The following is a 57,671-nucleotide window of genomic DNA, read 5'->3' as shown; positions in this document are numbered from 1 at the left end:
CATCGACCAGCCCTCGCCACCGATCGTCGCGGCATCGCCCGAGCTGCTCACCACCGTCGACGGCAGCATCTCGACCGGCAGGTTCTTCGACGTCGGGCACGATGAGCGTAGGGACCGGGTCGCCGTCATCGGTTCCCGCGCGGCCGAATCGCTCGGGATCAACCGCGTCAGCGGGCAACCGGCCATCTTCATCGAGGGGCGCAACTACGCGGTCATGGGCGTGCTCGGCAGCGTCGGCGTCAGGGAGGAGCTGCTCGATGCCGTGATCATCCCACTCGACACCGCGAGGAGCGAGCTCGGCCTCGCTGTGCCCGGAAGCCTCGACATCCGGATCGACGTCGGGGCGGGCGGCAGCGTCGCGCATCAGGCTCCCATCGCCCTGAACCCGAGCGACCCCGGGAACTACAAGATCAGCGCTCCCGGAGACCCGGGTGCGCTGAAAGAGGACGTCGAATCCGACATCAACGTCCTCTTCCTCGCCATCGGGATCGTCGCCCTCATCGGCGGCGGGATCGGGATCGCCAATGTAACCCTGCTGTCCGTCTCCGAGCGCAGGGGCGAGATCGGACTCCGCCGTGCGCTCGGCGCCACGACCAGGGATATTGCAGGCCAGTTCATCCTCGAATCCGTCACCACGGGGGTGCTCGGCGGCCTGATCGGCGTCGTCGTCGGACTCGGCGCGCTCATGGGCGTCTGCCTGGCACAGCAGTGGACCCCCGTGCTCGCCCCGTGGGCGGCCCCCGTCGGCGTCCTCGTCGGGGCGGTTGTCGGGCTCGCGGCGGGCGCCTACCCCGCCCTCAAAGCCGCCAGAATCGAACCCGTCGACGCGCTCCGCGACTGACATCGAGCGAGCTTCGTGCCGCAGAGACCACAAAACTCCCCGCTCAAAGCACGTTCCCACCTTTGCCGCATAGGCTCGCAGGGTCTCTGTTCGAAGTGAGGAGCCGAAGCCTTGACCATCGCCCCCGCAGGTCGCCGCTCCGTGCGCGCAATCGGAATCGTGGCCACCGTCTCGGCCGCGCTCCCCCTCGGCCTCGTCGGCTGTTCCCCCGCGGCAACCCTCGCGAATCAGGTCTCCGAACTTCACGCCGCAGCGGACTCCGATCTCCTCGCACTTCCCAGCGTGCAGACCTACACCGTCACCCGCGCGAAGCTCCTGAGCCCGGAGAGCGCAGCGGCCTTCAGCGAGTCGCTCGGCTCCGATGTCGCCTCCAGCGGCACCCTCACGCTGAGCGACGGCGCGATCACGGCAGCGGAGTTCAGCGTCCGCGCGGCAACGTTCCCCGAGGCCAGCTTCACCCTCACGGAACCGGTCATTCTCTCCCACTCCACCGAGACTGACGGCACGGTGACCGCGGTCGGCACCCTCGCCTTCGACGGTCGGGAGCGTCCCAAGACGGGAATCGAGCTCACGCCCGTTTCGATCACCCCGGAGGACGCGAGGTTCGACGTTCGCGTCAGGGTTCCGAACAGCCCGATGGCAGCGGGATCGGTGCTCCCGTTCGATGAGATCTCCGCGACGCTCGATCTCCAGGCCGAATAGCAGAAACCCGGGCCCGCTCGGAAGCCGTGGCCCGGGTCTCCAGTGACGTCGCTCGCCTAGGAGTAGCGCTGGCGACGCGTTGCGTCGTGCACCTCTCCGACGAGCTCCTCGATCACGTCCTCGAGGAACACGACCCCGAGCGGTACGCCCGCTGCGCTGTGCACGCGCGCCAGGTGCATGCCGCGCGTCTGCATGCTCGCGAGGACGTCCTCCAGCTCCATGTCGGCGGGAAGCGCCGTCATGTGGCGGATCCGCTTCGGCGGGATCGGCTCGGCCATGCGATCGTCACCCGTGCGCAGCAGGTCCTTGATGTGGACGTATCCGGCGAGGTCGCCAGCGGCGTCCGCGATCGGGTAGCGCGAGTAGCCGTGCTTGGCCACGGCCGCCTCGACGTCCTCGGGCGTCGACCCGGCGGGGAGCACCTCGAGCCGGTCGAAGGGAACCACGAGATCGGACGCTCGTTTCGTGGTGAACTCAAACGCCGCCGACAGCGCGCCGCTGCGGTCCTCGAGCACGCCCTCTCGCGTGGAGTGGCTCACGATGCTCGCGACCTCGTCCAGCGTGAAGGTGCTGTTGGTCTCCGACTTCGGCTCCACGCCAAACATCCGGAGCACACCGTTCGCCGTCGCGTTCAGCGCCGCGATCACGTGTTTGAACACGCGAGACACGGCGACAAGCGGCGGAGCCAGGAGCAGCACGGCCTGATCGGGCATCGAGAACGCGGCGTTCTTCGGCACCATCTCGCCGAACACCACGTGCAGGTAGGAGACGAGCACCAGGGTCAGGACGAACGCGGTGATGATCACCGCCTCCGCCGACATGCCCGTCATCTCGAGCGGCCCCTCCAGCAGCTTGTGAATGGCCGGCTCGGAGACGTTCAGGATCAGGAGCGAGCACACGGTGATGCCGAGCTGGCTCGTCGCGAGCATGAGCGTGGCGTGCTCCATCGCGTACATCGCGGTCTTCGCGCGCTTCGATCCCGCTTCGGCGCGCGGCTCGATCTGCGATCGGCGCGCCGAGATCACCGCGAACTCCGCAGCGACGAAGAAGGCGTTGGCGACGAGCAGTACGACAAGCCAGAAAATTCCCGCCCATCCGCTCATTCGGAGGCCTCCTCATCGCGTTCGAGCTCCGTGGCTCCCGCTGGCAGCGGCGGACTTGTGTACTTCAGTCGAGCAATACGGCGCCCTTCCATGCGCTCGACGCGGAGGGTGCCGCCGTCGGCGAGCTCCACCGTGTCGCCGGGTGAGGGGATTCGGCCGAGTTCGCGGAGCACGAAGCCCGCGACCGTGTCGTAGTCCTCGTCCTCGGGGATCTCGATCCCCGTCTGCTCGCGCACCTCGTCGGGGCGGAGATCAGCGGGAAAGGTCATCTCCTCGGCGCTGCCGATCACGCCGGCAGCGGCACGATCGTGCTCATCGGCGACCTCGCCGACGATCTCCTCGACCAGATCCTCGAGCGTGACGATTCCGGCCGTTCCGCCGTACTCGTCGACGACGATCGCGAGCTGGAACCCCGAGGCCCGCAGCTCCTCGAGCAGCTGATCGAGCCGCATGGTGTCGGGGACGCGCACGACCTCCTCCGCGAGCGCGGCGACCGGAACCTCGTCGCGCTTTGCGCGAGGCACGGCTACGGCTCGCTTGACGTGCACGACGCCGACGACGTCGTCGCGATCCTCGTCGATGACGGGGAAGCGCGAGTAGCCCGAGTTGCCCGAGAGCTGCAGCACCGCGTTCGCGGGCTCGAGCCGCTGCAGGCTCTGAATCTTGAGGCGCGGCGTCATCACGTCGGCCGCGGTCAGCTCGGAGAAGCGCAGCGTGCGGTCGAGCAGGGTCGCCGTGTCCTCCTCGAGCAGGCCGGCGCTCGCCGAGTGGCGCACGAGCGAGGAGAGCTCCTCTGCCGAGCGGGCGCCCGACAGCTCTTCTTTCGGCTCAATTCCCATCGCGCGCAGGATCCCGTTCGCGCTGCCGTTGAGCAGCAGGATCGCCGGTTTGAACGTCGTGGTGAACGCGGCCTGCGCCGGCATCACGAGCCGGGCCGTCGCGAGCGGCTTCGCGAGCGCGAAGTTCTTCGGCACGAGCTCGCCGACGATCATGGAGAAGATCGTGGCGACCGCGATCGCGACGGGCGCGCTGATCGTGCGTCGCATCTCCTCCGGCACCCCGATGGCGCCCAGCGGGGCGTCGAGGAAGTGCGAGATCGCGGGTTCGAGCGTGAAGCCGGCGAGCAGCGTGGTCAGCGTGATCCCCAGCTGCGCGCTCGACAGGTGCGTCGAGGTGTGGGAAAGCGCCCTGATCACGCGGTCGAGGCCGCGCTGACCCCCTTCACGACGCCGCTCAAGATCCTGCCGGTCGAGGGCGACCAGGGAGAACTCGGCAGCGACAAAGATGCCGGTGCCAGCGGTGAGAAGAACGCCGATGAGCAGGGACCACCATTCGTTCACGTCCTGCTCCCAGCTTCAGGGAGTTGCCGCGCCTCGGCGCGGCTGGTACTCGGGGGCTCCGATTGTCTTCGAGAATCAGCGTCCATAGCTCTTCAACATTACCAGCGCCGTATCCGAACAACGCTGTGAGTTCACCCGCGAACGCAGTCCTATGGCACTAGGCTGGACCATGGTACGGCTACGGAGCCCCACCCCTGGCCCGTTTCCGCCGTCCTCGAATATCGAACGAGAGGAAGTCGCTTTGTCAGAGCGCACGGAGGCTACCGGTTCCGGAAGCCCCGCAGGAGATTTCGGAGCTAACGCCTGGCTCGTCGACGAGCTGTGGAAGCAGTACCAGACCGACCCGAGTTCGGTCGATAAATCTTGGTGGCCGGTCCTCGAGAAATACGGCGCCCAGCAGACCGAGAGCGGAAGCGGCGCCGCGGCGCCGCAGCAGCCGGCGGCACACGCCGCGTCGGCGCCCGCGGCTGCACCGGCGGCTCCCGCGGCACAGGCGGCCCCCGCCGCACAGTCGGCCCCAGCAGCACAGTCGGCCCCAGCAGCAGCAGCGCCCTCCGCCACGTCGGCGGAGTCGCGAGCCACCGGCCCGCAGACGACGCCGATCACCACACCCGCGCAGCCGGCGCGCACCACGAACGTCGCCCCGCGCGTCGCGCCGATCCCGGCCGACGCGCCGCGCGCACGCGCCGCGGCGAGCGACGCCGAGGAGGACACCTCGGACGTCGTCACGCCGCTGCGCGGCATGGCCCGCTCGCTCTCGAAGAACATGGATCTGAGCCTCTCGGTTCCGACCGCGACGAGCGTGCGCACCATCCCGGCGAAGCTCATGATCGACAACCGGATCGTGATCAACAACCACCTGCGCCGCAGCCGCGGCGGCAAGGTCTCCTTCACCCACCTCATCGGCTGGGCGATCATCCAGACCCTGCGCGAGTTCCCGAGCCAGAACGTGTCGTACGCCGATGTCGATGGCAAGCCTTCGATCGTCGCCCCTGCGCACGTGAACCTCGGTATCGCGATCGACCTGCCGAAGCCGGACGGATCACGGTCCCTCCTCGTCCCGTCGATCAAGCGCGCGGAAACGCTCGACTTCAATGAGTTCCTCGCCGCGTACGAGGACCTCGTGAAGCGCGCCCGCTCCAACGAGCTCGGTGCCGCCGATCTGCAGGGCACCACGATCTCGCTCACGAACCCGGGCGGCATCGGCACGGTTCACTCGGTGCCCCGCCTCATGCCCGGCCAGGGATGCATCATCGGTGCTGGCGCCCTCGAGTACCCCGCCGAGTTCCAGGGCGCGTCAGAGGACGTGCTCACGAGCCTCGGCATCTCGAAGACGATCACGCTCACGAGCACCTACGATCACCGCGTCATCCAGGGCGCAGGCTCCGGCGAGTTCCTGAAGCTCGTGCACGAGCGCCTGATCGGCGGCCACGGCTTCTACGAGGAGATCTTCGCCGCGCTGCGTATCCCCTACAAGCCCGTACAGTGGGCCTCCGACATCCACGTCGACATCTCCGGCGCCGTCGACAAGACGGCCCGCGTGCAGGAGCTCATCAACTCGTTCCGCGTCCGCGGCCACCTCATGGCCGACGTCGATCCGCTCGAGTACGTGCAGCGTTCGCACCCCGACCTCGAGATCGAGACCCACGGGCTCACGTTCTGGGATCTCGACCGCGAGTTCGTGACGGGCGGCATCGGCGGCAAGCGCACGATGAAGCTGCGCGACATCCTCGGCGTGCTCCGTGACTCCTACTGCCGCAAGATCGGCATCGAGTACATGCACATCCAGGATCCCGCGCAGCGGCTCTGGATCCGCGAGCAGGTCGAGGTGCCCTACGCCAAGCCGAGCTCGGACGAGCAGATGCGCATCCTCGAGAAGCTCAACGAGGCCGAGGCCTTCGAGACCTTCCTGCAGACGAAGTACGTCGGCCAGAAGCGCTTCAGCCTCGAGGGAGGCGAGTCGGTGATCCCGCTCGTCGACGCGATGCTCATCGACGCGGCGGAAGACGGCGTCGACAGCGTCGACATCGGCATGGCCCACCGCGGCCGCCTCAACGTGCTGTCGAACATCGCCGGCAAGACCTACGGCCAGATCTTCCGCGAGTTCGAGGGCGCCCAGTCGCAGAAGGCCGGCTCGGGCGACGTGAAGTACCACCTCGGCACCTCGGGCGTCTTCACCGCCCCGAACGGAACCCAGGTTCCGGTGCACCTCGCCGCGAATCCGTCGCACCTGGAGACCGTCGACGGCGTGCTCGAGGGCATCGTCCGCGCGAAGCAGGACCTCAAGCCGATCGGTTCGTTCACCACGCTGCCGCTCATCATCCACGGCGACGCGGCAATGGCCGGTCAGGGCGTCGTGTACGAGACCCTGCAGATGTCGCAGCTCCGCGGCTACCGCACGGGCGGAACGATCCACGTCATCATCAACAACCAGGTCGGCTTCACCACGCTGCCGCTCGACTCCCGCTCCGCGGTCTACTCCTCGGACGTCGGCAAGGTCGTGCAGGCGCCGATCTTCCACGTGAACGGCGACGACCCCGAGTCCGTGGTCCGCGTTGCCCGCCTCGCGTACGAGTTCCGCCAGCGTTTCCACAAGGACGTGATCGTGGATCTCGTCTGCTACCGTCGTCGCGGCCACAACGAGGGCGACGATCCCTCGATGACCCAGCCCCTGATGACGGACCTGATCGAGGCCAAGCGCTCGACCCGACGCCTCTACACGAGCGCGCTCGTCGGCCGCGGCGACCTCACCGAGGAGCAGTACGAGACCGCGAAGCAGGACTTCCAGGATCGCCTCGAGCGGGCCTTCCAGGAGACGCACGCGGCGCAGACCGGTTCGATCCCGATCATCGATCAGAGCGGGATCGGCGTCATCCACCAGGCCGGCGGCCCCGGCCCCGCACCGATCGACACCTCGGTCGATCGCAGCGTGATCGAGCGCATCGGCGACGCCCACGGCAACATCCCCGAGGGCTTCACCGTGCACCAGAAGCTCCAGGCGCTGCTGAAGAAGCGCGTGGACATGAGCCGCGAGGGCGGCATCGACTGGGGCTTCGGCGAGCTGCTCGCGCTCGGATCCCTGCTCATGGAGGGCACCGCGGTCCGCTTCGTCGGCCAGGACGCCCGCCGCGGCACCTTCGCCCAGCGCCACGCCGTATTCCACGACCGCGCGAACGGCCAGGAGTGGATCCCGCTCCTCAACCTCTCCGAGGAGCAGGCCCGCTTCTGGATCTACGACTCGCTGCTTTCCGAGTACGCGGCGCTCGCCTACGAGTACGGCTACTCGCTGCAGCGAGAGGACGCGCTCGTCCTCTGGGAGGCCCAGTTCGGCGACTTCGCGAACACGGCGCAGGCGGTCATCGACGAGTTCGTCTCCTCCGCCGAGCAGAAGTGGGGGCAGCAGTCGTCCGTCGTGATGCTCCTCCCCCACGGCTACGAGGGCCAGGGCCCCGACCACTCGTCGGCGCGCATCGAGCGATACCTCCAGCTGTGCGCGGAGAACAACATGATCGTCGCGCGCCCGTCGACCCCGGCGAACTACTTCCACCTGCTGCGCCGCCAGGCGTACGCGCGCCCCCGGAAGCCGCTCGTCGTGTTCACCCCGAAGCAGATGCTGCGCCTGCGGGGCGCGACCTCGCCCGTCGAGGACTTCACGTCCGGCACGTTCCAGACGGTCATCGACGACGAGCTTGCCTCGGCGAACAAGCAGGCCGTCGAGCGGGTGCTCCTCGTCTCGGGCAAGATCTACTACGATCTCCGCGGCCAGCTCGAGAAGAACCCGGATCCCCGCGTCGCGCTCGTCCGTGTCGAGCAGTTCTACCCCGTCCCGGCTGGCCCGCTGGCCAGGATCCTCACCCAGTACCAGGGCGCCGAGCTTGTCTGGGTGCAGGACGAGCCCGAGAACCAGGGTGCGTGGCCGTTCATCTCGCTCGTGCTCGCACGACACCTGAAGAACGACAAGATCCGCGTCGTGTCCCGCGTCGCCTCTGCGGCGCCGTCCACGGGCTCCGCGAAGGTGCACGCGCTCGAGCAGGAGGAACTCCTGAAGCGCGCGCTCAGCTTCGACGCCCAGCACGCGCAGCAGTAGCGGGGTGGGCTCGACACCCCACGCAGCCTAGGCTCATTGCGAGGAGGATTCCCATTTGGGAGTCCTCCTCGCGGCGTTATTCCCCGGACTGAGCAGACGAGGCGATCAATTCCGGCCGCGCCTCAGCCTCTTGGGCAGCTACGAGCCGCGCGAATCGCGTTGCGAGTCCGCCCCACGTCGTTTCGAGCGCTCCGTCCGACGCGCGCACCTCCGCGGTCACCTGCTCCGAACTTTTCGAGACCGCCGCGAGCGAGCCCGGATCGCCTTCGCCCCACCCACTTACGGTGCCGCTGAGTGCTTCGGGGTGGAATTGCACACCCCAGGCTGCCTCGCCAACCCGGTAGGCCTGGATTCCGCAGCCGGGGCTACTGGCAAGCGGGGTCGCGCCCGCCGGGAGCTGGATCGACTCGAGCCAGTGCCACTGGACCGCGGGAACGCGCAGCCCGGACAGCTCCGCGAAGAGCGGGTCTTTGCGTGCCGCTTCGGTCTCGATCGATATCTCGGACAGACCGATCTCGGGGCCAGCGGGATTCTCACGGACCTCCCCTCCGAGCGCGACCGTCAGGAGCTGCGATCCCAGGCACACACCGAGCGTGGGGATCTCGCTCTCGACCGCGGTGCGGAGCAGCTCCCGAGTCGCCGGAAGCCATGGCGCGGTTTCATCGTCACTGGGCCCCATGGCCCCACCGAGCACGACGACACCAGCGTATCCGTCGAGTTTGGTCGGGACAGGGGCAGCGGCTGCTGGCCCGACGACGTCCGGTGTAACGCCGGCAGCGAGGAGCCGGTCGGCGAAGTAGTTCAGCCCGGCATCGGGATCGTGTTGCACGACGAGCACTCGAGCGACCATGTGGAACCTCCTCTGCACGATCATCCTCGACCGTGCCGCAATTCACGCCTGTGGGAACCGAGCGTGTAGAGGATCGCCCGGTGAGGACAAGATTAGCGGGATAGGACCGGGAATTTTGCACCCTCGGCGAGATTCCTGTCCTTATTGGGCACCCAACCAGTTAAACTGTCACGGAAGACTTTCCACAACCCCGAGGAGCGATCAATGACGACGTGGCGCATGCCGATCGAAGGACACGAGCAGGAGCGCCTCTGGCTCGCCTGGCCCACGAGCGGCTACACGCTCGGCGAGACCGAGGCCGAGGCGGAGGAAGCCCGGCGCACCTGGGCCGCCGTCGCGAACGCCGCGAGCGAGTTCCAGCCGGTCACGGTCGTCGTGAACCCTGGTGATGAGGCGATCGCCGCGAAGTACCTTTCCGGCCAGATCAACCGGATCTCCGCTCCGCTCGACGACGCCTGGATGCGCGATATCGGCCCGAGCTTCGTGATCGGCGACGACGGCACGCTCGGCGCCGTGAACTTCGTGTTCAACGGCTGGGGCGGCCAGGACTGGGCCAGCTGGGACAACGACAAGAACATCGGCAAGATCGTCGCCGAGGCCGCGGGCGCCACCCGCATCGACTCGGAGATGACGAACGAGGGCGGCGGGATCCAGGTCGACGGTACGGGCCGCGTCGTGCTCACCCGCACCGTGCAGCTCGATCCGGGCCGCAATCCCGGCTGGACCGAGGAGCAGGTCGAGGCGGAACTGCTCCGCACGATCGGCGCCGACCGCGCCATCTGGCTCCCCCGCGGCCTCACCCGCGACCACGACACCTTCGGCACGCGCGGCCACTCCGACATCCTCGCCGCGTTCACCACCCCTGACGTGCTGCTGATGCACCGCCAGGACTCGCAGTCGCACCCGGATCACCTGATCGCGAAGACGAACCGCGAGGTCGTCGAGCAGTACAAGAGCCACCACTCCGATACCTTCGAGATCCTCGACCTGCCCGCCCCCGAGGCGCTGCGCGACGAGGAGGGCTTCGTCGACTACAGCTACATCAACCACGTCGTGATCAACGGCGCCGTCCTCGCCTGCGCGTTCGACGACCCCGCCGACGACCGCGCGCTCGCGACGCTGCGCGAGGTCTACCCCGGCCGCGAGGTCATCGGGATCGACGCCCGCCCGCTGTTCGAGCGTGGCGGCGGCATCCACTGCATCACGCAGCAGCAGCCGAAGATCGGCTAGCTGGCGACGCGCGTGTCAAGCGCGCTGGGGCCCGGGAGCGATCCCGGGCCCCACTGCGTTTGGCTCCCCAGAGCGAACCCTGAGACCCCAGAGGGGCGCCCGGGCCGGGCCATGAGACTCACTCCACCTAGGCATCGAGCGAGAAAGCGCAGATCAAGTAGAGAATTCCGATCGTGGGGATTCCCAGGAGCGGCAGCGGTGATGCCCACTTCCGGCTCGTGAGATAGATGCCCCCGATCAGGATCGTGAAGAACGCGATCATATACGGCCCGTAGACGGCGCTCACCATGATCAGGTTAAAGAACGGTCGCGGCCGTCCATCGGCGGCCGCGTAGCTGAGGAACCGGCCCAGTAGGCTCATCAAAAGCGCGAACGGAATGACGCCGATGATGCCGGCCACGTAAAACGTGATCCGCAATCCCAGCGGAAAGTCGTGCTCGGGGTCCTCTTGCATCTCGTTCCTTTCACGAAAGGGTCGAGGCGGTCGAACAACGCTCGCGACGCCTCCAGAGAAGTGCGCTGCAGCCCAGCACCTCGCCCCACTGCCCTCGCCGCGAAATCACGGTGCCGGATTCGTGCTCGGCGTCACGATCGTGAAGAAGATCGTCTGGGCGCGAGGAGGAGCATCCGTGAACGCCTCGACCATCAATGAGTAGTGCTCTCGGGAGTAATAACGGGTGAAACTCTCCGTGCCTGCGGGGGCTTCCCGTTCCTCGTTGCGCTTCCAGCCCTGATCCTTCAGCCACGGGTCCAGATCATCGGCCACGACGGTCGGAGTCCGAGGTCCCCCCTGCCGGAGATCGACCATCGTGTCCCAGATGTAGTACTTCGGCCACTCCTTGTAGTTCATATTTGCCGCGCGAGTGCCGGCAGCGGCCGGGCCAGCGTCCTCGATCTCAGCCTTCGGAATTTGCGCAAGGATCTCCTCGCCCCACCCGCGAGCCTTCGCCATGTAGCCGTCGAGTTGTTTCTGCTGCTCCACCGCCTGCGCCGCCTTTTGTTCCTCACTGGTGCAACCCGCCAGTAGAACGAAAATCAGGCACGCCGACAGCACGGCCGCAAGTGTGCTCCGTTGCTTCATCATCACTTCACCTCCGAGAATTCGAGGGAGGATCTCCGCTCCTCCAATTGCGTCGCCCCTACTGAAACTCGGCCCTCTCCTCCCGACCCAAGGGAACATGTTCGAGGTGTCCGTTCGCTTCGCTCCTCCGCGAAGCTAATGGGAGGGAAGCTCTGCAGACTGCTAGGGCCCACACGCATCCCCAGAACAGCAGCCAGATCGCGGGGATCCCGAGAAGCGGCAGTCGCGGGGTGGACGCCACGCTCTGGAGCACGTGCCGCGAACTCATTTTGCCGGGCTGGTCGGCGGCGTCACGATCGTGAAGAAGATGTTTTGGGCACGAGGCGGCGCTTGAGTGTATGCCTCGACCATCAACGTGTATTGCGCTCGAGAATAGTAGCGAGTGAAACTCTCCTGATTGGGAGTGTCTTCCCGTTCCTCGTGTCGCTTCCAGCCCTGGTCCTTCAGCCAAGGATCCAGTTCATCGGCCGCCTCCGTCGGCGTCCGTGCCCCGGTCGGTTTCAGCCGGACGATTGTGTCCCAGATGTAGTACTTCGGCCACTCCTCGTAGTTCATATTTGCCGCGCGAGTGCCGGAAGCCGCTGGACCGGCGTCCTCAACCTCGGACTTCGGGATCTGCGCGAGAATCTCTTCGCCCCACCCCTCAGCTTTCGCGATGTATCCGTCGAGTTGCTCCTGCTGCTGCGCCACCTGGGCCGCTTTTTGTTCTTCGCTCGCACAGCCCGTCAGCAGCCCGCAGAGCGCACCCGCTGAAAGCAGGGCCGCAATAGCTCTCCGTCGCACGATCATCACTTCACCTCCGACAGTTCCGATTGGGCACATCGCGTTCCTGTCGCCACCGCGCGACTTTGCTTCGCCTCACGCTCAATGAGCCGATTGCCCGAACTCAAGACGTCCACAAATCCAGTACCTTTCTCGTTTGAATACGAATCCCTTGCCGAGAAATCAACCAAAGAAGATTTGCAGAGCGTGTTCAGAATGAGGCGGATGGTTCCACGCACATCAAGCCCGATACGCATGTCCTTCGAGACTTCGCGCTTGGGAATCTCTCGTATCTCATCCATTCCCCAGAGGTGAGGGTGCGGCGAAGAGCGCGCCGTGGCTCGGAGTGTGGGCGTCACACTCCTCAACTTGTTCCGCCGCGACATCAGGATGTCGTGTTTATATTCGGTGTCAGAGCAATGATCCCGCCTCCCAACTCATCGGCCTGCGCCACATATTCGTCGAGGATCTTCTGTTACTGCGTCACTCGTGTCGTCCCCAGCTCTCCGTTGGCACAGCCTGTCATGAACGTGCAGAACACGCCTGCCGACAGTACGGCTACGACCACTCTTCGTTGCATGGCGATCACTTCATTTTCGACAGAACCTTGATGTTCGGCATCAGACCTCCTCATGGCAACAAAAAAGAGGCCGGCATAAATGCCAGGCCCCCCCCTGTGTGGTTGAGCCTAGGTCGGACTCAGAGCGAATGCAAAATTAAGCCTAAGAATGTCACCTGATTCGTCTCTGTCCAAGGTTCGCCTCAATACTCCGCAACCAGGCAAAACCCATGATGTGCTTGAAGTTCACAACGAAGACCCTCACGCCCCACCCTCGAACGCCATCGCGCACATCCAATGCAGCCACTGAGATCGGCCTCGATCCTGCCTCAATATCCCGCTCGATCTGGGGGCCCGCTGCAACATTGCGCGACGGCGCCCTGAGCCGTCGACGGCGTGGAAGCGACCAACTCTTAGGGTTCACTGATCTTGGCGGACACCCAGATCAGAGCACCGATCACGCCTCGGGCAGCGCGTCGGCCTCCGCCCGAAGCGCGGCCCGCACCGCGGCGAGCGCGGGACGCGATCCCGCCGACTCGCGCGCCGCGGTGAACACGGTGCGGTGCGGGTCGCCGGGCAGCGGGATCAGCCGCACCTCGGGGGCCCCGCGGTAGTGCACGAGTCCGGGCAGCAGGGCGACCGCGTTGCCCGATTCGATGAGGCGCAGGTGGGCCTGGAGATCCGCGGTCTCGAAGCGGATGTCGGGCTCGAAGCCCGCGCTGCGGCACGCCTCGAGCGTCCAGTGACGCGACGCCGCACCAACGGGCTCGAGCACCCAGGGCAGTTCGGCGGCGTCGGCGAGACTTTCGATCCCGTCGAAGATGCCGTCGCTCGTGCCGAGGCGGGGCACGCCGAGCATGAGTGGATCCCTCGTGAGCGGCTCGCGATCGAGGCCCTGGAAGTGGGGTGCGGCGTGCCCGGGATACTGCTCCGCAACGACCAGGTCGAAGCCGCGCGCCCAGGTCTCCTTGAGCCCGGCGGCCGGCTCGTGCTGGACGACCTCGATTCGCAGATGAGGGTGGGTTTCGCGGAGTCGCTCAAGCGCCTGCGGGAGCAGCGCAAGGAGAGCCGTCTGGAACACCGCCATGCGGACCGTCCCGGAGACCTCCGCGTGCGCGAGGTGCAGTGCGGCCTCGGCGCGCTCGAGACCCGCGAGGAGCTCCTCCGTTTCGGCGACAAGCGCCTCGGCTGCAGGAGTGAGTTCGAGCGTTCTGCCCGACTTGAGGAGGAGCGGCACGCCGGCCTCGCGCTCCAATTGCGCGAGCTGCTGCGACACCGCCGAAGGCGTGTAGCTCAGCGCCTCCGCGACGGCGACGATCGTTCCGCGCGCGTTCAGTTCCCACAGCAGGCGCAGCCGTTTCATGTCGAGCATCCGGCCCCCAAGATCATTAAGTTTCTCTGAACTCTATCGCAAAGAAACAATCGCTGTACTTCATGCTTCAAGAGCGGGACACTTACGCGTAAGACCAGCTTTAGGGGTCGGCCAGCTCGCGATCATCCACGCGAGTTTCGAGCCCGTCCCCCTCCGAACACTGAAAGGCCGCGATGCCCGCCAACACCCCCGTCGTCACCGCCGTTCGCCCCCAGGATCTCGCGGACGACGCGATCAAGCTCGTCCGCCGCTGGCTCGCAGAGGCCGCTGAGTTCCCCGTCGACGCCTCGGCGGCCCGCCTCGCCGGCGTCCTCAAGGATCCCAACGGCCTCGACTTCACCGTCGGCTTCGTCGACGGCGTCGTTCGCCCCGAGGACTTCGACGTCGCCGCGAAGAAGCTGAGGGAACTCGTCCCCCTCACGCCCGGCTTCCTCCCTACCCCGATGCGCGGGGCGATCGGCCTCGGCGGCGCGTTCGCGAAGCCCCTCCCCGGCGTCGTCGTTCCCATCGCCCGCAAGGTGCTCCGCCAGATGGTGAGCCACCTCATCATCGACGCGAGCGACGCGAAACTCGGCCCGGCGATCGCGAAGATCAAGCGCGACGGCGTCCGCCTCAACATGAACCTGCTCGGCGAGGCGATCCTCGGCCAGGGTGAGGCCGAGCGACGCCTCGCGGGCACCCACAAGCTCCTCGACCGCCCCGACGTCGACTACGTCTCGATCAAGGTCTCCTCGACGGTCGCCCCCCACAACCACTGGTCCTTCGATCAGGCCGTCGATCACATCGAATCCCAGCTCGTTCCTCTCTTCGCGAAGGCGGCGAAGTCGAGCCCGAAGAAGTTCATCAACCTCGACATGGAGGAGTACAAGGATCTCGACCTCACGATCGCGGTCTTCACCCGGATCCTGGATCGCCCCGAGTTCCTGAACCTCGAGGCCGGGATCGTGCTCCAGGCCTACCTCCCCGACGCTCTCGGCGCCATGATCAAGCTGCAGGAGTGGGCCGCCGCGCGCGTCGACGCGGGCGGGGCGCCGATCAAGACCCGGATCGTGAAGGGCGCGAACCTGCCGATGGAGCAGGTCGACGCGGCCCTCCACGGCTGGCCGCTCGCCACCTGGGGCACCAAGCAGGACTCCGACACCAGCTACAAGGCCGTGCTCGACTACGCACTCGACGCCGAGCGCGTCAAGAACGTGCGCGTCGGCGTCGCGGGCCACAACCTCTTCGACATCGCGCTCGCGTGGCTGCTCGCCAAGGCGCGCGGCGCAACGAGCGGGATCGAGTTCGAGATGCTGCTCGGCATGGCGACCGGGCAGGCCGAGGCCGTGCGCCGCGAGGTCGGCGGCCTCCTCCTCTACGTGCCCGTCGTGCACCCCGAGGAGTTCGACGTCGCGATCGCGTACCTGATCCGCCGCCTCGAGGAGGGCGCGAGCCAGGAGAACTTCATGTCGGCCGTGTTCGAGCTCAACGACAGCGCGCCGCTGTTCGAGCGCGAGAAGGAGCGGTTCCTCGCCTCCCTCGCCGACCTCGAGGCGATCACCGCCGACGGCGATCCCGCGAACTACCGCGTCCCCGCGCCGAATCGCGTCCAGGATCGCCGCCACTACGACGAGGCCGGCGCCGAGGCGCGCGTCGACGCCCTCGTTGCCGGGGCGTACGAAGCGTTCGAAAACACCCCTGACACGGATCCCGATCTGCCGGGCAACCGCGAGTGGGGCCGCGGAATCGCGAGCCGCATGGTCGGATCCGAGCTCGGCAACGCGACGGTCGCAGCCTCGCGCGTCGAGAACGAATCGACGCTTAACGCGATCATCGAGCGCGGCATCGCCGCCTCCGAGGGCTGGCGCGCGCTCGGCGCCGACGAGCGCGCCCGCATCCTCTACCGCGCGGGCGAGCGGCTCGAAGCCCGCCGTGCCGAACTGCTCGAGGTCATGGGCTCCGAGTGCGGAAAAACCCTTGATCAGGGCGACCCCGAGGTGTCCGAGGCGATCGACTTTGCCAACTTCTACTCCGCGCTCGGTCAGGAACTCGAGCGCGTCGACGGCGCCGTCTACGAGCCGTCGCGCCTCGTCGCCGTGATCCCGCCGTGGAACTTCCCCGTCGCGATCCCCGCTGGCGGCACGCTCGCCGCGCTCGCCTCCGGTTCCGCCGTCATCATCAAGCCTGCCTCGCAGTCGGCGCGATCCGGCGCCGTGATGGTCGAGGCGCTGTGGGAGGCCGGTGTCCCGAAGGACGTGCTGCAGATGGTGCAGCCCGCCGACCGCGCGCTCGGCTCGGCGCTCGTCTCCGATCCGCGGATCGATCGCCTCATCCTCACGGGCGCATACGAGACCGCAGTCGCGTTCCGCGAAATGCGGCGCGACCTGCCGATCCTCGCCGAGACCAGCGGCAAGAACGCGATCATCGTGACCCCGAACGCCGACCTCGACCTCGCCGCGAAGGACGTCGCCCAGTCGGCATTCGGCCACGCCGGCCAGAAGTGCTCGGCCGCGTCGCTCGTGATCCTCGTCGGCTCCGTCGCCACTTCGAAGCGCTTCCGCAACCAGCTCCTCGACGCCGTCAAGTCGCTCAAGGTCGGCACCCCCGAGAACCTCGAAACCCAGATGGGCACCGTGATCGCGGCCCCGTCCGGGAAGCTGCTACGCGGCCTCACCCAGCTCGAACCCGGGCAGAGCTGGGAGATCCAGCCGCGCGAACTCCCGAGCGACAGCCCGCTCGCCCGCGATCGCGACGGCAACAACAAACTGTGGAGCCCCGGCGTGCGCTCGGGCGTGCAGCGCGGCAGCGAGTACCACCTGACCGAGTACTTCGGGCCGATCCTCGGCGTCATGACCGCGAAGACCCTCGACGAGGCCATCGACATCGTCAACGACATCGACTACGGCCTCACGAGCGGCCTGCACTCCCTCGACTCCGACGAGCTCGCGCTCTGGCTGCGCCGCATCCAGGCGGGCAACCTCTACGTCAACCGCGGCATCACCGGCGCGATCGTGCGCCGCCAGCCGTTCGGCGGCTGGAAGAAGTCCGCGATCGGCGCCGGCACCAAGGCCGGCGGGCCGAGCTACCTGCACGGCCTCGGCACGTGGCATGACGCCGAGCCCGTCGCCGCCGGTGCGCGTGCGCCGCGCGGTGCGGCAGGGAAGCTCCTGGTCGCGGCGGAGCGATCCGGCATCGGGGCGAGCGATCTCGCCTGGCTGCGCGGGGCACTCGCCTCGGATGCCGCCGCGTGGGAATCGGAGTTCGGGATCAACCGCGACGCCTCCCAGCTCGGGATCGAGCGGAACGTGCTCCGCTACCTGCCCGTGCAGGTGACGATTCGCGCGACCGCCGACGCCGAGCTGCGTCACGTCGTGCGCGCCGCCGCTGCGGGCCTCGCCGCGGGTGCGCAGCCCGAGCTCAGCACGCCGATCGCGCTGCCGGCCGAGATCCAGAGCGCTCTCCAGGCCTCGGGCGTCACCGTGTACTTCGAGGACGACAATGCCTGGTCGGCGCGTCTCGCGGCGCTCGCGGCCCGCGTTGGGCCGAACGCCTCGGCTCGCGTCCGGATCGTCGCGGGCGACTCCCGCGACGACGTCGTCGCCGCAGCCCACGAGGCGACCGGCGGCAAGCCCGACATCGCGATCTACGGCGGCGAGGTCGTCTCCGCCGGCCGCGTCGAGATGCTCCCGCACCTCCACGAGCAGGCGGTCTCCATCACGGCGCACCGCTTCGGCACCCCCAACCACCTGAGCGACCGGGCGATCTGATGACCGAGTGGATCAGCACCAGCGACTACCACACCGCGGGAGAACCCTTCCGGATCGTGCACGAGGACTCCCCCGTACCGCCAGGAACCACCGTCGGCGAGCGACGCATTGCCGCGATCTCCGACGGCGGCGGGGCCGACACGATGCGCGCGCTGCTCTGCAACGAGCCGCGCGGACACGCCGACATGTACGGCGGCTTCATCGTTCCCCCGAACCCGGCGCCGGAGGGCGGCGAGGCCTCCCACTTCGGCGTGCTCTTCTGGCACAAGGACGGCTTCTCCACAGCCTGCGGGCACGGCACGATCGCGCTCGGGGTGTGGGCGACCGATACCGGCCTCGTCGAATCGGATCCCGACGGCGTCACCGAGGTGCGGATCGACGTGCCCTCCGGCCCCGTCTCCGCGTTCGTCGAGCGGAAGGACGGGCAGCTCGTGCGTGCCACGTTCCAGAACGTGCCCTCGCACGTGATCGCCCGCGGGATCCCGCTGTCCACGTCGCTCGGCGACGTGACCGTCGACATGAGCTTCAGCGGCGCGATCTACGCCTCCGTTCGCGCCTCCGACCTGGGACTCACCGTGTCGCCGGAGCACTACACCGAACTCATCCGGCTCGGCCGCGAGATCAAGTGGGCGCTCAACGACAGCCCCGAAGCCCAGCACGCCGACGACCCCCGCCTCTCCGGCGTGTACGGCACGATCCTGTGGGATGACCTCGGCCGCGGCCCCCTCGGCCCGCGCCAGCGCAACGTCACCGTCTTCGCCGACGGCGAGGTCGACCGCTCCCCCTGCGGCTCCGGGACCGGCGCGCGCGTCGCGCTCCTCGCCGACGACGGGACGCTCACCCCCGAGGACGCCCTCGAGCACCGCTCGATCGTGGACACCGTCTTCGGCGCCCGCTGGACCCCCGGTCCCGTCCGCGCCGACGGCACCGCGAGCGTGATCCCCCGCGTCTCCGGCACCGCCTACCAGACCGGCGAACAGCAGTTCATGTTGGACCCGAACGACAAGCTCGGGGTCGGATTCACGCTGCGATAGGTGCGCCCCCCGAGGGGATCGCGCGCGCGAACGCGCGCTCCCGGTGCGCCGGCTCCGGGGCCGGGGCCGGTGCCGGTGCGTGCACTCGGCACCGGTGCGTGCGCTCGGCACCGGTGCGTGCGCCCGGTCAGCGCGTGCGCCCGGTCAGCGCGTGCGCTCGATCAGCGCGTGCATTAGATAAGCAATGTGCGTTAAATAAGCCAAGAATCGCCAATTTGGGCTTATTTAACGCACATTGCTTATTTTGTGAACACATTGCGGGCAGTGTGACCGGCCGCGAGGGGGGCTCGGGCCGAGGGCAAATCCCACGCCCCTGGGGCCCGGGCGGACGAACCGCCGCGGGCGGAGGGCACCTGGCGGGCGCGCGAGGGCGGGCGAGGGCGGCAGCGGCCGGTATCACGGCGCCGAACCCCGCAGGCGCGGCCGGTGACGCGGCAAACGCCCCAGCAGGGACGGCCGAAGGGCGGCCGGGGCTCAAGGAGAGGCACCCCGGGGGCCCCAGGGGCGCGGCCGGCGGCACCCGGGGCGCGGCCGGGGGCGCAAAAGGCGCGGCCGGCGGCAGCCGGGGCACGGCAGCCGGGCCGCAGCAGCCGGGGCGCGGCAAACGCCAGGGTCGGGGAGGCGGGCAAGGCCACCCGGGGCGCGGCAAACGCCCCGGCAGGGCCGGCCGCAGGCCTGCCCTGCGCGCGAGCGTCACGCGCCGACGCCCCTCGGGTGCGGCACGGGAAAGTGGGTCTGATCAGGGGTTATGGGGAGGAGAATCGGCGCTCGAGTTCCGGAGTATTGCTTCCGGCGCAATCCGTGCTAATCTGTGCAATGTCACACTGTAGCGACATGCCACGGGTGACATTCATACTCCCAGTGGAAGGACCTCAATGACCGAGAAGAAGCCCTGGCACGGTGTCATCGTCGCCACCTCGCTCCCCTTCAAGGACGACCTGTCGGTCGACTACGACGCCTTCGGCGAGCACGTCGCCTGGCTCGCAGAGAACGGCTGCGATGGCGTCGCCCCCAACGGATCGCTCGGCGAGTACCAGACCCTCAGCGATGTCGAGCGCGCACAGGTCATCAAGACCGCCGTCGAGGCCTCGCCCGAGGGCTTCACGGTGATGGCGGGCGCCGGCGCGTACGGCGCCCTGCAGTCGGCTCACTGGGCCGAGCAGGCCGCCGAGGCCGGCGCGCAGTGCGTCATGCTGCTCCCGCCGAACACCTACCGCGCGGATCACGCAGCTGTGCGCGATCACTACGCCACCGTCGGCAAGGTCGGTCTCCCGATCGTCGGCTACAACAACCCGATCGACACGAAGGTCGACCTCGTCCCCTCGCTGATCGCGCAGATCCACGAGGACGGCAACATGGTCGGCGTCAAGGAGTTCTCGGGCGATCCCCGCCGCATCTACGAGATCAAGGAGCTCGCCCCGAGCATCGACATCCTGATCGGCACCGACGACACCGTTCTCGAGGTCGGCCTCGCCGGCGCCGTGGGCTGGGTCTCGGGCTACCCGAACGCGATCCCGAAGTCCTGCATCGAGCTCTACAACCTCTGCACCTCGGGCAACGTCCAGGACCTCGTGCGCGCGCAGGAGATCTACCGCGATCTCCACTCGCTGCTGCGCTGGGATTCGAAGACGGAGTTCGTGCAGGCGATCAAGCTCTCCATGGACGTGCTCGGCCTGAAGGGCGGCGCGTGCCGTCCCCCGCGCCTCGCGCTGCCGAAGGACATCGCCGATCGCATCGTCGCCGACACCGAGGCGGCGGTCGCGAAGGGCTACGACAAGTAACATCGCACACAGGCGGAGGTAAGCGATTCCGGGTCTGATCTGAGAAGATTCGGCCCGGGATCGCTTCCACCGTCTCTGGGGAACCTCAGGGGAAAGGCAGATCATGCGCACTTCTCGCGTCTACCACGCGGTCGACTCGCACACGGAGGGCATGCCGACCCGGGTGATCGTCGGCGGCGCCGGCGTGTATCCGGGGGCGACCATGGCCGAGCGCCGCACGTGGTTCATGGAGCACAACGACGAGCTGCGCCAGCTCCTCATGTTCGAGCCGCGCGGTCACGCCTCCATGAGCGGCGCGATCCTGCAGCCCCCGACGCGCCCGGACGCCGACTGGGGCGTCCTCTATATCGAGGTGTCGGGCCTGCTCCCCATGTGCGGGCACGGCACGATCGGCGTCGCCACGGTGCTCGTCGAGACCGGGATGGTCGAGGTGCAGGAGCCCGTCACGACGATCCGCCTCGACACCCCGGCCGGCCTCGTGATCGCGGAGGTGCAGGTCGAGAACGGCCACGCGGAGCGGGTAACGATCACGAACGTTCCGTCGTTTGCCGAGCGGCTCGACGCGAGCGTCGAGGTTCCGGGTCTGGGCACCGTCGCCTACGATCTGGCCTTCGGCGGCAACTTCTACGCGATCGTCGATCTCGATCAGATCGGGATCGAGTTCCGCGAGGATCGCGCGAACAAGGACGAGCTGTTGCGAGCGGGGCTCGACATCATGGACGCGATCAATGCGAGCGACGAGCCCGTGCACCCGGAGCGGCCCGATATCCGCGGCTGCCATCACGTCTATCTGAAGGCCCCGGGCTCCTCGGCTGAGCGCTCGCGCCACGCGATGGCGATCTATCCCGGCTGGTTCGACCGCTCCCCCTGCGGCACGGGAACGAGCGCCCGCATGGCCCAGCTGCACGCGCGCGGCGAACTGCCGCTGCATCAGGACTTCATCAACGAGTCGTATATCGGCTCGCGTTTCGTCGGCCGGCTGATCGAGGAGACCGAGGTCGCTGGCCGACCCGCGGTCATTCCGACGATCACCGGCCGAGCCTGGGTAACCGGTACGGCCCAGTACTTCCTCGATCCGTCCGATCCGTTCCCGAAGGGGTTCTTGCTATGACCGACATTCCGTATTTCGATGCCGATCAGGTTCGTTCGATCCTTACCTTCGAGCGCGCAATCACCGCGCTCGAGGATGGCCTGCGGGCAGGCGTCGATCCAGAGAACGATGGGCCGCGGCTCTTCAGCCCCGCGCCCGACGGCGAGTTTCTGCTGATGCCCGCGCAGGGTCCCGAGTTCAGCGGGCTCAAGGCGCTCACCGTCGCCCCGAACAACCCGGCGCGCGGCCTCGCGAAGATCCAGGGCCTGTACGCGCTGTACTCCTCGGACACGCTCGAACCGGTCGCGGTCATGGAGGGGTCGAGCCTCACGGCGATCCGCACGCCCGCGGTCACGCTGATGGCGATCCGGCACCTGGCCCGCGCGGCGCTCCCCGGCCAGGAGGTTCCCGCGCAACCGAACATCCTGATATTCGGCGCGGGGATCCAGGCCGTCGGGCACATCAACGCGGCTCTCGTCGACTTCCCCGATGCGCAGTTCAGCATCGTGGGCCGCACGCAGTCGAAGGTGGACGACCTGATCGCGGGCTTCCCGGAGCTCGGGATCCGGGATCGGGGCGGCGATATCGACGCTGCGGTCCGCGAGGCCGACATTATTATCTGCGTGACGACCGCAACGGCCCCGCTCTTCGACGGCTCACTCGTCAAGGACTCCGCGATCGTCGCCGCCGCGGGAACGCACGGCCTGGATCTCCGCGAGCTCGATGACGCGCTGATCGGGCGCTCCGACCTCGCGCTGGAGGGTCGCGGCTCGGCTCAGCGGGAGAACGGCAATCTGGCGACCACCTTCTCGGAGGCCGACTGGGCTTCGGAGAACCTGCCGGTAAACCTCCGCGAACTCGTGGTTTCCGGCATCGAGCGACACGAGGGCCGCCCCGCCGTGTATACCGGAGTGGGCATGTCGTGGGAGGATTTGCTGTGTGCGGCTGCGGTCTTCGCCGAGGGTCGGCAGCATTCCGGCCGCTAAGGAGCCGTCATGTCCTCGTCCACCCCGAACCGCCCCGAACCCGAGGCGCAGCTGACCCCGCTGGATCGTCCGCGCAATCTGCGCGAGACGGTGCTCGATCAGCTGCGCACCGCGATCATCACCGGGCGGTTGGAGGAGGGCGAGATCGTCTCGGCACCGGTGCTCGGGCAGGCGCTCGGCGTCTCCGCGACGCCGGTGCGCGAGGCGATGATGGATCTGGCCCGCGAGGGGCTGGTGGAGACGCTGAAGAACAAGGGCTTCCGGATCACCAGCATGAGCGAGAAGGATCTGGACGATCTCGCCCAGATCCGGGTGCTCCTCGAGCCCCCGGCCATGCGTCTGGTGGCGGGCAACATCCCGGACGAGGACATTGCGGGCCTGCAGGCGCTCGCCGACGACTGCCTGCGGGCAGCAGAGACCGAGGATCTCGAGCGTTATCTCCGCGATGATCGGGAGTTCCACGCGCAGATCCTGTCCTATGCGAACAATCCGCAGCTCACAGAACTCGCCACCTCACTCCGCACGCGCACCCGCCTGTACGGGATCGGCCTCCTGGCAAGCCAGGGCCGGCTCTCGACGACGGCGAGCGAGCACCAGACCCTCATCGACCTGCTGGTCGCGGGCGACGGCGAAGCCGCCGTCGAGCTCCTCCGCCAGCACATTTCACACGCACGCGACGTCTGGGCCACCGGTGACACCACCGACGGCCAGGACCCTGATCCAGATCGTCCACGGGAAGAATGACACGAACCTCCGACATCATCGTCATCGGCGCCGGCATCATCGGCGCCGCGACCGCCTACTTCGCCACGCGCGCCGGCTTCACCGTCACGGTGATCGAGCGGGATCTCCCGGCCGGCGGGACGAGCTCCCGGTGCGAGGGCAACATTCTGGTGTCGGACAAGGAGCTCGGGCCTGAACTCGAGCTCACCCGCTTCTCCCTCGACCTCTGGAGCGGCGAGCTCGCCGAGCACGGTCACCTGTGGGAGTTCGAGCGGAAGGGCGGCATCATCGTCGCCTCGAAGGAGACGAGCCTCACCTCGCTGGATCGGTTCTCCTCGTCGCAGCGCCAGTTCGGGATCCGCACCGAGCGTCTCGACGAGGCGGCGCTGCGCGAGCTGGAGCCGAACGTCACGGATCGCGCGCTCGGCGCCGCCTTCTATCCGGACGACAGCCAGGTGCAGCCCGTGCTCGCGGCGTCCCACCTGCTGCGCCTGGCCCGTGAGGCCGGGGCGGAGCTCGTGGTGCGCGCGCCGGTGACCGGGTTCCTCCGCGACGGGGATCGCGTGACCGGCGTCCGCACTCCCCGCGGAGACTTCAGCGCCGCGAACGTGGTGAACGCGACGGGCACGTGGGCCGGGCCGATCGGCGAGCTCGCGGGCGCGCCGGTGCCCGTGCTCCCGCGGCGCGGCTTCGTCATGGTCACCGAGCGGCTCCCGCCGATGGTCCACCACAAGGTGTACGCGGCCGAGTACGTCGATAACGTTGGCAGCTCGGACGCCGGGCTGCAGGCCTCCCCCGTGGTCGAGGGCACGCCGGCCGGGACGATCCTGATCGGATCGAGCCGGGAACGGGTCGGATTCGACAGCACCGTGAGCACGGAGGCGCTGCGCACGATCGCCCGCAACGCGGTCGCGCTCTTCCCGTTCCTCGAGCGCACCAGGATCCTGCGGCACTATCACGGCTTCCGCCCCTACTGCCCGGACCACCTGCCCGTGATCGGCCCGGACCCTCGGGCGCCCGGGCTGTGGCACGCAGCCGGCCACGAGGGCGCCGGGATCGGCCTCGCCGCGGGCACGGGGAAGCTCATCGCGCAGGCGCTCGCCGGTGAAGAGCCGGGTGTTCCGCTCGCCCCATTCCGCCCGGAGCGCTTCGCCGACGCGGCCGCCCCGGCGCACGGGGCGCCTGGGCCGATTGCCCCACCGGGCGCGGATCACGCCAACGATCAGGACACTGCAGCGACGAAGGAGAGCGCATGAGCGCCGAGACGGACTTCCGGCCGACCGGCCGCCGCGTCACCGCGAGCTTCGAGGGCGAGCCGATCTCGGCCGAGCCGGGCGCGAGCGTCGCGGCCGCGCTCCTGGCCTCGGGCTGCGACGCGTGGCGTTCGACGCGCGGCGGCGGCAAGCGGGGGCTGTTCTGCGGGATCGGCGTCTGCTACGACTGCATCGTCGAGATCGACGGCGAATCTGGCCAGCGGGCCTGCATGATCCCCCTCACCGAGGGCATGCGGATCGCCGACGCCGGACGCGCGACGGCGCCAACCGCCGGGATGCACGCCGCAGGGAACGCACCCCACGACTCGGCCGAGAGCGCAGCCCAGCCCGCAACCGACAACTCAGCCGAGGAGAACCGCGCATGAGCAGGGAGTCCGCGCAGCAGAGCGCACCTCAGCGCCCGACGGGACGCGCGCAGGAGTGGGACGTCGCGATCGTCGGCGCCGGTCCCGCGGGCCTCGCGACGGCCGCCGCGGCGCTCGCCGAGGGCGCCAGCGCCGTCGTGGTCGACTCGGGCGAGCAGCCCGGCGGCCAGTACTGGCGCCACCGCTCCGAGGCGGCCGGAATCGCGGACGACGGTGCGCTCCACCACGGCTGGTCCGAGTACCTCGAGCTCCGCGCGGCGTTCGACCTGGGCGTCGCGACCGAGCGGCTCCGGTATCTTCCCGCGGCCTCGGTGTGGATGGCGCGCGCCGACGACCCCGGCTTCACCCTCTTCCTCGCCCCGGCGCACGGCCCCGGCGAGTCCTCCGCGCTGCCGAAGTCGATCCGCGCGAAGCGGCTCGTCCTCGCGACGGGCGGCTACGATCGGCAGCTCCCGGTTCCCGGCTGGGATCTCCCCGGCGTGATGGCCGCCGGCGGCATCCAGGGATTCGTGAAGCAGAACGGGATGCTTCCCGGGAAGCGCTTCGTGATCGGGGGAACGGGTCCGTTCCTCCTCCCCGTCGCCGCGAACATCGTGCAGACGGGCGGCGAGGTCGCCGCGGTCTGCGAGTCCGCCTCGCTCGCCGGGTGGATCCCGCGCGCGCACCGCGCGATCGGTGTCCCCGCGAAGGCGATCGAGGGCGCGGGCTACGCGTGGACCTTCCTGTGCTCCCGGATCCCCTACCGGGTCCGCACCGTGATCACGGAGATCCTCGGAGACGGCCGCGTCGAGGCGGTCCGCACGGCCCGCGTCGACGGCGACGGCCGCGCGGTTCCCGGCTCGGAAAGGCTGATCGAGGGCGTCGACGGCGTCGGGCTCGGCTGGGGCTTCACCCCGCAGCTCGAACTGCCGCAGCAGCTCGGCGTCGCGACCGCGCAGGACGTCGACGGCTCGCTCATCGCCACGGTCGACGCGGTGCAGCGCTCGAACGTCCCCGGGCTGTTCCTCGCGGGCGAGATCACGGGCGTCGGCGGTTCGGTGCTCGCGGTGCTCGAGGGGCGGATCGCGGGCCGCCAGGCCGCGCGCGAGTCGCTCGGCGAGTACCCGGGGTCGACCCCGCGCGCCGAGCTGCGGGCGGTGCGCCGTCAGCGCTCCTTCGCCGAGGCGATGCACCTCGCGCACCCGATCCCGGCCGGCTGGGCCGAGCGCCTCACCGAGGACACGATCGCGTGCCGCTGCGAGGAGGTGCCGGTCGGCGAGATCGTGCGCACGCGCGACGACATGGCGGGCGACGACGCCCGCACCCAGAAGGGCGTCACCCGCGCGGGCATGGGCTGGTGCCAGGGGCGCGTGTGCGGCTTCGCCGTTTCGTGCCTCGCCGCTGGCGGCGGCGAGCGCCCCGCGGCAGAGTCGCTCGCCCAGGCCTCGAAACGCCCGGTCGCGCAGCCGATCACGGTCGGCTCGCTGCTCGATCTCGACGAGTAAGCCAACACGCGCGCGCACGCGCACTCCCCCGGACACACGAAACGGGGCGGCGGAATCGCTTCCGCCGCCCCGTTCGCTGCGATTCGGCTACGCCCCGAGGTACGCCTCGATGACGCGCGGATCCGCGGCGAGCTCCGACGCTGGTCCCTCCATCGTGACCCGGCCCGACTCGAGCACGTAGGCCCGGTCGGCGATCTTCAGCGCGGCGCGCGCGTTCTGTTCGACGAGCAGAATCGTCGTGCCCTGCTGATTGACCTCGCGGATGATGTCCATCACCTGCTTCACGATCAGCGGTGCGAGACCCATCGACGGCTCATCGAGCAGGAGCAGCTTCGGCCCGCCAACGAGCGCCCGCCCGAGCGCGAGCATCTGCTGCTCGCCGCCCGACAGCGTTCCGCCCTGCTGATCCCGCCGCTCGGCGAGCCGCGGCATCAGCTCGTACGCGTAGTCCGCGCGCTCCTGGATGAGTTTCTGATCCTTCACGAGATACCCGCCGAGCAGGAGATTCTCGTGCACCGTCATCGTGGAGAACACGCGACGACCCTCCGGGATGTGGAGGAGGCCTGCGCCAACGATGTCCCACGGCCGCTGCTTCGTGAGATCGAGATCCCCCCAGCGCACCGTGCCGCTCTTCGCCTTCTCGAGGCCCGAGATGAGCGACAGCGTCGACGTCTTCCCCGCGCCGTTGTTGCCGAGCAGGGAGACGATCTCGCCCTCGCGCACCTCGATGCTGAGGTTCCGCAGTGCGTGGACCCGGTTGTAGTAGAGCTCAACGTTCTCGAGTGTGAGCGTGCTCATTCCTCTTCCTCCCCGAGATAGGCGGCGATCACGACGGGATCGTTCTTGATCTGCTCCGGCGTGCCGTCCGCGATCTCCTTGCCGTAGTTCAGCACGACGATGCGCTCCGAGATCTCCATCACGAGACCCATGTCGTGCTCGATGAGCACGACGCTCACCCCGAGGTCACGGATCTTCCTGATGAGGCCCATGAGCTCCATCTTCTCGTTGTGGTTGAGGCCGGCGCCGGGCTCGTCGAGCAGGATCAGCGTCGGCTGCGTCGCGAGCGCGCGAGCGATCTCGACGCGGCGCTGCTCGCCGTAGGGCAGCTGCGTCACGAGGAGCTCGTCGTCCGCCCGGAAGCCGACGAAGTCGAGCCAGCCGCGCGCGTCCTCCGTGCACTGCTCCTCGCTCCGCTTGTAGCGGGGCGTGTGCAGCATCGCGTCGAACACGTTCTGGCCGAGGTGCGAGTGCATCCCGGTCTTCACGTTCTCGAGCACCGTCATCTCCGAGAACAGGCGCACGTTCTGGAACGTGCGCGCCATCCCCTTCTCAGTGATGTAGGACGGCTTCTTGCGGGTGATCTCCTGGCCGTCGAAGACGACCGATCCCGCGTTCGGCCGGTAGAAGCCCGAGATGCAGTTGAACGCGCTCGTCTTCCCTGCGCCGTTGGGGCCGATCACCGAGATGATCTCGTTCTCGTGCACGGAGAAGGAGAGCCCGGCGACGGCCTTGATACCGCCGAAGGAGACGGCAAGGTCCTTGACCTCGAGGATCGTCTTCCGAGGATCGCCCGACCGGCGCTCGGCAACCGCGGGACCCGCGGTGTTCTGCGTGTCGCTCATCAGTCCTTCTCCTTCTCAGTCTTCTCGACGATGACGACCTCGTCCGGCCCGTCCGGCCCGTCCTCGACCCCGACGACCCCGACCGCTGAGGTCGCGGGCACCTGCGGGATCGACCGCTTCTTGAGGAACGGCAGGACGGCATTTGCCGGCCAGATCCCTCGCGGGCGGAAGATCATCGCGACGACGAGCAGCACACCGAAGATCAGGAAGCGCCACTCCGAGAAGTCGCGCAGGAACTCCGGCGCGAGCGACACGAACAGGGCGCCGATGATCACACCTGGCGTCGAGCCCATGCCGCCGAGCACGACCGCCATGAGCACGAGCGCCGAGTACAGGAACTCGAAGCTGTTCGGCGAGATCGCGCTCAGGTGGCTCGCCATCAGCGTGCCGGCGAAACCACCCCAGACCGCGCCGATGATGTAGGCCGACAGCTTCGTCTTGTAGCCGTTGATGCCCATCGCCTCGCTGACGTCCTCGTCGTCGCGCACCGACTTCCACGCGCGGCCGAGCTTGCCCTTGCCGAGGCGGGAGACGGCGACGACCGCGAGGCCGATCCCGACGAACAGGACGAAGTAGTAGAACAGGATCTTCGAGTTGAAGTGGATCCCGCCGATGTCGAGCCCGTCGGCGAACGACCAGCCGAAGAACCGCCAGGTCGGGATGCCGTGAATGCCCGAGGGGCCGCCCGTGATCTGCAGGTTGTTCGCCGTGATGCGGATGATCTCACCGAAGCCGAGCGTCACGATCGCGAGGTAGTCGCTGCGCAGCCGCAGCGTCGGACCGCCGATGATCACGCCCGCGACGATGCACGCGAGGACCACGATCGGGATCGTCTCCAGCATGGAGAGCCCGAACTGCGTCGTCAGGATGCCGCTCGTGTACGCGCCGACCGCCATGAACGCGATGTAGCCGAGGTCGAGGAGACCGGCGTAGCCGACCACCACGTTGAGGCCCATCGCGAGCACGATGTAGATCATCGCCGAGGTGAGGATCGAGATCAGATACGGTGACGCCGAGATGAACGGCAGCACGGCCGCGCCGATGAACAGCACGAGGCCCAGGCCCCGCATGAAGTTCTGCGGCGCGAGCAGGCCGCTCACGGCCGGGGGCCGCTCCAGGAACGGCTTCGGAACGGCGATGCGTTGAGTCTTCGTCTTGGCCATGATCACACCCGCTCCACGACGCGCTCACCGAGGATGCCGGTGGGCTTGAACACGAGGAAGAGGATCAGGAAGCCGAACGCGAAAACGTCGCGCCACTGCCCTCCGAGGAAGTGCGTGCCGAAGGACTCGAGCAGACCGAGGACGAGGCCGCCGATCATCGCACCGTAGAGATTTCCGATGCCGCCGATCACGGCCGCGGTGAACGCTTTCAGCCCGATCACGAATCCCATCAGGAAGTCGATCGTGCCGTAATAGGCGGCCGCCATCACGCCGGCCGCACCGGCGAGCGCCGAACCGATGAAGAACGTGCGCGAGATCACCTTGTTGACGTTCACGCCCATGAGGAGCGATGCCTTCTGATCGAGGGCGATCGCGCGCATCGCGCGGCCCTCGCGCGAGTGCATGACGTAGCGCTGCAGCACGAACATGAGCACCGCAGCGACGAGCATGAGGATGATCTGCGGCATCGTGATCCGGGCACCGAACACGTCGATCGGCGAGCCGGACAGCCGGATCGGGAACACCTTCGGGCTCGCGCCGAAGATCTGGCGCACCGCGTACTCGAGGGTGAAGGAGACGCCGACCGCGGTGATGAGCGCCGCGAGACGCGGGCTGGTGCGCAGCGGACGGTAGGCAATGCGCTCGATCATCACGCCGACGCCGCCCGTGAGGAGCATCGTGATGAGGAGAACGAGGAGCAGGATCGGGATCGACCCGATCCCGAAGAGGCCCGTCGTCGCGCCGAGGATCACGAACGCGATGAAGGAGCCGAGCATGTAGAGGTCGCCATGCGCGAAGTTCAGCAGCTTGATGATGCCGTACACCATGCTGTAGCCGAGGGCTACCAGGGCGTAGAAGGCACCGACGAACAGCCCATTCCAGACAAGTTGAAACACGTTACCGCCTTTGCAGGTTCACGGTTGATGCGAGGGAGGACGAGGGGCCGCCCGGTGGTGTCCCGAGCGGCCCCCTTGAGTCCCTAGCCCTGCAGGTTGTCCTTCATGACGAACGAACCGCCGGCACCGGTGGGCTCGACGATGACGAAGCCGCCGCTGCCCTCGAGGGTGCCGTCCTTGGTGAAGGTGGCGGGGCCGGAGAAGAGCTTGAAGTCCTTCAGCCCGGCAAGCGCCTCGTCGACCTTCTTGCCGTCGGTCGACTTCGCGTTCTTCATCGCCTCGGCCACCACGCGGACCGCGTCGTAACTCTGCGTCGAGTAGGGGCCGGGGTCGGCCTTGAACTCGGTCTTGTAGTCCTTGATCCACGTGTCCGCGCCCTCGAGCATGTCGGGGGTCTGCGTGAACGTGCCGACGACGTTCTTGACGTTCTCGGCGCCAGCGATCGCGGAGAGCTGCGCATCGACCGATCCGTCGCCGACGAGGATCGTGCCGTCGTAGCCCGCGTCACGGAACTGGCGGATCAGCAGGCCGCCTGCCTGGTAGTAGCCGGTCCAGACGATGAGGTCGGGCTTGGACCCGAGGACGTTGTTGACGTTCGCGGCGAAGTCCTTCTCGTCGGGGTTGACGGAGTCCGTCTTGACGATCTCGACCTTGCCGGATTCCTTCGCCTGGGACTGCACCGACTTGGCGAGGTCCTTCGAGTAGTCGGTGTTGTCGTCGACGACGGCGACCTTCTTGGAGCCGAGCTTCTCCGCGTACTTCACGGTTGCGCCAGCCTGCTGGGCGCCGGTGCCGTTGATGAGGAAGGCGCCCTGGCCCACGAGCGCGTTGGAGTTCGCCGCGGGAATCACCATCGGGATGGAGGCTTCCTTGAAGATCGGGAGCGTCGGGAGCGTGGCGCCAGAGCAGTAGCCGCCGACGGAGGCGACGACGCCCGCCGTGACGAGCTTCTGCGCTGCGGCGACCGACGCGGTCGCGTCGCAGGCGTCGTCCTCGACCACGAGCTCGAGCTTGCGGCCGTCCACGCCGCCGTCCTTGTTGATCTCGTTGACGGCCATGGTGGCGCCGTTCTTCATGTAGTCGCCGAACGCGGCTTCGGAGCCGGAGAACGGTGCGAGCATGCCGAGCTTGATCGGCCCCTCCTCGGAGCCTCCCTTGTCTCCGCTCGCGAGTCCGCCCGAGCAGCCGCTGAGGACCAGTCCGGCCGAGAGCACGATGGCTCCGACGGCCGCGATACGGCGACCGCGGTGGGTGTGACGTGAATACATAGGATTACCTTTCCCGATGCTTCGTTGGATCTTTGGAAGGAGTTTTCAAACGCGCGTTTCCTTCGCGTCAAGTGCCATAGTACACAGCACCAGCGCGCCAGGGTATCACCCAGGTCACGATTCGGACACGGAAAATTCTCCCGGGAAATTCGGTCGAGATCAGGGGATCGGTGCTGCCCGGCGCGCACACTCCCCTGCCGTTTCGCTGTTCACGGAATACAGTTCCCGTCGATACCTTTCGTGACAAACTGGGATTCGTACGTGCGCACGTGCCGAAGCGTGCACTTCACAGTACAATTGCACATGGCAGGCAGCGCCGGCCGTACACGGGCGCTTCCGCCCCGCACCCCAGACCCGAAGGAGAACCGCCATGACAGGCACGCTCACCCCCGAACTCGAAGCGATCGTCGCCGAGGCCGCAGCAGCAGCCCCCGCGTTCGCCGCAACCGCTCCGGAGGATCGCGCCCGCGCGCTCGTCGCCGTCGCCGACGCGCTCGAGGCCGCCAAGGCCGACCTCGTCGCCATCGGCATGGCCGAGACCGGCCTCACCGAGGCGCGCCTCTCCGGCGAGGTCACCCGCACGGCCGTCCAGCTCCGCCTCTTCGCCGACACCCTCGTCGACGGTGCCTACCTCGACGCCCGCATCGACCCGGCCGACAACGACTTCGCGCTCGGCGTGCGCCCCGACATCCGCCGCACCCACCTCCCCCTCGGCCCGGTCATCAACTTCTCCGCGTCGAACTTCCCGTTCGCCTTCTCCGTCATGGGCGGCGACTCGGCCGCGATCCTCGCCGCGGGCTGCCCGCTCATCGTGAAGGCGCACTCGGGCCACCCGAAACTGTCCGACGCAACCGCCGAGGTTGCCAGCAGGGCCCTCGCGGCCGCGGGCATGCCCGAGGGCGTGTTCCACCTGATCCACGGCCGTGAGGCCGGCGTCGCCGTGCTCAAGGATCCGCGCATCAAGGCCGGCGCGTTCACCGGCTCGATCTCGGTCGGCCGCCTCCTCGCCGACATCGCGGCGAACCGCCCCGCACCGATCCCCTTCTACGGCGAGCTCGGCAGCGTCAACCCCGTGTTCGTCACTGCCGACGCGATCGCCGAGCGCGCCGACGACATCGCCTCCGGCTACCTCACGAGCGTCTCCGGATCGGCCGGCCAGCTCTGCACCAAGCCCGGCTTCATCTTCGTGCCGGCGGGCTCCGCACTGCCCGACGCAATCGCCGCGGCCGCCGAGGCCGGCGAGATCCCCGAGCACCGCCTCCTCGACCCGCGCATCGCCCGAAGCTTCGAGGAGCGCCGCAGCGAGATCCTGGAGTCCCCCGGCGTCCGCGCAATCGTTCCCGGCGGCATCCGCTTCGACGAGGACGGCCAGGGCTGGGCGACCCCCACGATCGTTGCCGTCTCGCTCGAGGACTTCCGCGTCGGCAAGGAAGCCCTGGTCGACGAGGCCTTCGGCCCGCTCTCGATCGTCGTCGAGACCCCCGAGGGCACCGATCTCGCCGCCCTCATGCCCGAGTTCTACGAGGGCAACCTCACCGGCACGCTGCACATCAGCTCCGCCGAGGGGTCGGGCACGAGCGAGAACGTCGAGGAACTGCGCGCGCTCGTCGCCGCGGTCGCCGCGCAGGTCGGCCGCGTGCTGTTCAACGGCTGGTCCACCGGCGTCGCCGTGACCCCCGCGCAGCAGCACGGCGGACCGTGGCCCGCCACGACGAACGACTCGAGCACCTCCGTCGGCACCTCCGCGATCAAGCGCTTCGTGCGCCCGGTCGCGTTCCAGAACGCGCCGGACGCTTTCCTGCCCGACGCACTCCGCGACTCCAACCCGGCCGACGTGCCGCAGGCGATCGCGCCCGCCGGGGAGTCGAAGTCCTGGGGTGCGCGCTGGCGCTAAACACACTGCGTTGAACGCCCTGAGCGTTCGACCTGATCAGGGGCGTTGTGGTCGCGATTGTGGCCGCAACGCCCCTGGTGTTTTTCGGCCTGCCATCGCCGAGGCCCGTGGCACGAGCGGAGACCCGGCGGGACCCCTCCCCAGCGTCCGAGACGATTCCGCGCGGGCAGGGGCCGGACTCCGTCGAGCGATTCGCGTTTTACGCTACAACCGTTAAACTAAATACGAGACCCCGGGCATCGAAATCGGGGTCTCACGGGGAGCGGAATCAACAGGGGGCCGCTTCGCGTCGCAGCACGCGCGGTCACGACCGGGTCGCTCCGCGCACCCCCGGAGCACCTGGGGGCGTTTACATGAGCAGCATTCGATCCGACCGCACCGCTTCATCCCGTCGCGCCAGGCGCAATGGAATGATGACCGCGCTCACCGCGGCGGCGATCCTCCTGTTCCCCCTCGTTTCCGGGACCGCGCCCGCGAGCGCGCTCACCGAGGTCGCACCCGAAATGCCGGTCTCCTCACAGAGCGGCTTCGGCTCGGTTACCGTGCCGGACCAGAGCCCCGGCTTCAGCTCGTTCAACACCGTCTCCGGCAGCGTCATCCGGACCCCGAACTCAACGGACACGGTTCTGCAATCCGTGGACATCCCGATCCACAACACGCACAGTGAGAACACCGCGATCCATTTCCGGGCACTCGTCGTTCGCTGGGACGCGGAGAACACGCACCCCGTGGGCGAGCCACTCGCCGTGTCGGCGGCCGCCCCCATCCCGCTCACGACCGCGCCGAAGCCCGGGATGACGTGGGTGCCGTTCGCTCTCGAAACGCCGCTCGACCCGGACACGGACTACTTTGTCGCCGCCACCACGCTCTACGACGTCGCCACGAATCCGCCCCAGAGCAAGAATCATCCCATCAGTCTCGGAGTGTCGGAATCGGGCGAGACCGTGGTCAGCCAGCTCGCCCTCGAGCCGTCGCACCTCAGCGACCCGAGCAAGTGGCAGGGGATGTTCGCGGGAGTTCGGCCAGGCAAGTTGGCGATGCGGCTCGTGTTCGATGCCCCGCAACCTGCGATCACGCGCAGCGTCCAGGTCGCCTCTGCGGCCGTGACCTACGGGCAGCCCGCCACGCTCACCGCCACGGTCGACGAGGACGGAGAGGACGGCGGCACGGTCACCTTCTCCGTCGCCGACGCGCCGGCGGGATCGGCGGAGGTCACCGAGCGCACGGCAAGGGTGCGACTCGCGGCGAGCGCGCACCCCGCAGGCGAATACCAGGTCACCGCCCACTACGTCGATCCGGCAGGGGCCGAGGCCCACGCCGAGAACCGGCTCGTCGTTGCGCGTGCCGACACCGCGATCACCGCGATCGTTCACGCGGAGACCGCGCCGGAGGGGCTGAGCGGCACGATCACCGGCGTCCACGGCACGATCCCGAGCGGCAGCGTCTCGCTGATCGATTCCACCGGCGCCGGGAGCGGCAGCGCCACCATCGGCGCGGACGGCAGCTTCGCCTTCCCGCGGGTGGCAGCCGGAACCTACCGGGTGAGTTTCGCCGGTGACGTCAACCACTTGCCCAGCGAGCACACGGTTATCATCCCCGTACCCTCGGGGCCGAACCCGGTCGATCCCGGCACGTCCGATCCAGATCCGAAGCCGGACTCCTCGGCGCCCGGTGCGTCGGGGACAGAACCGGGGGCCGGATCGCGCGGCGCAGGGACCGGTGGGAGCGAGCCGCTCGCGGCGACGGGATCCGGCACCCCGCTGCACCTCGCGGCTATCGTCGCCGCGCTGATCGGGTCGGGCGCCGCGCTGCTGCTCCGCCGCGGGCGAGCCGAAACCGCGTGAACCGAGGAGCCGAGCCAAACTGAGCCGAGCCGAGCCGAGCCGAGCCGAAGTGAGATGCCCGCCACAACGGGCCCAACGGCTCGCTGACCGGCATGGAGTTCGCCGCGTCGCGCCTTGACTCCTCCTGGGTGGCGGCGGGTACCCTCTGTTTCAAGCGCGCCGACTCGGACGACCGACGGGCCGAAGTTCCCGGCAAGGAGCCCGATTGTCGCTCTGCCGAGGGCGGCTCCTCCGATCCCCGCTCGGAACTGCTGCGATCTGGAGCTCGCGGCAGCGGCGCGAAAGCGCACCGAGGGAAGGGGACCCGGGCATGCACGGCAGAGGGGCCTGGCAGAGGATCGCCGCGGCCACAGCGGCGGCCGCCGCGTGCGCCGGCTGCGGCACACTCGGCGGGGATTTCTCACCCGATTCGCTTCCCGGCAATGCGACGCTGGACATCAGCGCGACGAACCCCTGGAGAGCCGAGTTCACGCGCGCGTTCGAAGACTCGGATGACCCGTTTGTGCGCGGCGTGCTGGCAGACGGCCAGGTCTCCGAGGAGGAACGCGCAGAGGCCAGGAACCGGTACTTCGAGTGCCTGCACCGCTCCGGGCAGGAAGCCGACTTCGCCGACGAAGATGCGGGGAACGACATCGTCTTCCTCGACGGCCTGCCGGATCATCTCGATCTGGGCGCCGCCGCCGACGTGTGCATGCGAGCAACGGGGAGAGCCGTGATCGAGCCGCTCTTCATCCTCACGAGAGGCAATCCGAACAACGAGCCGGGCCTGGAATTGCAGTGCCTGCAGGACCGCGGCGCGGTTGATCCCGGCCTCACCGCGGAACGATTCGACCGGAGGATTGCCGACTGGCGCTACATGAAGTCACTCGGCAAGGACTTCGAGGAGTGCGCGAGGGATCCGAAGGGGGGGTCGGCCGTGAGTTCGGGCGACACATTATCGTCACTGGCGAGCGACCGGTCTCGACGACCCCTATCTCCCAGATTCCGGCTGACAACGCGAAAGCCCCCGCTCCGAACTCCCGCGAACGGGAGACTGAGCAGGGGCTTTCGCCGCACCGGATCGGCGCGGATTCAGGCGCCTAGTTCCACAGCACCGCGAGCGCGACGTTCAGGGCCGAGAGGCCCGCGATCGCGCCGAGCACGCCGCCGGAGACCTTTTCCTTCTTGCGGTTCACGAGGATAATCACGATGAGCGCGATGAGCACGACCATCTTGACGCCGATCTTCGCGTTGTTCGGCTGGCCGCCCATCATGTAGATCGAGCCGACGAGCAGCAGGCCCGTGACGAAGAGCAGCGTCGAGCCGTGCAGGATGCCCGGGGTGACGCGCGCGATCCCGCGCTTCACATTGCTGAGCTGCGCGAGCGCCCCGCCGAACACGACGCCGAAGCCGACGATGTGCAGCACGACGAGGATGCCCTTAACGATGGCCATAGTGGTATCCATGACTCCCTAACTTTCTTGCCGGTTCGGTACGCCCATCGGGCGTTTCGCGGATCGGCAGCCCGCGAGCGCGGGCAGCATGGCTACCCGCATGGTTCGGTTCCTAGTGGAAGAAGTGGCGCTCGCCCGTGAAGTACATCGTGACGCCGGCCGCCTTCGCAGCTTCGATGACCTCGGCGTCGCGCACGGAGCCGCCCGGCTGCACGACGGCGCGGATCCCGGCCTCGAACAGCACCTCGGGGCCATCAGCGAACGGGAAGAACGCGTCGGACGCTGCGACCGATCCCGCGGCCCGCTCCCCCGCGCGCTGCACGGCGAGGCGGCAGGAATCGACTCGGTTCACCTGGCCCATGCCCACGCCAACGGAGGCGCCGTCGTTGGCGAGCAGGATCGCGTTCGACTTCACCGCTCGGCAGGCGCGCCACGCGAACTCGAGGTCGGCGAGCGTCGCCGCGTCGGCGGGCTCGCCGGCCGCGAGCTCCCACTCGGAGACGGGTGCGAAGTGACGGTCGGCTTCCTGCAGCAGGAAGCCGCCGGACACCTGGCGCAGCTCGATCGGGTTCTGGGTGAAGTCACCCGGCAGCGCGATCAGGCGAATGTTCTTCTTCTGGGTGAGGATCGCGAGCGCCTCCGGCTCGAAGTCGGGGGCGACGATGACCTCGGTGAAGATCCCGGAAACCGTCTCGGCCATGCCCTTCGTGACGGTGCGGTTCGCGGCGATCACGCCACCGAACGCGGACACCGGATCGCAGGCGTGCGCGAGCTCGTGCGCCGCGGCGATCGGATCGGCCGCGCCCTCCGGGGCCACTGCGATCCCGCACGGGTTCGCGTGCTTGATGATCGCGACTGCCGGTCGCTCGTGATCGAAGGCGGCGCGCACCGCAGCGTCGGCGTCAACGTAGTTGTTGTACGACATCTCCTTGCCGTGCAGCTGCCGCGCCTGGGCGATCCCGGCTCCCCCGCTCTCGGCGAAGAGCGCACCGCGCTGGTGACTGTTCTCGCCGTAGCGGAGCACGGCCTCGCGCAGGCCGAAGATCTCGAAGCCGAGGGTCGTGTCGGCGCCTGCGCCGTCCTCGGGCTGCTCGAAGATCATGTCGAGCGACTCCTCGGCGGGGTACTCCTCCTCGGGGCCCTCGTGATCGTGCGCGTCGGCGTCCGCGGTCGCCGCGGCGTCGTCCCAGCCGGCGTCCTGCTGATCGAGGAACCAGTTCGCAACAGCGCCGTCGTAGTTCGCGGTGTGCACGAACGCCTCGGTCGCGAGGGAGCGGCGCTGCGCGAGCGTGGTGCCGCCCGCGCGGACGGCCTCGATGATCTCGTCGTAGCGGGACGGCGAGACGACGATCGCGGCGTTGGCGTGGTTCTTCGCGGTCGCGCGCACCATCGCGGGGCCGCCGATGTCGACGTTCTCGACGACGTCAGCCGCGGGCTTGCCCGACGCGACCGTCTCCTCGAACGGGTACAGGTTCACGACGACGAGCTCGAACGGCGCGAAGCCGAGATCGGCGAGCTGGGCGCGGTGATCCGCGAGGCGCAGGTCGGCGAGGAGTCCGGAGTGCACGGCGGGGTGCAGCGTCTTCACGCGGCCGTCGAGCGCCTCGGCGAAGCCCGTGACCTGGGCGACGTCGGTGACGTGGTGTCCGGCGTCGCGGATCGTCTGCGCGGTCGAGCCGGTCGAGACGATCTCCACGCCCGCCTCGGCGAGCGCGGCGGCGAGGTCGAGGAGCCGATCCTTGTCGCTCACGGAGATGAGCGCGCGCCGCACAGGGATGAGGTCGCGGTGCTCGTAGAGGCTGGGATCGTGGCTCTGGACTGCCATCGGGCTCCTTCGTGTCGGGGTGATGCGGGTGATGCGGGGTGGTTCGGGGTGATGGGGTGGGTTACGTCTCGGATGGGAAAGCGTTCGGGGCGCGGATCGGCCTCGGCTGGCGGCGCCGGGAGTCAGTCGGCGCCGGTGCGGCCGGCCGCGACCGCTGCGAGATCGAGCGATCCCTCGGCGATCTCCCGGACCGTTGCCACGAGCAGCGGGCGCTCCACCTCTTTGATCCGCTCGTGCAACTGGTCCTCTGACTCACCCTCGCGGATCTCGACGACCGCCTGGCGCAGCACCGGACCGGTGTCGACGCCCTCGTCGATGATGTGGACGGTGACCCCGGTCTCGGAAGCGCCTGCGGCGAGCGCGTCGCGGACCGCGTGGGCCCCGGGAAAACTCGGGAGGAGCGCGGGATGCGTGTTGATGAGCTCGGGCGAGAAAGCGCCGACGAAGCCCTCGGGGAGGATCCGCATGAGCCCGGCGCTCACGACGAGCCCGGGGTTCGGGCCGGTCCCGACGCCGTGCTCCTGGATCGCGGCGGCGAGCATCTGCCCCCACTCGTCGCGGCTGCGGAAATCACCCGGTCGGATCACGAACGTCGGGATTCCCGCGCGCTCGGCGTGGGCGAGGCCCGGCGCATCCGTGTCGGCACCGACGCACACGATCCGGGCGGGGAAGCCCGGTTCCGCGGTCGCCGCTATCAGGGCCTGGAGATTCGATCCGCCACCGGAGATCAGCACCGCGAGATTCAGCACGCCCACAGTCTACCCGCCGCAGCTGCGGTGCTCATCGGCGATCAGCCAGGGTGCATGCCGGCCGAAGTGCGCGTGCTCCTGCCGTGCCCAGCGCTCCCAGTGCGGCGCGAACGTCTCGCCGTCGCGCGCGATCGCCCGCTCGTGCCGGAGCGGCTCGGGGCAGTCGAGCCAGATGGAGTGCACGGACCCCCGGCTCGCGGCCGCGGCGAGGTTCGCCGCCGTGATCGCCCCGCACCCCTCGATCACGAGCGGACCGCTGGTCGGGAGGCTGATCCGTTCCCCGAACAGCCCGGCATGCCAGTCCCAGCGCGCGTAGCTCCCCCGGTGGAGCACATTGGCGACCTCCGCCGATCCCGCCGCGAGCCCGTCCCAGCCGGGGTAGAGGTCCTCGACCCGCAGCACGGCGACCCGGTGGCCCGCAGCCGTGAGCCGTCCGATGAGGTCGTCGGCGAGCGAGGTCTTGCCGGACCCCGATCGTCCGTCGATGAACCACACGTCGTGCAGCTTCGCGCTGGGCTCTTCCACCATCAGAATTCCCCTCGGCCGTCCGTGCGGAGCCGCTCCGCGTGCAGCATGATGCCCGCCGCGAGCCCGCCAAGGATCACGGCGGCGGCGAGACCGGCGCCGTAGCTGCCCGGCGCCGGATGCCCGATAAGCTGCCCCACCGCGACGGGCAGCGTCTGCGCGCCCGGGCGCACCAGGAACGACGTCGCCCCGAACTCGCCGAGCGAGGCCGCGAACGCGAAACCGAGGGCGAGCCCGGCAGAGCGGCCGAGCATCGGCAGGTCGATCGTGCGGATCACGACCGCGGGTCCGGCACCGAGCGTCGCCGCCGCGAATCGCAGTTGCTGGTCGATGCCGCGCAGCACGGGGAGCAGCGTCCGCACCACGAGCGGCAGGGCGACAAGGGCCTGCGCAATCGGGATGAGCGCAACGGAGGTGCGGAGGTCGAAACCGATCCCGAGCGGGCGATTCATCGTGATCAGAAGGCCGAATCCGAGCGTGACCGCCGAAACGCCGAGCGGCAGCATGACGGCACCGTCAAACACCGAGAGCGCGCGCCTGAGCGCCCGGGACTCCGGCTTCCGGGAGAGCACGAGGGCGAGCAGCACACCGAGCACCATCGCGATGAGGGCGGCAAGGAGGGCGATCCTGAGCGACAGCCAGGTCGCGTCGAACACCGTGCCGTCGAGCGGCAGGCCCTTCGGCGGCGAAACCAGCGCGGCGTAGTTCGCGAGCGTCCAGTCGCCGTGCGGCCCGCGGAACGAGCGCAGCAGCAAGGTCACGATCGGGGCGGCGTGCAACAGCGCGGCCATCAGGCCGAATACCACGAGCGCCGGGACGTCACCGCGCCCGGGCCGGGGCATCCGGCCCGCCTCGGCGCGCAGTGAGACGGCACGCTCCCCGCGCGAGCGCAGCCGCGCCGACACCACGAGCGCGGCCCCGACGATCGCGAACTGCGCGAGCGACAGCACTGCTGCCCCACGCAGATCAAGGAACTGCACCGTGAGCCGGTAGATCTCCGTTTCGACATTCGAAAACTCGCGTCCGCCGAGCACCAGCACCACGCCGAACGACGTCGAACAGAACAGGAACACGAGGGCCGCCGCCGAGGCGAGCGCCGGAGCGAGCGCCGGGAGCGTCGTCGTGCACCAGGCGCGGACCTTTCCCGCTCCCAGCACCCTGGCCGCGAGCTCGGAACTCGTGTCGAGCCGCGCCCAGAACGTCCCCACCGTGCGAGCCACGACCGTCACGTTGAAGAAGGCGAGGGCCAGCACGATCGCCCACAGGCTGCGGTCGAGCCCGAGCCCCGCGAGCGGCCCGCCCTCCCCGGTGAGCGCGACGAACGCCGCGGCGACGACGACCGTCGGGAGCACGAACGGCACGGTCATGAGTCCGCGCAGCACGCCGCGACCGGGGAAATCCAGTCGGTAGAGCACGTGCGCCGCCGGGAGGCCGAGCGCCACGGACACCGCCGTCGCGAGCCCGGCCTGGGCGAGCGTCTGCCCGATCACGCGCCAGGTGCGCGGCGCCCCGAACACCTCGGGGATCCCGGACAGGTCGATCCGGCCGTTCTCGAGGAATCCCGTCGCGATCAGGGAGAGGACGGGCCACAGGAAGAACAGCGCGAGGAAGGCGAGCGGGATCGCTGCGGCGAGCACCCAGGCCGCCGGACCCGCGATCCGCCACGGACTCGGCCGCGGCTCACCTTCCTCACGCTCGGGCACTAGAGCCCGATCTTCTCGCTCAGGGTCTTGAGCCAGCCCTCGCGGCCGCGCTCGATTTCGGCTGCGGGCAGATCGTGCGACTGCTCCGCGCTCGGCAGCGGGGCGAACTCGCTCCACGCGGCCGGCACCTTCGCCTCGGCGTCCGCCGGATACATGTACATCGCGTCGGGGATCGTGTCCTGGAACTCTCGCGAGACCAGGTAGTCGACGACCGCCTTCGCGCCGGCCTCATTCTTGGCTCCCGTGAGCACGCCCGCGTATTCGACCTGCTTGGAGCAGGTGTCGAGCAGGGCCTTCGTGGTGGTCGACTTGCCGTCCTTCGAGACGGTGAACGCCGGCGAGGAGCTGTAGGAGACGACGATCGGGCGCGTGCCCTCGCCTCCGCCCTGCGTGAACTGGCCGTTGTAGGCATCGGTCCAGCCCTGCTCGACGCGCGCGCCGTTGTCGACGAGGGACTTCCAGTAGCCGGCGAAACCGTTCTCGCCGAACTTCGACACCGTGCCGACGAGGAAGGAGGCCCCCGTCGAGGACGCCGTGGGGTCGAGCAGCACGGTCAGGTCCTTGTACTCGGGCTTCGCGAGGTCCTCGTAGCTCTTCGGCTCAGCGAGCTTCTTGTTCGCGAACCAGCCCGTGTCGACGTTGATGCAGGTCGCTCCGAGATCGACCGGGGTGAGCGACTCGTCGCCCTCCACGCGGTGCGCCTCGGCGCTCTTCGCCAGGTGCTCGGGCGCGTACTTCGCCGCAACCCCGTTCTCGATGAGGCGCGAGGCGAAGATCGTGTCGACGCCGAAGAAGGCGTCGGCGATCGGGGCGCCCTTCGTGAGCACGAGCTTGTTCGTGAGTTCGCCGCCGTCTCCGGCCGAGACGACCTTGACCGTGTAGCCGGTCGCCTCGCTTGCGGCCTTCTCGAACTCCTCGTTCGGGAAGGAGTCGTGGACCGCGATCGTCACGGTCTTGCCGCCGTCGGCAGCGTTCTGGGCTGCGTCCTTCTCGGAATCGGGCGCGCCCGTCGCGCAGCCACCGAGCGCGAGCATCGCGGCCGCGCAGAGCGCCAGTGCCGCAGTGGTCCGCGCGCTCCGGCGCGTGATCGAGCGAGTGATGGCAGGGGTCATCAGAGTTTCCTTCCTCCGCTGGCATGAACCAGATCAGGTTGAACGGTCGGAGCTCGCGTGCTCCCTCTCAGCCCCGCGCGTCGGGACTCCCGTGGATGTCGCCTCTTACCCTAGCGCCCCCGGCGCACTCCGCGCCAACCGAGCTTACGGCGGGGTGAAGAGTCCTGATCAGGCACGGATTCTGACGATTCTTCCGTGACCACGGAGGGGTCCCACGAGTACGCGAGTAGCGCGTCGGACTCCGCCGCGGCCCGCTCCGCCTCCCGATCTTCGGCCTCGCGCGCTGCCTCCGCCGCCGCGGCGCGCTCGGCCGCGCGGGCCTCACGGGCTGCACGGCGCGCGGCCAATCGCTCGCGCTCCGCTTCCGCTTCCTCCCCCAGCTCAGCATCCGCATCCGGGGTCGCCTCCGGGCTCGCCTCCGCGTCCGGCCCGAGCTCCCACTCGTCCGCCTCGGATTCGGCGGCAGCGCCCGGCGACTCTTCCGCCGCCAGCGGGGCGTCCCCGCGCGGAAGCGGCTCGACCACGTCGGTCTCCTGATCCGCGAAGTCCGGATCGTCGAGCCGGTCGAGCCGGTCGTCTCCGCGTGGACCGCCGCCGCCGGAACCGGGTGCGCTCACGGACCCGGACGCGCTCGAATATGCGGCCGCGATCAGAGAATCCTCGGAGCCTTCCGCGATCGGCAGCGTGGGCAGATCGTCCTGGCTCTCGTCTCGCTCGGGGGCCTGCTCAGGGGCGTCTGCTCCCCCGCGCGGCGACCGATCCCCGCCGCGTGCGCCCTGCACGCTCGCGGCGACGGCCCCGACGCGCTCGGAGACCCGCTCCCGCATCCCCCGGACGGCCGCGCTCCCCGGCAGCTCCTCCGGGATCGCCTCTCGCACGCGAGCCACATCGAAGCGGGCCGCGGAAACCCCGATCAGGGCGCCGATACCGAGCTCCGCTGCCGCGAGCCCTCCGACGAGCCACGGGGACGATCCCGTGCTCGCGAGGCGATCCGGCCCGATCGACCCGGTCGCGAGCGCGGAAAGGCCGGCGACGATGAGCCCGGCGAACGCACCGGCGAGCAGCGGAATGATCACGGCGACCGGCCAGGAGGCGCGTCGCAGATCCGTGCGCCGCGCGAAGACGGCCCCGGCGGCGATCGCCGCGAGGGCGAGAATCGCCGGCGGCAGCGCGCCGAGCGCGCCCCAGCCCTGCGGGATCGCTCCGAAAATCGGCAGCGCGGGCAACGGCCCGAGCAGCGTTTCAAAGGGCGTGACAGAGGTGCCGACGCCGATCGCGAAGCCACCGCCCGTGAGCCACGCTGCCGCCCAGAGCACGCCGATCGGCAGCGCGACGAGCTGTGCGATGAAGACCAGGATCGACCCGAGGGGATCCATCTGCAGGCTCTGACTGAGCTCGATGATGCGCGCGTATCCGACAACGAACGCGACGGCGAGGGCGATTGCGGCGAGCCCGATCAGCAGGGCGAGCAGGATCCCGCACAGGCGAGCCACCAGGGCCGCGCGCCCACGGAGCGCCGCGGCGCTTCGCAGACCGGCGTGGTCGAGGGCCCGCTGCGTCCCGCCGATGGCGCGGTCCCACCACTCGTGCTCGTCGCGCGCGGCGCGCACGAGGAAGCCGAGCAGCGCCGGCGCGCCGTAGACGAGCGCGGGCACGAGTACCGCGAGCCAGCGCGGGGCAGCAACCAGCGGACCGGCGACGAGCGTCGCGATCAGGGCGATCGCTCCAAACCCGATCGCCCCGCCGAGTGGCCCGGACGCCCCAGCCCCGCCGCGACCGCCGAAGCGCCACCCGGAGCGCGCGCCGAGCGCCGCGGTGAGGAGGGTGATCCCGAGCGGGGCGAGGGACAGGCCCACCTGGAGCGCCTCGGGCGGGAGCCCGAACGCGAGCGCCGACTCCGCCGGAACGGTGAATCCGAGCGGAACGAGGTGCCCGAGAAGCCAGATCCCCGCCACCCACGAGGCAACCGCGGCCGGCTCGGCAGCGAGCCCGAACGTGACGATCCAGATGAGGAGCACGGGGATCGCAACAGCGATCACACCGGCGAGCGCGACCGCGGCGGCCTCGATCGCCGCGATCACGGCGGTCACGAAAGATCTCATCGGAAGAAGAGCCTACTCCGCGGCCGCGGCCGGGACCTCCGACCCGCCCGAGCGCGGCTCGGGACGCTCGTGGATGAGGGCGAGGATCGCATCAGCGAGATCGCGGAACTCGGTCGTCCGCTCCGAGGCGAGCGAGCGGGGACGGGCGATCGGCACGTCGAGGATCTCGCGCACGCGCCCCGGTCGCGGGCTCATGACCACGACGCGGTCGCTCGTCACGACGGCCTCGTCGATGTCGTGGGTGACGAGCAGCACCGTGAGCCGGTGCCGCTCCCAGACCTCGAGCAGGAGCTCCTGCATCGTGCGCCGGGTGAGCGCGTCGAGCGCGCCGAACGGCTCGTCCATGAGCAGGATCTCCGGACCATAGCTCAGCGAGCGGGCGAGCGCGGCGCGCTGCTGCATGCCGCCGGAGAGCTGCGCGGGAAAGGCCTGTTCGAAGCCCTCGAGTCCGACGAGCCCGAGGAACTCGCGGGCGCGGTCCGCGCGGTCAGCTTTCGAGAGGCCGGCCTCGCCGCGGAGGGCGAACTCGACGTTGCGCTGGACGGTGAGCCACGGCATGAGGGTGGCCTGCTGGAAGACGACGCCGCGATCGCGGCCCGGACCTGTCACGGGGCGGCCGGACACCTCCACGACGCCCTCGCTCGGCGTCTCGAGGCCCGCGATCAGCGACAGCAACGTCGACTTCCCGCAGCCGGAGGCGCCGACGATGGAGACGAACTCGTTCTCGGCCACGGCGAGGTCGACGCCGTCGAGCGCGACGACGTCGCCGAAGCGCTTCGCGAGCCCAGCGATCCTGAGCTTCCCGGTCTCGTTCACGAGCGACCCTCCTGGTATGCGAACATGCGGCGGCCTCCGGCGCGCATGGCCTGGTCGAGGATCAGCCCGAGCACGCCCAGTACGACCACGTAGCCGATGATGAGGTCGGTCTCGAAGAACCGCTGGGCGACGGTGATGCGGAAGCCCATGCCGCTCGACGCCGCGACGAGCTCGGCGACGACCAGCCAGGTCCAGGCCCAGCCGAGGGTGACGCGGAGGGCGTCCCAGATGCGCGGCATCGCGGAGGGCACGACGATGCTGGTGAGCAGCCGCGTGCGGCTCAGGCCGAGCGTCTCGCCGAGGCTCACGAGGTTGCGGGGCGTCCTGCGCACCGCGTCCGCCACCATGAGCACCTGCTGGAAGAACGTTCCCATCCAGATGATCAGGAATTTCTGCGTCTCGTCGATGCCGACCCAGACGATCGTGAGCGGCACGAATGCCACGACCGGCATGTACCGAATGAAGTCCATGAGCGGTTCGAGCGCCGCCTCCACGCGGGCGTTCACGCCCATGAGCGTGCCGAGCGGCACCGCCATCACGGTCGCGAGAATGAAGCCCATCGCGATCCGGAAGGCGCTCACCCCGATGTCGCCCCAGAGCTCGCCGTTGGCCGCCTGCCGAGCGAGCGCCCCGGCGACAGCATCGGGGCCGGGCAGGAACATCGGGTCGACGAGGCCCGCGGCGGAGACGATCCACCACAGGGCGATGAGGATGACGAAGGTCGCTACCGCCGTGGTCAGGTAGGCGGGCCGGCTCAGGCGCTCGCCGATTCTCGCCCGGCGGCGGGCCCGCCGCGGTGCTGCGGTCGTGGACATGCTGCGGCGACTAGCTCAGGTATTCAGAGCGGATGGCCCGCTTCGCGTCGACGTCGCCCTCGATCAGCCCGATCCGCTTGGCGACCGTGACGAGGGCCGGAAGCGTCTCGGTGAGGTATTCGCCCGTGAGGAGCTCACGGTTCTCGGCGAGCGTGTAGTAGTGCACGCCGTCGAAGGCCGACTCGAGGTCGGCGACGTTGGAACCGACCCCCTTCGCGATGATCTCGCGCCCCTTCGCCGGATCTTCCGCGGTGAAGGCGACCGCGTCGTCCCACGACTGGATGACGCTGCGGACCTCGTCGGGGTGCTTGTCGAGGAAGTCGTTGCGGACGACGAGCACGTCGGTGATCAGGCCGGGATAGTCGCCGGCGGTGACGAGGGCGCGAACGCCCTTGTCCGCCGCGATCGCCTCGCTCACATAGGGCTCGTAGGTGACGCCGGCGTCGACGCGGCCGGCGAGCACCATCGGGGTGACCTTGTCGGCCGAGGACTCGATGACCTTGACGTCGTCGAAGCTCATCCCGTTGTCGTCGAGCGCCTCGGCGAGCAGGATCTCGCTCGTTGCGCCCTTCTCGAACGCGACCGACTTGCACTTCAGCTCCTTGACGGAGCCGATCTTCTCGCTGCTGAGGATGGCGTCGGCCTCGGTGGCCGAGTCGAGCAGGAGGACGATCGAGACGTCGACACCCTGCTCCATGAACTGCAGCGCGGCCTGGGCGCCGACGTTGGCCATGTCGAGCTTGTTCGCGGCGAGCGCGGCGTTGACATCGGCGTCGGCGTTGAAGCTCGAGAGCTTCACGTCGACCGTGTTGTCCGCGAAGTAGCCCTGATCCTCCGCGACGTACCACTGGCCGTAGCCGAGCCACGGCTGCGTCCCCATGCGGACGGCGCCCGCCGATTCGCCTCCCGCTTCGCCGCCGCCTCCCGCGGAGTTGGAGGAGCAGCCGGTGAGCGCGAGTGCGATGGCCGCGGTCGCGGCGACCGCGGCTGAGAACGTACGGAGGGTGCGGCGGGTCACGTGAGGTCCTTTCGGGGCCTGGGAGGTTCGGGTGCGCGCGACGTCGCGGCGCAACCCTCCTATTCTACGGGACCGAACCGACTCGATTTCCCGCGCGATCGGGGCCACGCCTCGCCCGGACGGCCGCGTGCGATGCACGTGACGCGCGGGGCCGGCGCCCGGCGTGCCTGCGGCGGCAGGGCCACCCGACCGGTGAGACCGGGGCCGGCTCACCAGGCGGCGGCGACCGCCCGGTGCGCCTCGAACAGCGGGACGGTGGTGCCCTCGGGGGCGCGCCCGAAGCCGCACTCGGTGGCGACGCCGAACGGCCGCGTCACGTGGGCTCGCGCCGCCTCGATGCGGCGGGCCGCACCCTCCGCGCCGTCTTCCCGGTGGACAAGACCGAGGTAAAGCTCGGTCTCCGCGGGGATCTCGAGGCCCTCGAGCGCGGCGAAGTACTCCGCGTCGTCGCGCTCGATCGGCACCGGAAGGTGGAGCCAGGTGAGGGGCCGATGGGCCGCTGCGACGACGAGGTTCGCGAAGCGGACGAGGTTGCCCGTGTCCGCCGGCTCCACGAAGTGCTTCTCGGCGACATCGCCGTAGCACAGGTGCACACCGACCTCCACGTCCTCGGGTACGCGATCGATCTGACGCGCGAGCCGCTCGCTCGTGCCGCCCCAGACGTCTTCGAACCACTCGGGGCGCTGGCCGCCCCGCGCGGCGTACGCTGCGCTCTCGAGGATGGCGAACTCGAGCGCCGCATCCCACTGGATCGCGAGACGATCGTGCGGGATCGCCGCGAGGATCTGGGAGAGTTCCGCGGCGAGCGCCGTCTCGTACACCGGCTCGAACGCCGCGCGGTCCTCCGCCCGGACGAAGCTGCCGACGACACCGAGCGGCGTGGGCAGGGAGACTTGGAAGCGCGTCTCCGCCGGGATGATCCCCTCTCCCTGCAGGCGCGCGAAGGTCTCCCACGACTCGAGCGCGGCTTCCGCGTAGCCGAGCGGTTCCAGCTCGAGGTCTTCCGCGCGCACGCCCTCCTCAAGACGCACGGGGCGGATGTCGAGCATACGGAGCGGGATCGGAGTGTCCCCGACCCGGCCGATCCCGGCGCTCCTGGCGATCCGGCCCGGTTGGAAGGCGATCCAGTGGAAGCGCTCCCCCACCTCGCCGTCGGGGATGCGCTTCAGGCGGTCGCCGAGCTCGGCGGCCGCGGTGCGCATGGTGGTCTCCGCGTCCTCGAAGTTGATGCTGCCCACGAGGTGGGCGCCGGTGACGGGGGCTTCGGGTGCCGTGGTGTCGCTCATGGCACCAGTATTCCGCAGGCCTCCGACACCGATGCCGCCGCCATGCGGCTGATGACACAGTGTTACGGGGCATTCGACCGCCCGGTACACGGCAAGGGCCGAGACCTCCGAAGAAGTCCCGGCCCCCAAGAGGATCCGCGCGGATCAGAGTGCGGCGTATGCCTCACGCAGCAGTTCAGCGGTCTCGGTGGGCGTCTTGCCCACGCGGACGCCCGCGGCCTCGAGGGCCTCCTTCTTCGCCTGCGCGGTGCCCGCGGAGCCCGACACGATCGCGCCGGCGTGGCCCATGGTCTTCCCCTCGGGCGCGGTGAAGCCCGCGACGTAGCCGACGACCGGCTTCGTCACGTTCGCCTTGATGAACTCGGCGGCCCGCTCCTCGGCGTCGCCGCCGATCTCGCCGATCATGACGATCGCCTTCGTCTCGGGATCGGCCTCGAACGCGGCGAGAGCGTCGATGTGCGTGGTGCCGATGACGGGGTCGCCGCCGATGCCGATCGCGGTCGAGAAGCCGAGATCGCGGAGCTCGTACATCATCTGGTAGGTCAGGGTGCCCGACTTCGAGACGAGCCCGATCGGTCCCTTGCCCGTGATCGTCGCGGGGGTGATCCCCGCGAGCGACTCGCCCGGCGTGATGATGCCGGGGCAGTTCGGGCCGATGATCCGGGTGTTGCCACCCGTTGCCTTCGCGTGCGCCCAGAGCTCAGCGGAGTCCTTGACGGGAACGCCCTCGGTGATGATCACGAGCAGGCCGATGCCAGCGTCGATGGCCTCGACCGCGGCGTCCTTCGTAAAGGCGGGCGGCACGAAGGCGACCGAGGTGTCGGCGCCGGTGGCCGCCATCGCCTCGGCGACGGTCGCGAAGACGGGAAGCTCGACGGCGTTGCCCGCGGCGTCGACGTGGCTCACGGTGGTGCCGGCCTTGCGCGCGTTGACGCCGCCGACGATGTTGGTGCCAGCGGCAAGCATGCGCGCGGTGTGCTTGGTGCCCTCGCCGCCGGTGATGCCCTGGACGATGACCTTGGAATCCTTGTTCAGGAAGATCGACATTCTTCTAGCTCTCTTCTGTCGTGTCTCGGGATCAGCGTGCGTTGGCGAGCTCGGCGGCCTTGTCGGCGCCCTCGTCCATCGTCGCGGCCTGGGTGACGAGCGGGTGCGCCGCCTCGTCGAGGATGCGGCGGCCCTCCACCACGTTGTTGCCATCGAGGCGGACGACGAGCGGCTTGTTCGCCGAGTCGCCGAGCTTTGCGAGCGCGCCGACGATGCCGTTGGCGACGGCGTCGCAGGCGGTGATCCCGCCGAAGACGTTCACGAACACGGACTTGACCTGCGGATCGCCGAGGATCACGTCGAGGCCGGCCGCCATGACCTCGGCTGAGGCGCCGCCGCCGATGTCGAGGAAGTTGGCGGGCTTCACGCCGCCGTGGTTCTCGCCGGCGTACGCGACGACGTCGAGCGTCGACATCACGAGGCCCGCGCCGTTGCCGATCACGCCGACCTCGCCGTCGAGCTTCACGTAGTTGAGATCCTGTGCCTTGGCCTTTGCCTCAAGCGGATCCTCGGATGCCTTGTCGGCGAGCGCCTCGTGATCCGAGTGACGGAAGTCGGCGTTCTCGTCCAGCGAGACCTTGCCGTCGAGTGCGATGATCTCGCCGCCGCCCGTGAGGACGAGCGGGTTGACCTCGACGAGCGTTGCGTCCTCGCCGGCGTAGACCTCGTAGAGCTTCTGGAAGACGGGAACGACCTTGCCGACCAGTTCCTCGGAGAATCCGGCGGCGCGAGCAATCTCCTCCGCCTTCGCGGCGTCGATCCCGGCGATCGGGTCGACCTCGATGCGCGCGAGCGCCTCCGGCTTCTCGACGGCGAGCTGCTCGATCTCCATGCCGCCCTCGACGCTGCAGAGCGAGAGGTAGGAACGGTTGGCGCGGTCGAGGAGCACCGAGAAGTAGAACTCCTCTGCGATGTCCGCGCCCGCGGCGACCATGACGCGCTTGACCACGTGTCCCTTGATGTCGAGACCCAGGATCGCCTTCGCGGCTTCATAGGCCTCATCTGGAGTTTTTGCGACCTTCACACCGCCGGCCTTGCCACGGCCACCGGTCTTCACCTGGGCCTTGACGACCACGACGCCACCCAGCTTCTCAGCTGCGGCGCGGGCCTCCTCCGGCGTATCGGCGACCAGGCCGGCAAGCACCGGCACTCCGTATCGCTCGAAAATATCGCGTGCCTGGTACTCGTACAGATCCACGTACTGTCCTTCTTTTGGGGTCAGGGGTGATCCGAGGCAGAAAGGTGTCTCGATGTCGAGATAATGTCGACCACGTCGGAGTCTAGCATCGGAGGATCACCGGCAGGTCAGCGCGGACCGGCTCGCGGCACGCGGGAACGGTTTCGACCCGAGTCGAATTCGAGACCGAATCCAGAAAATCCCTGTTTTTCCAGGGAACCTCCTTGTAAGCTCATAGAATTGACTCGATGCTCGCCGCATCCATGTCACTGCACGACGAACCGAACAGGAGCTGATCGAGCTTGACCACCCCCAGGAACCCCAAGCCCGAGGGTCTCCGAGCCCGCAAGCGCCGCGCAACGGAAAACGCGATAGAAAGTTCGGCGGTGAAACTTTCTCTTGAGAAGGGCGTCGCGAACGTCACGGTCGAGGAGATCTGCGAGATGGCCGACATCTCGCGCAGCACCTTCTTCAACTACTTCGCAGGGCGCGACTACGCGATCGTGGGACGCGCCGTCGATCTGCCGGACGACGCCTCGGCGTTCGCGATCCTCGATTCCGCCGCAGACGATCTGCCGCGCGGCATCTTCCGTCTCCTGTTCGCCGGCATGGGCCACACGAACGTCAACTCCGAGGTCGCGCGGCTGCGCCAGCGCCTCGTCGAGGAGCAGCCGCAGGCAGCGCGCATGATGATGTCGACGCTCATGGAGACGACGTATCGGCTCACCGGCATCGGAATCGCCTGGCTGACCAGCCATCCGGAGCACGCGCGCACGGCCGATCCCGCGCGCGAGGTCAGCCTCGCGGTCACCCTCGTGACGGGAGTGATCGTCGTGCAGATGCGCAAGTGGGCCGCCGCTGAGGGCGACGTGCAGGCCACGGAGGAGGACTTCGACCTGGTCATGGAGGAGTACCGAATTTTCCTGCCCTGATCGGGATCAGGAACGGCGAGGGGCCGGCCCCGCGGGGTTTGGGTGGCGGGCCCGCGCCGGTGCCCGGGGGGGGCGCGGCTCCCCGGGGGCGGGCCGCCCCCGGGGGTGTGGGGGCCCCGCCCCCTCGCCGTTGCACGGGCGTCTCGCGGCGCGCTCAGTCGACCTTGGCGATGGGGGCGAGCTTCACGAGCAGCTTCCGCTCCCCCACGCTGTCGAACACGACGTGGGCGATGCGCTTCGAACCGACCCCGGTGACGCCGGTGACGCGTCCCTCGCCGTACTCGTCGTGGGTGATGCGATCGCCCGCGGCGAGTTCGAGGTCGCCGTTATCGCGGATCGCGCCCCCGATCGTGTTGGGGAAACCACCGCCCGCAGCCTGCGCCTCCTTGGCGAGGCGCTTGCGCTCCCGCCACTTGTCGAGCGCGGACTGCATGTTCCCGCTCGCGGGCTCCGACACCGCTGCCGAACCGCGCCCGCCGCCGCCTCCCCCCGGGGCAAAGCTGACCGAGGAATCGGTTCCGCGGCTGGCACCGCCCCGCGCCCGGCCGGAGTAGGACCCTCCCGATCCGCGAACGGCGTTGAGCGCGCGCGATTCCGTTCCGCCGCGCCCGGTGACCTCGCCGGGAGACTGCCGCCAGTCGATGAGGCCCTCGGGAATCTCCTGCAGGAAGCGGGAGGGCATCGCGACGGCGACGTCGCCGAAGGTGGCCCGCGTCGAGGCGAGCGTGATGAACAGGCGCTCGCGGGCGCGGGTGATGCCGACGTACATCAGTCGCCGCTCCTCATTGACGCCCCCGACCTCGTCGACGGACATCTGGTGCGGCAGCAGCCCCTCCTCGACCCCGGTGATGAAGACGGCCTTGAACTCCAGCCCCTTCGCCGTGTGCATGGTCATGAGGGAGACGGTGCCGCTCTGGTCGTCGAGGTCGTCGGCAGCGGCGACGAGGCTGACCTCCGTGAGGAAGGCGACGAGGCCCGCTCCCGGCTGCTTCACGTCGAACTCGCGCGCCACGGCGAGGAGTTCCTCGAGGTTCTCCGCCCGCGCGTCGTCCTGCGGGTCGCGGCGGGCGCGCAGCTTCTCGATCATTTCGCTCTCGTCGAGGACGAGCTTCAGCAGGTCGGCGACCGGTGCCGGGCGCTTCTCCTGGTCGCCCTCGGCCTGCTCGGAATCGGGGATCGGCTCGGGCGCGACATCCGTGGGGCCGCCGCCAGCCGCCATCTTCGCGGCGCGGGTGAGGAGCTCCCCGAGCGCCCGAACGGTGCCGCGGAGTTTGGGGCCGATCTGCGGGATCTCGTCAACGCGCAGCATCGCCTCGTGGAACGACAGTCCCTGAGCCTCCTGGAAATTCGCGAGGTGCGCCTCCGCCATGGGCCCGATGCCGCGCTTCGGGGCGCCGAGCAGGCGCGACCACGAGATCGGATCGTACGGGTTCGCGATGCTGGTGAGGTACGACATCGCGTCCTTGACCTCTGCGCGCTCGTAGAACTTCGTTCCGCCGAGCACGCGATACGGGATCGCGGATCGGATCAGGAGTTCTTCGAGTGCGCGGGTCTGTGAGTTGGTGCGGTAGAAGACAGCAATGTCGCTGTAGGCGAGGCCGCCGCGATGCAGGTCCTCGATCTCCTCCGCGACGAAGCGCGCCTCGTCGTGCTGCGAGTAGCCGGTGAAGCCCGTGATCTTCGGGCCGTCCCCCTCGGCCGTCCACAGGTTCTTCTCCTGGCGGTCGAAGTTGTTGCCGATGACCGCGTTGGCCGCGGAGAGGATGTTCTGCGTCGAACGATAGTTCTGCTCGAGCTTCACGACCTCGGCGCCGGGGAAGTCGCGCTCGAACTCGACGATGTTGCGGATGTCAGCGCCGCGGAACGCGTAGATCGACTGATCCGAGTCGCCGACGACCGTGAGGCTCGCGGCGGGAACGCGCCCCGAGGCGTCGAGCTCGCGGGCGCGCGCCGGCGGAACGAGCCCCTCGACCTGCTCGGGCTCGATGGGCCGCGTGAGCTCGCGGATCAGGGAGTACTGGGCGTGGTTCGTGTCCTGGTACTCGTCAACGAGGATGTGCCTGAAGCGGCGCTGGTACACGGCGGCGACGTCGGGGTGCGCGCGGAAGAGGTGCACCGTCTGCCCGATCAGGTCGTCGAAGTCGAAGGCGTTGGCGCGGCGCAGCTCCTGCTCGTACATGCGGAAAATCTCAACGAACAGGCGATCCCGCGGGTCGTTCTCGTTCATCGTCGCCGCGTAGTCGCTCGCGTCGGAGAGCTCGTTCTTGAGCTTCGAGATCTTCGACCCGGAGTTGGCCGGCGTGAAGCCGTAGGTGTCGGCGTCGAGCTCCTTGATGATGCGCTTGAGCAGCGCGCGCGAGTCCGCAGAGTCGTAGATGGTGAAACCGGAGACGTACCCGAAGCGCTCCGCCTCGCGGCGCAGGATCCGCACGCAGGCGGAGTGGAACGTGGAGATCCACATGCCCTGCGCACCCTCGCCGAGCAGCCCGTCGATGCGCTCGCGCATCTCCGCGGCCGCCTTGTTGGTGAAGGTGATCGCGAGGATCTGGCTCGGCCAGGCCTCCCGCTCCCTGATCAGGTGGGCGATCCGGTGCGTGAGCACGCGGGTCTTGCCGGATCCGGCGCCCGCGACGATCAGCAGTGCCGGACCGCGCGACAGCACGGCGCGCTCCTGGGCGGGGTTGAGGCCGTCCAGCAGCGGGTCTGGGCCGCCCGCGGCACCGGATTCGGTGCCGTAGGGAAGCCCGGAGGGGTCGAGAAGTTCGAAGTCGCTCATCGTTGCACCAGTCTAGGCGGGGCCACTGACACGGACGGCGGCCCGGAGGGAGGCCCGCGCTCTGCGCCCTCCGTCGAGCCGCCGTCCGCGCCGCCGGGCGCGATCCGACACAATGGAGGAATGTCCTCCCCGAGTGTTCTCGTCTTCGCAACCGGCGGCACGATCGGCATGCGCGAGACCGACGCAGGCCTCGCCCCCGATCCCGATTTTCCCGAGATCCTCGAGGCGATCGTCTCGCGGATCTGCGCCCCGCTCGGGATCGCGAGCCGTGTCAACCACCTGCTCCCCGCGATCGACAGCGCCAACGCCGATTCGGAGACCGCGCCGAAGATCGCCAGGGCGGTGCGGGCCCGCGTCCGCACGCACCGACCGCGCGGCGTCGTCATCACCCACGGCACCGACACCCTCGCGTACACGGCGTCGCGGCTCGCGTTCGAACTCGGCGACCTCGGCGTCCCCGTGATCGTCACCGGCAGCCAGCTCCCCCACGGCGCCGCGGGCACCGACGCGATCGACAACCTCACGCTCGCGATCCGCGCCGCGGTCCGCGCCGCGCCCGGCGCCCCCGTCTCGATCGCGTTCGGCGGCGGTCTCTTCCCCGCCGTGCGCGCAACGAAGCACGACAGCGTCTCGCTCTCGGCGTTCCGAGCGGAGCTCCCCCTCGGTGCCGGGCCGAGCGGGATCCCCGCCGCGGCGAACCCGGACGACGCACCGCACGCACCGGCAAGGGTGCTGTCGTTCAGGCTCGTTCCCGCCGTCACCGCGGCCGATCTCCGCGCCGCGGCCGGCGGCTCCCCCGACGGCCTCGTGCTCGAGTGCTACGGCAGCGGCAACGGCCCCACCGCGCGCCCCGGAATGCTCGGCGCACTCCACGAGCTGTGCGCGACGATCCCCGTCGTCGCGATCACGCAGTGCACCTCGGGCGGGGTGGACCTTGCCCGCTACGCCGTCGGCCGAGAACTCCAGGCGGCGGGCGTGATCGACGGCTCCGACCTCACCATCGAGGCGGCGACCTCGAAGCTCGGCTTCCTGCTCGACCGCGGGCACACCGGCGGCGAGCTCCGCGCCCTCATGGAGGCGAACCTCGTCGGCGAGCTCCGCAGCGCGAGCTGATCAGGCAGAAAAACCAGGCGCGACGATCTGCGCGCCGAGATCCGGGTGATCGACGAAGATCCCGTCGACGCCGCTCTCGACGATCATGCCGAATTCCCCGGACCAGTCGCCCCACTCCGACGGGGAGAGACTGGATCGGAATCCCAGGTTGAGGAAGCGATTCTCCGGCCTGAGCGTCCACGTGTAGACGCTCAGGCCGCGCGCGTGCGCCCGTTCCACGAGCGTGGTCGGTCCGACCGCGTTCCCCAGCGCGTCGAGGCGGAGCAGATCGCCCTTCGCGACGCTGATCCCGTGCACCCGTCCGGCGAGCAGATCGAGGCCGTCATCGCTCCGGTACCAGCCGTAGCTGCGCTTCGGATCGTCGCCGATCGGCTCGTCAGCGGGCGCGCCGATCCGCTCGGCGAGGAACACGAGTTTCCCGCGCAGGCCCGATTCGCGCACCCGATCGAGCGCGCCCAGCTCGAACGACTCGATCACGAGCCTCGCTGGCCGTTCGTTCCATCCCGAACGCAGCAGCTCCCGGATCAGGATCGGCACGAGATCGAGACCCGCCGCCTGGAAATAGGCCGCGTGCTTGATCTCGATGACCACACCGAACTCGCGACCGGCGCGCTCGCTCTCCTCATCGATGATGCCGAGCACATCGGAGAGCCGCAGGATCGGCTCCTCCCCGTCGTGTTTGGCGCTGTCGGGCCGCAGCTTGGGCAGCCGTTCACGGGTGCGCAGCGTGGACAGCTCATCCCAGGTGAAGTCCTCGGTGAACCAGCCGGTGAGGGACTGCCCGTCGACGGTCTTCGTGGTGCGCCGGTCCCGGAACTCCTCGTGATCCGCCACGTCCGTGGTTCCCGAGATCTCGTTCTCGTGCCGCACCACGAGCACGCCGTCGCTCGTGGCCACGATGTCGGGCTCCACGAACTCGGCGCCCAGCTCGAAGGCGAGGCGGTACGCCGACTCGCTGTGCTCCGGTCGGTACCCTGAGGCGCCGCGGTGGCCGATGATGAGCGGGCGGGCGGGCGCTGACTCGGGGGTGCGCAACATGCCCCCAGGGTAGGGCACGAGCGTGAACGACAGGTGCGGCGGCAGGACCCCGTTGCGTTCACGGCGAACATCTCCGAGATCACAGTCGTTTCCGGGCTGAATCCAGATACGCTGAATCTCAGTCCCATACGCCAGGAAAGGATTCCGACGCATGAGCAACCCCGCTCTCGGCAACAACCCCGCGCTCAACGGCAAGACCCTCACTGCAGAGGAGCTGCGCCGGATCTACGAGCAGCCCGCTGCGCAGACGCAGCGCCCCGGGGTCGACGCCCCGGCCACGGAGGCGGGCTTCGGCGCTGAGCAGCCCCCCGTCATCACTCCGTCCGACCGCCCCATGACCTACGAGAACACCATCTCGAAGACCGTCATGCTCTTCCTGATCGTGCTCGCAACGGGCGCCGTCGGCTGGTTCATGCCAGCCCTCGCGCTGCCCGCCGCCATCGTCGGCCTCGTGCTCGGCCTCGTGAACTCCTTCAAGAAGGAGCCGAGCGTCCCGCTGATCGTGCTCTACGCCGTGGCGCAGGGCATCTTCCTCGGCGGCATCTCGGGCGTCTTCGAGGCCCGCTGGTCGGGCATCGTGGCGCAGGCCGTCATCGGCACCCTCGCCGTGTTCGCGGTGACGCTGCTGCTCTTCCGCAGCGGCAAGGTGCGCACGAGCCCCCGCATGACCAAGATGTTTCTGATCGCGATGGTCGGCTACGCCGTGTTCTCGCTCACGAACTTCGTCCTCATGCTCACGGGCGTCAACCAGGACCCCTGGGGCATGCGCGGCGCCACGATCTTCGGCATCCCGCTCGGCCTCCTCATCGGCGCGCTCGCGGTGCTCCTCGCCGCGTACTCGCTCGTCATGGACTTCGAGCTCGTCAAGAACGGCGTCGAGAACCGCGTCCCCGAGAAGTGGGCCTGGTCGGCCGCGTTCGGCCTCATGGTCACGCTGATCTGGCTGTACGTCGAGATCCTGCGCATCCTCGCGATCCTGCGCGGCAGCGACTAAGCGCTGCAGCGGCGCCCGGGTGATCCCGGCAGCGCACGAGAGGGGCGGGGCCCCCCCCCCCCCCCCCCCCCCCACCCGGGGGTAGGGCGAGCCGGGCACCCGCCCCCACACCG

Annotated in this window: 46 protein-coding genes and 1 riboswitch (1 of these 47 running past the window's edge); of the genes, 18 read left to right on the top strand and 28 right to left on the bottom strand. The window is 69.0% G+C overall.

Features of this window, described 5'->3' with window-relative positions; translation table 11 throughout:
* Positions 1-841, top strand: partial view of an ABC transporter permease gene (locus tag JD292_RS01585; protein WP_369411101.1) — the 3' portion only. It extends 371 nt beyond the left edge of the window; the window shows 841 of its 1,212 coding nt (coding positions 372-1,212); the start codon falls outside the window, past its left edge; the stop codon is at positions 839-841.
* 111 nt (positions 842-952) lie between these two features.
* The gene (locus JD292_RS01580) at positions 953-1,543 is read left to right on the top strand and encodes a hypothetical protein (protein WP_200130992.1); all 591 of its coding nucleotides are present in this window, start codon (positions 953-955) and stop codon (positions 1,541-1,543) included.
* A gap of 56 nt (positions 1,544-1,599) precedes the next feature.
* Here JD292_RS01580 and JD292_RS01575 read toward each other — a convergent pair whose 3' ends face one another.
* Entirely contained in the window at positions 1,600-2,646 is a 1,047-nt protein-coding gene (locus JD292_RS01575; protein WP_200130991.1) for a hemolysin family protein, read from the bottom strand.
* Positions 2,643-3,986: a hemolysin family protein gene (locus tag JD292_RS01570; protein ID WP_200130990.1), complete on the bottom strand. Its 1,344-nt coding sequence runs from the start codon at positions 3,984-3,986 to the stop codon at positions 2,643-2,645. Before JD292_RS01570 ends, JD292_RS01575 begins: the two co-directional genes overlap by 4 nt.
* A gap of 241 nt (positions 3,987-4,227) precedes the next feature.
* Here JD292_RS01570 and JD292_RS01565 point away from each other — a divergent pair, with 241 nt between their 5' ends.
* On the top strand, positions 4,228-8,073 hold the full coding sequence (locus JD292_RS01565; RefSeq protein WP_233613215.1) for a multifunctional oxoglutarate decarboxylase/oxoglutarate dehydrogenase thiamine pyrophosphate-binding subunit/dihydrolipoyllysine-residue succinyltransferase subunit: 3,846 nt from the start codon (positions 4,228-4,230) through the stop codon (positions 8,071-8,073).
* A 76-nt stretch (positions 8,074-8,149) separates the two neighbouring features.
* Here the strand turns inward: JD292_RS01565 and JD292_RS01560 are convergent, their stop codons facing one another.
* Positions 8,150-8,923 (bottom strand): type 1 glutamine amidotransferase, encoded by a 774-nt coding sequence (locus JD292_RS01560; protein WP_233613213.1) that lies wholly within the window; start codon positions 8,921-8,923, stop codon positions 8,150-8,152.
* A 204-nt stretch (positions 8,924-9,127) separates the two neighbouring features.
* Between JD292_RS01560 and JD292_RS01555 the strand changes: the two genes are divergently transcribed.
* Positions 9,128-10,153, top strand: coding sequence for an agmatine deiminase family protein (locus tag JD292_RS01555; RefSeq protein ID WP_200130988.1), 1,026 nt, complete (start codon positions 9,128-9,130; stop codon positions 10,151-10,153).
* A gap of 127 nt (positions 10,154-10,280) precedes the next feature.
* Here JD292_RS01555 and JD292_RS01550 read toward each other — a convergent pair whose 3' ends face one another.
* From JD292_RS01550 to JD292_RS01530, 5 genes are all read right to left on the bottom strand, one after another.
* Positions 10,281-10,607, bottom strand: a complete 327-nt coding sequence (locus tag JD292_RS01550) for a hypothetical protein (protein WP_200130987.1) — start codon at positions 10,605-10,607, stop codon at positions 10,281-10,283.
* A gap of 105 nt (positions 10,608-10,712) precedes the next feature.
* Positions 10,713-11,135 carry a hypothetical protein gene (locus JD292_RS01545; RefSeq protein WP_200130986.1) on the bottom strand — a complete coding sequence of 141 codons (423 nt, stop codon included), beginning with the start codon at positions 11,133-11,135 and terminating at the stop codon, positions 10,713-10,715.
* Positions 11,136-11,498: 363 nt separating this feature from the next.
* Complete coding sequence (locus JD292_RS01540; RefSeq protein WP_200130985.1) at positions 11,499-12,026, bottom strand: hypothetical protein; 528 nt, start codon at positions 12,024-12,026, stop codon at positions 11,499-11,501.
* On the bottom strand, positions 12,023-12,298 hold the full coding sequence (locus JD292_RS01535) for a hypothetical protein (protein WP_200130984.1): 276 nt from the start codon (positions 12,296-12,298) through the stop codon (positions 12,023-12,025). The genes JD292_RS01540 and JD292_RS01535 overlap by 4 nt, the downstream gene beginning before the upstream one ends.
* 714 nt (positions 12,299-13,012) lie before the next feature.
* The gene (locus tag JD292_RS01530; protein ID WP_200130983.1) at positions 13,013-13,927 is read right to left on the bottom strand and encodes a LysR family transcriptional regulator; all 915 of its coding nucleotides are present in this window, start codon (positions 13,925-13,927) and stop codon (positions 13,013-13,015) included.
* A 173-nt stretch (positions 13,928-14,100) separates the two neighbouring features.
* Here JD292_RS01530 and JD292_RS01525 point away from each other — a divergent pair, with 173 nt between their 5' ends.
* From JD292_RS01525 to JD292_RS01485, 9 genes are all read left to right on the top strand, one after another.
* The gene (locus JD292_RS01525; RefSeq protein WP_200130982.1) at positions 14,101-17,673 is read left to right on the top strand and encodes a bifunctional proline dehydrogenase/L-glutamate gamma-semialdehyde dehydrogenase; all 3,573 of its coding nucleotides are present in this window, start codon (positions 14,101-14,103) and stop codon (positions 17,671-17,673) included.
* Positions 17,673-18,707, top strand: a complete 1,035-nt coding sequence (locus JD292_RS01520) for a proline racemase family protein (RefSeq protein ID WP_200130981.1) — start codon at positions 17,673-17,675, stop codon at positions 18,705-18,707. Before JD292_RS01525 ends, JD292_RS01520 begins: the two co-directional genes overlap by 1 nt.
* Positions 18,708-19,582: 875 nt before the next feature.
* A complete protein-coding gene (locus tag JD292_RS01515) occupies positions 19,583-20,488 on the top strand; it encodes a dihydrodipicolinate synthase family protein (protein WP_200130980.1) in 906 nt (301 codons plus the stop codon).
* Positions 20,489-20,591: 103 nt separating this feature from the next.
* Positions 20,592-21,599 carry a proline racemase family protein gene (locus JD292_RS01510; RefSeq protein WP_200130979.1) on the top strand — a complete coding sequence of 336 codons (1,008 nt, stop codon included), beginning with the start codon at positions 20,592-20,594 and terminating at the stop codon, positions 21,597-21,599.
* Complete coding sequence (locus tag JD292_RS01505) at positions 21,596-22,564, top strand: ornithine cyclodeaminase family protein (protein ID WP_200130978.1); 969 nt, start codon at positions 21,596-21,598, stop codon at positions 22,562-22,564. The genes JD292_RS01510 and JD292_RS01505 overlap by 4 nt, the downstream gene beginning before the upstream one ends.
* Positions 22,565-22,573: 9 nt before the next feature.
* Positions 22,574-23,308, top strand: a complete 735-nt coding sequence (locus JD292_RS01500; RefSeq protein WP_200130977.1) for a GntR family transcriptional regulator — start codon at positions 22,574-22,576, stop codon at positions 23,306-23,308.
* The gene (locus JD292_RS01495) at positions 23,305-24,543 is read left to right on the top strand and encodes an NAD(P)/FAD-dependent oxidoreductase (protein WP_200130976.1); all 1,239 of its coding nucleotides are present in this window, start codon (positions 23,305-23,307) and stop codon (positions 24,541-24,543) included. The genes JD292_RS01500 and JD292_RS01495 overlap by 4 nt, the downstream gene beginning before the upstream one ends.
* Positions 24,540-24,926: a (2Fe-2S)-binding protein gene (locus JD292_RS01490; protein WP_200130975.1), complete on the top strand. Its 387-nt coding sequence runs from the start codon at positions 24,540-24,542 to the stop codon at positions 24,924-24,926. Before JD292_RS01495 ends, JD292_RS01490 begins: the two co-directional genes overlap by 4 nt.
* Positions 24,923-26,410, top strand: a complete 1,488-nt coding sequence (locus tag JD292_RS01485) for an FAD-dependent oxidoreductase (protein WP_200130974.1) — start codon at positions 24,923-24,925, stop codon at positions 26,408-26,410. The genes JD292_RS01490 and JD292_RS01485 overlap by 4 nt, the downstream gene beginning before the upstream one ends.
* An 87-nt stretch (positions 26,411-26,497) precedes the next feature.
* Here the strand turns inward: JD292_RS01485 and JD292_RS01480 are convergent, their stop codons facing one another.
* From JD292_RS01480 to JD292_RS01460, 5 genes are all read right to left on the bottom strand, one after another.
* Positions 26,498-27,208 carry an ABC transporter ATP-binding protein gene (locus JD292_RS01480; protein WP_200130973.1) on the bottom strand — a complete coding sequence of 237 codons (711 nt, stop codon included), beginning with the start codon at positions 27,206-27,208 and terminating at the stop codon, positions 26,498-26,500.
* Positions 27,205-28,032 carry an ABC transporter ATP-binding protein gene (locus JD292_RS01475; RefSeq protein WP_200130972.1) on the bottom strand — a complete coding sequence of 276 codons (828 nt, stop codon included), beginning with the start codon at positions 28,030-28,032 and terminating at the stop codon, positions 27,205-27,207. The genes JD292_RS01480 and JD292_RS01475 overlap by 4 nt, the downstream gene beginning before the upstream one ends.
* On the bottom strand, positions 28,032-29,195 hold the full coding sequence (locus JD292_RS01470) for a branched-chain amino acid ABC transporter permease (RefSeq protein WP_200130971.1): 1,164 nt from the start codon (positions 29,193-29,195) through the stop codon (positions 28,032-28,034). Before JD292_RS01470 ends, JD292_RS01475 begins: the two co-directional genes overlap by 1 nt.
* Positions 29,196-29,197: 2 nt before the next feature.
* Entirely contained in the window at positions 29,198-30,091 is an 894-nt protein-coding gene (locus tag JD292_RS01465) for a branched-chain amino acid ABC transporter permease (protein ID WP_200130970.1), read from the bottom strand.
* Positions 30,092-30,174: 83 nt separating this feature from the next.
* Positions 30,175-31,359: a branched-chain amino acid ABC transporter substrate-binding protein gene (locus JD292_RS01460; RefSeq protein ID WP_200130969.1), complete on the bottom strand. Its 1,185-nt coding sequence runs from the start codon at positions 31,357-31,359 to the stop codon at positions 30,175-30,177.
* 370 nt (positions 31,360-31,729) lie between these two features.
* Between JD292_RS01460 and JD292_RS01455 the strand changes: the two genes are divergently transcribed.
* On the top strand, positions 31,730-33,253 hold the full coding sequence (locus JD292_RS01455; RefSeq protein WP_200130968.1) for an aldehyde dehydrogenase (NADP(+)): 1,524 nt from the start codon (positions 31,730-31,732) through the stop codon (positions 33,251-33,253).
* 353 nt (positions 33,254-33,606) lie between these two features.
* Positions 33,607-35,097, top strand: a complete 1,491-nt coding sequence (locus JD292_RS01450) for an Ig-like domain repeat protein (protein WP_200130967.1) — start codon at positions 33,607-33,609, stop codon at positions 35,095-35,097.
* Between the two features lie 1,079 nt (positions 35,098-36,176).
* On the opposite strand, the gene JD292_RS01445 is transcribed toward JD292_RS01450, so the two are convergent.
* The 13 genes from JD292_RS01445 to sucC form a co-directional block, all read right to left on the bottom strand.
* On the bottom strand, positions 36,177-36,530 hold the full coding sequence (locus JD292_RS01445) for a hypothetical protein (protein ID WP_200130966.1): 354 nt from the start codon (positions 36,528-36,530) through the stop codon (positions 36,177-36,179).
* A gap of 112 nt (positions 36,531-36,642) precedes the next feature.
* Complete coding sequence (purH, locus tag JD292_RS01440; RefSeq protein WP_200130965.1) at positions 36,643-38,355, bottom strand: bifunctional phosphoribosylaminoimidazolecarboxamide formyltransferase/IMP cyclohydrolase; 1,713 nt, start codon at positions 38,353-38,355, stop codon at positions 36,643-36,645.
* Between the two features lie 122 nt (positions 38,356-38,477).
* Positions 38,478-39,104 carry a phosphoribosylglycinamide formyltransferase gene (gene purN, locus JD292_RS01435; protein ID WP_200130964.1) on the bottom strand — a complete coding sequence of 209 codons (627 nt, stop codon included), beginning with the start codon at positions 39,102-39,104 and terminating at the stop codon, positions 38,478-38,480.
* A gap of 9 nt (positions 39,105-39,113) precedes the next feature.
* The gene (locus tag JD292_RS01430) at positions 39,114-39,632 is read right to left on the bottom strand and encodes a nucleoside/nucleotide kinase family protein (RefSeq protein ID WP_200130963.1); all 519 of its coding nucleotides are present in this window, start codon (positions 39,630-39,632) and stop codon (positions 39,114-39,116) included.
* Positions 39,632-41,332 carry an ABC transporter permease gene (locus tag JD292_RS01425; RefSeq protein WP_200130962.1) on the bottom strand — a complete coding sequence of 567 codons (1,701 nt, stop codon included), beginning with the start codon at positions 41,330-41,332 and terminating at the stop codon, positions 39,632-39,634. The genes JD292_RS01430 and JD292_RS01425 overlap by 1 nt, the downstream gene beginning before the upstream one ends.
* Positions 41,332-42,444 (bottom strand): thiamine ABC transporter substrate-binding protein, encoded by a 1,113-nt coding sequence (locus JD292_RS01420; protein ID WP_200130961.1) that lies wholly within the window; start codon positions 42,442-42,444, stop codon positions 41,332-41,334. The genes JD292_RS01425 and JD292_RS01420 overlap by 1 nt, the downstream gene beginning before the upstream one ends.
* Positions 42,438-42,547, bottom strand: a riboswitch (TPP riboswitch). (Overlaps the previous gene by 7 nt.)
* Positions 42,548-42,554: 7 nt before the next feature.
* On the bottom strand, positions 42,555-44,546 hold the full coding sequence (locus JD292_RS01415; RefSeq protein WP_200130960.1) for a cell division protein PerM: 1,992 nt from the start codon (positions 44,544-44,546) through the stop codon (positions 42,555-42,557).
* A gap of 12 nt (positions 44,547-44,558) precedes the next feature.
* Complete coding sequence (locus tag JD292_RS01410; protein ID WP_200130959.1) at positions 44,559-45,362, bottom strand: ABC transporter ATP-binding protein; 804 nt, start codon at positions 45,360-45,362, stop codon at positions 44,559-44,561.
* Positions 45,359-46,177: an ABC transporter permease gene (locus tag JD292_RS01405; protein WP_200130958.1), complete on the bottom strand. Its 819-nt coding sequence runs from the start codon at positions 46,175-46,177 to the stop codon at positions 45,359-45,361. Before JD292_RS01405 ends, JD292_RS01410 begins: the two co-directional genes overlap by 4 nt.
* Before the next feature lie 10 nt (positions 46,178-46,187).
* Positions 46,188-47,195: an aliphatic sulfonate ABC transporter substrate-binding protein gene (locus JD292_RS01400; RefSeq protein WP_200130957.1), complete on the bottom strand. Its 1,008-nt coding sequence runs from the start codon at positions 47,193-47,195 to the stop codon at positions 46,188-46,190.
* Positions 47,196-47,404: 209 nt separating this feature from the next.
* Positions 47,405-48,481 (bottom strand): hypothetical protein, encoded by a 1,077-nt coding sequence (locus JD292_RS01395; RefSeq protein ID WP_200130956.1) that lies wholly within the window; start codon positions 48,479-48,481, stop codon positions 47,405-47,407.
* Between the two features lie 144 nt (positions 48,482-48,625).
* Positions 48,626-49,528: a succinate--CoA ligase subunit alpha gene (gene sucD / locus JD292_RS01390; RefSeq protein ID WP_200130955.1), complete on the bottom strand. Its 903-nt coding sequence runs from the start codon at positions 49,526-49,528 to the stop codon at positions 48,626-48,628.
* Between the two features lie 31 nt (positions 49,529-49,559).
* Positions 49,560-50,726, bottom strand: coding sequence for an ADP-forming succinate--CoA ligase subunit beta (gene sucC, locus JD292_RS01385; protein ID WP_200130954.1), 1,167 nt, complete (start codon positions 50,724-50,726; stop codon positions 49,560-49,562).
* A 365-nt stretch (positions 50,727-51,091) separates the two neighbouring features.
* On the opposite strand from sucC, the gene JD292_RS01380 reads away from it, so the two are divergent.
* Positions 51,092-51,637 (top strand): TetR/AcrR family transcriptional regulator, encoded by a 546-nt coding sequence (locus JD292_RS01380; protein WP_369411100.1) that lies wholly within the window; start codon positions 51,092-51,094, stop codon positions 51,635-51,637.
* A 154-nt stretch (positions 51,638-51,791) separates the two neighbouring features.
* On the opposite strand, the gene JD292_RS01375 is transcribed toward JD292_RS01380, so the two are convergent.
* Positions 51,792-54,413, bottom strand: a complete 2,622-nt coding sequence (locus tag JD292_RS01375) for an ATP-dependent helicase (protein ID WP_200130952.1) — start codon at positions 54,411-54,413, stop codon at positions 51,792-51,794.
* Positions 54,414-54,533: 120 nt separating this feature from the next.
* On the opposite strand from JD292_RS01375, the gene JD292_RS01370 reads away from it, so the two are divergent.
* Positions 54,534-55,526: an asparaginase gene (locus JD292_RS01370; RefSeq protein ID WP_200130951.1), complete on the top strand. Its 993-nt coding sequence runs from the start codon at positions 54,534-54,536 to the stop codon at positions 55,524-55,526.
* Here the strand turns inward: JD292_RS01370 and JD292_RS01365 are convergent, their stop codons facing one another.
* The gene (locus JD292_RS01365; RefSeq protein WP_200130950.1) at positions 55,527-56,564 is read right to left on the bottom strand and encodes a glycerophosphodiester phosphodiesterase family protein; all 1,038 of its coding nucleotides are present in this window, start codon (positions 56,562-56,564) and stop codon (positions 55,527-55,529) included.
* Between the two features lie 151 nt (positions 56,565-56,715).
* Here JD292_RS01365 and JD292_RS01360 point away from each other — a divergent pair, with 151 nt between their 5' ends.
* Positions 56,716-57,558, top strand: a complete 843-nt coding sequence (locus JD292_RS01360; RefSeq protein ID WP_200130949.1) for a Bax inhibitor-1/YccA family protein — start codon at positions 56,716-56,718, stop codon at positions 57,556-57,558.
* The last annotated feature ends 113 nt before the right edge of the window (positions 57,559-57,671 follow it).

It is taken from the genome of Leucobacter edaphi, from assembly GCF_016522535.1.
Lineage (GTDB): Bacteria > Actinomycetota > Actinomycetes > Actinomycetales > Microbacteriaceae > Leucobacter > Leucobacter edaphi.
This window is presented reverse-complemented; position numbering and strand designations above follow the sequence as displayed.

Coding starts and splice junctions, on each gene's coding strand:
- JD292_RS01575 (WP_200130991.1), bottom strand. CDS start 2,646: ATGAGCGGATGGGCGGGAATTTTCTGGCTTGTCGTACTGCTCGTCGCC.
- JD292_RS01560 (WP_233613213.1), bottom strand. CDS start 8,923: ATGGTCGCTCGAGTGCTCGTCGTGCAACACGATCCCGATGCCGGGCTG.
- JD292_RS01555 (WP_200130988.1), top strand. CDS start 9,128: ATGACGACGTGGCGCATGCCGATCGAAGGACACGAGCAGGAGCGCCTC.
- JD292_RS01550 (WP_200130987.1), bottom strand. CDS start 10,607: ATGCAAGAGGACCCCGAGCACGACTTTCCGCTGGGATTGCGGATCACG.
- JD292_RS01535 (WP_200130984.1), bottom strand. CDS start 12,298: ATGGATGAGATACGAGAGATTCCCAAGCGCGAAGTCTCGAAGGACATG.
- JD292_RS01530 (WP_200130983.1), bottom strand. CDS start 13,927: ATGCTCGACATGAAACGGCTGCGCCTGCTGTGGGAACTGAACGCGCGC.
- JD292_RS01525 (WP_200130982.1), top strand. CDS start 14,101: ATGCCCGCCAACACCCCCGTCGTCACCGCCGTTCGCCCCCAGGATCTC.
- JD292_RS01520 (WP_200130981.1), top strand. CDS start 17,673: ATGACCGAGTGGATCAGCACCAGCGACTACCACACCGCGGGAGAACCC.
- JD292_RS01515 (WP_200130980.1), top strand. CDS start 19,583: ATGACCGAGAAGAAGCCCTGGCACGGTGTCATCGTCGCCACCTCGCTC.
- JD292_RS01510 (WP_200130979.1), top strand. CDS start 20,592: ATGCGCACTTCTCGCGTCTACCACGCGGTCGACTCGCACACGGAGGGC.
- JD292_RS01505 (WP_200130978.1), top strand. CDS start 21,596: ATGACCGACATTCCGTATTTCGATGCCGATCAGGTTCGTTCGATCCTT.
- JD292_RS01500 (WP_200130977.1), top strand. CDS start 22,574: ATGTCCTCGTCCACCCCGAACCGCCCCGAACCCGAGGCGCAGCTGACC.
- JD292_RS01495 (WP_200130976.1), top strand. CDS start 23,305: ATGACACGAACCTCCGACATCATCGTCATCGGCGCCGGCATCATCGGC.
- JD292_RS01490 (WP_200130975.1), top strand. CDS start 24,540: ATGAGCGCCGAGACGGACTTCCGGCCGACCGGCCGCCGCGTCACCGCG.
- JD292_RS01485 (WP_200130974.1), top strand. CDS start 24,923: ATGAGCAGGGAGTCCGCGCAGCAGAGCGCACCTCAGCGCCCGACGGGA.
- JD292_RS01480 (WP_200130973.1), bottom strand. CDS start 27,208: ATGAGCACGCTCACACTCGAGAACGTTGAGCTCTACTACAACCGGGTC.
- JD292_RS01475 (WP_200130972.1), bottom strand. CDS start 28,032: ATGAGCGACACGCAGAACACCGCGGGTCCCGCGGTTGCCGAGCGCCGG.
- JD292_RS01470 (WP_200130971.1), bottom strand. CDS start 29,195: ATGGCCAAGACGAAGACTCAACGCATCGCCGTTCCGAAGCCGTTCCTG.
- JD292_RS01460 (WP_200130969.1), bottom strand. CDS start 31,359: ATGTATTCACGTCACACCCACCGCGGTCGCCGTATCGCGGCCGTCGGA.
- JD292_RS01455 (WP_200130968.1), top strand. CDS start 31,730: ATGACAGGCACGCTCACCCCCGAACTCGAAGCGATCGTCGCCGAGGCC.
- JD292_RS01450 (WP_200130967.1), top strand. CDS start 33,607: ATGAGCAGCATTCGATCCGACCGCACCGCTTCATCCCGTCGCGCCAGG.
- JD292_RS01445 (WP_200130966.1), bottom strand. CDS start 36,530: ATGGCCATCGTTAAGGGCATCCTCGTCGTGCTGCACATCGTCGGCTTC.
- purH (WP_200130965.1), bottom strand. CDS start 38,355: ATGGCAGTCCAGAGCCACGATCCCAGCCTCTACGAGCACCGCGACCTC.
- JD292_RS01430 (WP_200130963.1), bottom strand. CDS start 39,632: ATGGTGGAAGAGCCCAGCGCGAAGCTGCACGACGTGTGGTTCATCGAC.
- JD292_RS01420 (WP_200130961.1), bottom strand. CDS start 42,444: ATGACCCCTGCCATCACTCGCTCGATCACGCGCCGGAGCGCGCGGACC.
- JD292_RS01415 (WP_200130960.1), bottom strand. CDS start 44,546: ATGAGATCTTTCGTGACCGCCGTGATCGCGGCGATCGAGGCCGCCGCG.
- JD292_RS01405 (WP_200130958.1), bottom strand. CDS start 46,177: ATGTCCACGACCGCAGCACCGCGGCGGGCCCGCCGCCGGGCGAGAATC.
- JD292_RS01395 (WP_200130956.1), bottom strand. CDS start 48,481: ATGAGCGACACCACGGCACCCGAAGCCCCCGTCACCGGCGCCCACCTC.
- sucD (WP_200130955.1), bottom strand. CDS start 49,528: ATGTCGATCTTCCTGAACAAGGATTCCAAGGTCATCGTCCAGGGCATC.
- JD292_RS01375 (WP_200130952.1), bottom strand. CDS start 54,413: ATGAGCGACTTCGAACTTCTCGACCCCTCCGGGCTTCCCTACGGCACC.
- JD292_RS01370 (WP_200130951.1), top strand. CDS start 54,534: ATGTCCTCCCCGAGTGTTCTCGTCTTCGCAACCGGCGGCACGATCGGC.
- JD292_RS01365 (WP_200130950.1), bottom strand. CDS start 56,564: ATGTTGCGCACCCCCGAGTCAGCGCCCGCCCGCCCGCTCATCATCGGC.
- JD292_RS01360 (WP_200130949.1), top strand. CDS start 56,716: ATGAGCAACCCCGCTCTCGGCAACAACCCCGCGCTCAACGGCAAGACC.